This window comes from bacterium (assembly GCA_024742285.1).
GTDB lineage: Bacteria > Myxococcota_A > UBA9160 > UBA9160 > UBA4427 > UBA4427.
On the sequence record JANSYR010000001.1, the window covers coordinates 229,978 to 285,506 of the forward strand.

General features: G+C 69.5%; 57 protein-coding genes and 1 pseudogene (2 of these 58 only partly in view). 30 read left to right on the plus strand and 28 right to left on the minus strand.

Annotation, left to right across the window (positions count from 1 at the left end; genetic code table 11):
* The 3 genes in view from NXI30_01000 to NXI30_01010 are tightly spaced (at most 40 nt apart) and all read right to left on the minus strand, a layout consistent with a single transcriptional unit that may run on beyond the window.
* Window positions 1-557: the 5' portion of an LPP20 family lipoprotein gene (locus tag NXI30_01000; GenBank protein ID MCR9092769.1), read on the minus strand. The gene continues 496 nt to the left of window position 1, outside the view; only the first 557 of its 1,053 coding nucleotides appear in the window; it begins with the start codon at window positions 555-557; the stop codon falls past the left edge of the window.
* A complete protein-coding gene (locus NXI30_01005; protein ID MCR9092770.1) occupies window positions 557-1,993 on the minus strand; it encodes a hypothetical protein in 1,437 nt (478 codons plus the stop codon). Before NXI30_01005 ends, NXI30_01000 begins: the two co-directional genes overlap by 1 nt.
* Before the next feature lie 40 nt (window positions 1,994-2,033).
* Complete coding sequence (locus NXI30_01010) at window positions 2,034-2,675, minus strand: penicillin-binding protein activator LpoB (protein MCR9092771.1); 642 nt, start codon at window positions 2,673-2,675, stop codon at window positions 2,034-2,036.
* Between the two features lie 237 nt (window positions 2,676-2,912).
* Between NXI30_01010 and NXI30_01015 the strand changes: the two genes are divergently transcribed.
* Window positions 2,913-3,518, plus strand: a complete 606-nt coding sequence (locus tag NXI30_01015) for an LPP20 family lipoprotein (protein ID MCR9092772.1) — start codon at window positions 2,913-2,915, stop codon at window positions 3,516-3,518.
* A gap of 17 nt (window positions 3,519-3,535) precedes the next feature.
* Window positions 3,536-4,207 carry a hypothetical protein gene (locus NXI30_01020; GenBank protein MCR9092773.1) on the plus strand — a complete coding sequence of 224 codons (672 nt, stop codon included), beginning with the start codon at window positions 3,536-3,538 and terminating at the stop codon, window positions 4,205-4,207.
* Between the two features lie 17 nt (window positions 4,208-4,224).
* On the opposite strand, the gene NXI30_01025 is transcribed toward NXI30_01020, so the two are convergent.
* Window positions 4,225-4,614, minus strand: a complete 390-nt coding sequence (locus tag NXI30_01025; protein MCR9092774.1) for an exosortase system-associated protein, TIGR04073 family — start codon at window positions 4,612-4,614, stop codon at window positions 4,225-4,227.
* Window positions 4,615-4,848: 234 nt separating this feature from the next.
* Here NXI30_01025 and msrP point away from each other — a divergent pair, with 234 nt between their 5' ends.
* The 4 genes and pseudogenes from msrP (at window position 4,849) to NXI30_01045 (ending at window position 7,978) form a co-directional block, all read left to right on the plus strand.
* Window positions 4,849-5,826 (plus strand): protein-methionine-sulfoxide reductase catalytic subunit MsrP, encoded by a 978-nt coding sequence (gene msrP, locus NXI30_01030; GenBank protein ID MCR9092775.1) that lies wholly within the window; start codon window positions 4,849-4,851, stop codon window positions 5,824-5,826.
* 20 nt (window positions 5,827-5,846) lie between these two features.
* On the plus strand, window positions 5,847-6,431 hold the full coding sequence (locus NXI30_01035; GenBank protein ID MCR9092776.1) for a sulfoxide reductase heme-binding subunit YedZ: 585 nt from the start codon (window positions 5,847-5,849) through the stop codon (window positions 6,429-6,431).
* 15 nt (window positions 6,432-6,446) lie between these two features.
* A pseudogene (locus NXI30_01040) lies at window positions 6,447-6,641 on the plus strand (cytochrome P450).
* A gap of 125 nt (window positions 6,642-6,766) precedes the next feature.
* A complete protein-coding gene (locus NXI30_01045; GenBank protein MCR9092777.1) occupies window positions 6,767-7,978 on the plus strand; it encodes a TraB/GumN family protein in 1,212 nt (403 codons plus the stop codon).
* 24 nt (window positions 7,979-8,002) lie between these two features.
* Here NXI30_01045 and NXI30_01050 read toward each other — a convergent pair whose 3' ends face one another.
* Entirely contained in the window at window positions 8,003-8,569 is a 567-nt protein-coding gene (locus NXI30_01050; GenBank protein MCR9092778.1) for a hypothetical protein, read from the minus strand.
* Window positions 8,570-8,840: 271 nt separating this feature from the next.
* On the opposite strand from NXI30_01050, the gene NXI30_01055 reads away from it, so the two are divergent.
* The 4 genes from NXI30_01055 (at window position 8,841) to NXI30_01070 (ending at window position 11,509) form a co-directional block, all read left to right on the plus strand.
* Complete coding sequence (locus tag NXI30_01055) at window positions 8,841-9,035, plus strand: PTS sugar transporter subunit IIA (GenBank protein MCR9092779.1); 195 nt, start codon at window positions 8,841-8,843, stop codon at window positions 9,033-9,035.
* 118 nt (window positions 9,036-9,153) lie between these two features.
* Window positions 9,154-9,996 carry a thymidylate synthase gene (locus tag NXI30_01060; GenBank protein ID MCR9092780.1) on the plus strand — a complete coding sequence of 281 codons (843 nt, stop codon included), beginning with the start codon at window positions 9,154-9,156 and terminating at the stop codon, window positions 9,994-9,996.
* Window positions 9,997-10,491: a dihydrofolate reductase gene (locus tag NXI30_01065; protein MCR9092781.1), complete on the plus strand. Its 495-nt coding sequence runs from the start codon at window positions 9,997-9,999 to the stop codon at window positions 10,489-10,491. It abuts the gene before it with no gap.
* A gap of 40 nt (window positions 10,492-10,531) precedes the next feature.
* A complete protein-coding gene (locus NXI30_01070; protein ID MCR9092782.1) occupies window positions 10,532-11,509 on the plus strand; it encodes an Hsp33 family molecular chaperone HslO in 978 nt (325 codons plus the stop codon).
* Window positions 11,510-11,539: 30 nt separating this feature from the next.
* Here the strand turns inward: NXI30_01070 and NXI30_01075 are convergent, their stop codons facing one another.
* Window positions 11,540-12,271, minus strand: coding sequence for a tyrosine-protein phosphatase (locus NXI30_01075; GenBank protein ID MCR9092783.1), 732 nt, complete (start codon window positions 12,269-12,271; stop codon window positions 11,540-11,542).
* A 705-nt stretch (window positions 12,272-12,976) separates the two neighbouring features.
* On the opposite strand from NXI30_01075, the gene NXI30_01080 reads away from it, so the two are divergent.
* The 3 genes from NXI30_01080 (at window position 12,977) to NXI30_01090 (ending at window position 15,719) form a co-directional block, all read left to right on the plus strand.
* Window positions 12,977-13,411 (plus strand): hypothetical protein, encoded by a 435-nt coding sequence (locus NXI30_01080; GenBank protein ID MCR9092784.1) that lies wholly within the window; start codon window positions 12,977-12,979, stop codon window positions 13,409-13,411.
* Between the two features lie 293 nt (window positions 13,412-13,704).
* Window positions 13,705-15,165: an adenosylhomocysteinase gene (gene ahcY / locus NXI30_01085; GenBank protein MCR9092785.1), complete on the plus strand. Its 1,461-nt coding sequence runs from the start codon at window positions 13,705-13,707 to the stop codon at window positions 15,163-15,165.
* A 197-nt stretch (window positions 15,166-15,362) separates the two neighbouring features.
* Window positions 15,363-15,719: a hypothetical protein gene (locus NXI30_01090; protein MCR9092786.1), complete on the plus strand. Its 357-nt coding sequence runs from the start codon at window positions 15,363-15,365 to the stop codon at window positions 15,717-15,719.
* 13 nt (window positions 15,720-15,732) lie between these two features.
* On the opposite strand, the gene NXI30_01095 is transcribed toward NXI30_01090, so the two are convergent.
* The 7 genes from NXI30_01095 to NXI30_01125 form a co-directional block, all read right to left on the minus strand.
* Complete coding sequence (locus NXI30_01095) at window positions 15,733-17,088, minus strand: DUF58 domain-containing protein (GenBank protein MCR9092787.1); 1,356 nt, start codon at window positions 17,086-17,088, stop codon at window positions 15,733-15,735.
* A gap of 14 nt (window positions 17,089-17,102) precedes the next feature.
* Window positions 17,103-18,092 carry a MoxR family ATPase gene (locus NXI30_01100; protein MCR9092788.1) on the minus strand — a complete coding sequence of 330 codons (990 nt, stop codon included), beginning with the start codon at window positions 18,090-18,092 and terminating at the stop codon, window positions 17,103-17,105.
* Complete coding sequence (locus NXI30_01105; GenBank protein ID MCR9092789.1) at window positions 18,089-19,354, minus strand: DUF4350 domain-containing protein; 1,266 nt, start codon at window positions 19,352-19,354, stop codon at window positions 18,089-18,091. The genes NXI30_01100 and NXI30_01105 overlap by 4 nt, the downstream gene beginning before the upstream one ends.
* The gene (locus NXI30_01110) at window positions 19,351-20,940 is read right to left on the minus strand and encodes a DUF4129 domain-containing protein (GenBank protein ID MCR9092790.1); all 1,590 of its coding nucleotides are present in this window, start codon (window positions 20,938-20,940) and stop codon (window positions 19,351-19,353) included. Before NXI30_01110 ends, NXI30_01105 begins: the two co-directional genes overlap by 4 nt.
* The gene (locus tag NXI30_01115) at window positions 20,930-21,946 is read right to left on the minus strand and encodes a stage II sporulation protein M (GenBank protein ID MCR9092791.1); all 1,017 of its coding nucleotides are present in this window, start codon (window positions 21,944-21,946) and stop codon (window positions 20,930-20,932) included. Before NXI30_01115 ends, NXI30_01110 begins: the two co-directional genes overlap by 11 nt.
* Before the next feature lie 28 nt (window positions 21,947-21,974).
* Window positions 21,975-22,604: an RDD family protein gene (locus NXI30_01120; GenBank protein ID MCR9092792.1), complete on the minus strand. Its 630-nt coding sequence runs from the start codon at window positions 22,602-22,604 to the stop codon at window positions 21,975-21,977.
* A 118-nt stretch (window positions 22,605-22,722) separates the two neighbouring features.
* Window positions 22,723-23,475 carry a DUF975 family protein gene (locus NXI30_01125; GenBank protein ID MCR9092793.1) on the minus strand — a complete coding sequence of 251 codons (753 nt, stop codon included), beginning with the start codon at window positions 23,473-23,475 and terminating at the stop codon, window positions 22,723-22,725.
* Between the two features lie 169 nt (window positions 23,476-23,644).
* Between NXI30_01125 and NXI30_01130 the strand changes: the two genes are divergently transcribed.
* Window positions 23,645-24,271, plus strand: coding sequence for a 50S ribosomal protein L11 methyltransferase (locus NXI30_01130; GenBank protein ID MCR9092794.1), 627 nt, complete (start codon window positions 23,645-23,647; stop codon window positions 24,269-24,271).
* Between the two features lie 22 nt (window positions 24,272-24,293).
* Here the strand turns inward: NXI30_01130 and NXI30_01135 are convergent, their stop codons facing one another.
* Entirely contained in the window at window positions 24,294-24,902 is a 609-nt protein-coding gene (locus tag NXI30_01135; GenBank protein ID MCR9092795.1) for a glutathione S-transferase family protein, read from the minus strand.
* Between the two features lie 79 nt (window positions 24,903-24,981).
* Here NXI30_01135 and NXI30_01140 point away from each other — a divergent pair, with 79 nt between their 5' ends.
* Both NXI30_01140 and NXI30_01145 read left to right on the plus strand, forming a co-directional pair.
* On the plus strand, window positions 24,982-25,656 hold the full coding sequence (locus tag NXI30_01140; GenBank protein ID MCR9092796.1) for a thiopurine S-methyltransferase: 675 nt from the start codon (window positions 24,982-24,984) through the stop codon (window positions 25,654-25,656).
* The gene (locus tag NXI30_01145; GenBank protein ID MCR9092797.1) at window positions 25,646-26,941 is read left to right on the plus strand and encodes a metallophosphoesterase; all 1,296 of its coding nucleotides are present in this window, start codon (window positions 25,646-25,648) and stop codon (window positions 26,939-26,941) included. The genes NXI30_01140 and NXI30_01145 overlap by 11 nt, the downstream gene beginning before the upstream one ends.
* Window positions 26,942-27,128: 187 nt before the next feature.
* On the opposite strand, the gene NXI30_01150 is transcribed toward NXI30_01145, so the two are convergent.
* From NXI30_01150 to NXI30_01165, 4 genes are all read right to left on the minus strand, one after another.
* Window positions 27,129-28,040, minus strand: a complete 912-nt coding sequence (locus NXI30_01150; protein MCR9092798.1) for a hypothetical protein — start codon at window positions 28,038-28,040, stop codon at window positions 27,129-27,131.
* Between the two features lie 195 nt (window positions 28,041-28,235).
* The gene (locus NXI30_01155; GenBank protein MCR9092799.1) at window positions 28,236-28,973 is read right to left on the minus strand and encodes a glucose 1-dehydrogenase; all 738 of its coding nucleotides are present in this window, start codon (window positions 28,971-28,973) and stop codon (window positions 28,236-28,238) included.
* A 25-nt stretch (window positions 28,974-28,998) separates the two neighbouring features.
* Window positions 28,999-29,814, minus strand: a complete 816-nt coding sequence (locus NXI30_01160) for an SDR family NAD(P)-dependent oxidoreductase (protein ID MCR9092800.1) — start codon at window positions 29,812-29,814, stop codon at window positions 28,999-29,001.
* Window positions 29,811-30,770: a glutamate--tRNA ligase family protein gene (locus NXI30_01165; GenBank protein ID MCR9092801.1), complete on the minus strand. Its 960-nt coding sequence runs from the start codon at window positions 30,768-30,770 to the stop codon at window positions 29,811-29,813. Before NXI30_01165 ends, NXI30_01160 begins: the two co-directional genes overlap by 4 nt.
* 141 nt (window positions 30,771-30,911) lie before the next feature.
* Between NXI30_01165 and NXI30_01170 the strand changes: the two genes are divergently transcribed.
* Entirely contained in the window at window positions 30,912-31,577 is a 666-nt protein-coding gene (locus NXI30_01170) for a PilZ domain-containing protein (GenBank protein ID MCR9092802.1), read from the plus strand.
* On the opposite strand, the gene NXI30_01175 is transcribed toward NXI30_01170, so the two are convergent.
* Window positions 31,574-32,722, minus strand: coding sequence for an amidohydrolase family protein (locus NXI30_01175; protein MCR9092803.1), 1,149 nt, complete (start codon window positions 32,720-32,722; stop codon window positions 31,574-31,576). The two genes, NXI30_01170 and NXI30_01175, sit on opposite strands and share 4 nt — an antisense overlap.
* 320 nt (window positions 32,723-33,042) lie before the next feature.
* On the opposite strand from NXI30_01175, the gene NXI30_01180 reads away from it, so the two are divergent.
* Together NXI30_01180 and NXI30_01185 are read left to right on the plus strand one after the other, a co-directional pair.
* Window positions 33,043-33,231 (plus strand): hypothetical protein, encoded by a 189-nt coding sequence (locus NXI30_01180; GenBank protein ID MCR9092804.1) that lies wholly within the window; start codon window positions 33,043-33,045, stop codon window positions 33,229-33,231.
* Between the two features lie 370 nt (window positions 33,232-33,601).
* On the plus strand, window positions 33,602-34,675 hold the full coding sequence (locus NXI30_01185; protein ID MCR9092805.1) for a Stp1/IreP family PP2C-type Ser/Thr phosphatase: 1,074 nt from the start codon (window positions 33,602-33,604) through the stop codon (window positions 34,673-34,675).
* Here NXI30_01185 and NXI30_01190 read toward each other — a convergent pair.
* Window positions 34,672-35,424, minus strand: coding sequence for an SDR family oxidoreductase (locus tag NXI30_01190; GenBank protein MCR9092806.1), 753 nt, complete (start codon window positions 35,422-35,424; stop codon window positions 34,672-34,674). The two genes, NXI30_01185 and NXI30_01190, sit on opposite strands and share 4 nt — an antisense overlap.
* Entirely contained in the window at window positions 35,421-36,662 is a 1,242-nt protein-coding gene (locus tag NXI30_01195) for a mechanosensitive ion channel family protein (protein MCR9092807.1), read from the minus strand. Before NXI30_01195 ends, NXI30_01190 begins: the two co-directional genes overlap by 4 nt.
* 154 nt (window positions 36,663-36,816) lie before the next feature.
* Between NXI30_01195 and uvrA the strand changes: the two genes are divergently transcribed.
* On the plus strand, window positions 36,817-39,744 hold the full coding sequence (gene uvrA / locus NXI30_01200; GenBank protein MCR9092808.1) for an excinuclease ABC subunit UvrA: 2,928 nt from the start codon (window positions 36,817-36,819) through the stop codon (window positions 39,742-39,744).
* A 13-nt stretch (window positions 39,745-39,757) separates the two neighbouring features.
* Here the strand turns inward: uvrA and NXI30_01205 are convergent, their stop codons facing one another.
* Entirely contained in the window at window positions 39,758-40,291 is a 534-nt protein-coding gene (locus NXI30_01205; GenBank protein ID MCR9092809.1) for a GNAT family N-acetyltransferase, read from the minus strand.
* 43 nt (window positions 40,292-40,334) lie between these two features.
* A complete protein-coding gene (locus NXI30_01210; protein MCR9092810.1) occupies window positions 40,335-41,435 on the minus strand; it encodes a phospholipase in 1,101 nt (366 codons plus the stop codon).
* Window positions 41,436-41,570: 135 nt separating this feature from the next.
* Here NXI30_01210 and NXI30_01215 point away from each other — a divergent pair, with 135 nt between their 5' ends.
* A complete protein-coding gene (locus tag NXI30_01215; GenBank protein MCR9092811.1) occupies window positions 41,571-42,263 on the plus strand; it encodes an FKBP-type peptidyl-prolyl cis-trans isomerase in 693 nt (230 codons plus the stop codon).
* Window positions 42,264-42,284: 21 nt separating this feature from the next.
* Here NXI30_01215 and NXI30_01220 read toward each other — a convergent pair whose 3' ends face one another.
* Window positions 42,285-42,509, minus strand: a complete 225-nt coding sequence (locus NXI30_01220; GenBank protein MCR9092812.1) for a hypothetical protein — start codon at window positions 42,507-42,509, stop codon at window positions 42,285-42,287.
* A 42-nt stretch (window positions 42,510-42,551) separates the two neighbouring features.
* Window positions 42,552-43,289, minus strand: a complete 738-nt coding sequence (mazG, locus tag NXI30_01225; protein ID MCR9092813.1) for a nucleoside triphosphate pyrophosphohydrolase — start codon at window positions 43,287-43,289, stop codon at window positions 42,552-42,554.
* Window positions 43,290-43,484: 195 nt separating this feature from the next.
* Here mazG and NXI30_01230 point away from each other — a divergent pair, with 195 nt between their 5' ends.
* The 7 genes from NXI30_01230 to NXI30_01260 all read left to right on the plus strand — a co-directional run bounded on the left by NXI30_01230 (window position 43,485) and on the right by NXI30_01260 (window position 50,971).
* Window positions 43,485-43,682 (plus strand): hypothetical protein, encoded by a 198-nt coding sequence (locus NXI30_01230; protein MCR9092814.1) that lies wholly within the window; start codon window positions 43,485-43,487, stop codon window positions 43,680-43,682.
* A 225-nt stretch (window positions 43,683-43,907) separates the two neighbouring features.
* Window positions 43,908-44,111, plus strand: coding sequence for a metal-sensing transcriptional repressor (locus NXI30_01235; protein ID MCR9092815.1), 204 nt, complete (start codon window positions 43,908-43,910; stop codon window positions 44,109-44,111).
* 4 nt (window positions 44,112-44,115) lie between these two features.
* Window positions 44,116-46,389 (plus strand): heavy metal translocating P-type ATPase, encoded by a 2,274-nt coding sequence (locus tag NXI30_01240; GenBank protein MCR9092816.1) that lies wholly within the window; start codon window positions 44,116-44,118, stop codon window positions 46,387-46,389.
* Window positions 46,390-46,455: 66 nt separating this feature from the next.
* Window positions 46,456-46,872, plus strand: a complete 417-nt coding sequence (locus tag NXI30_01245) for an MmcQ/YjbR family DNA-binding protein (protein MCR9092817.1) — start codon at window positions 46,456-46,458, stop codon at window positions 46,870-46,872.
* 271 nt (window positions 46,873-47,143) lie between these two features.
* On the plus strand, window positions 47,144-47,647 hold the full coding sequence (locus NXI30_01250; GenBank protein ID MCR9092818.1) for a hypothetical protein: 504 nt from the start codon (window positions 47,144-47,146) through the stop codon (window positions 47,645-47,647).
* Window positions 47,634-50,363 carry a molybdopterin-dependent oxidoreductase gene (locus NXI30_01255; protein MCR9092819.1) on the plus strand — a complete coding sequence of 910 codons (2,730 nt, stop codon included), beginning with the start codon at window positions 47,634-47,636 and terminating at the stop codon, window positions 50,361-50,363. Before NXI30_01250 ends, NXI30_01255 begins: the two co-directional genes overlap by 14 nt.
* Window positions 50,360-50,971: a hypothetical protein gene (locus NXI30_01260; GenBank protein MCR9092820.1), complete on the plus strand. Its 612-nt coding sequence runs from the start codon at window positions 50,360-50,362 to the stop codon at window positions 50,969-50,971. Before NXI30_01255 ends, NXI30_01260 begins: the two co-directional genes overlap by 4 nt.
* A gap of 36 nt (window positions 50,972-51,007) precedes the next feature.
* On the opposite strand, the gene NXI30_01265 is transcribed toward NXI30_01260, so the two are convergent.
* Entirely contained in the window at window positions 51,008-51,667 is a 660-nt protein-coding gene (locus NXI30_01265; GenBank protein MCR9092821.1) for a PilZ domain-containing protein, read from the minus strand.
* A 191-nt stretch (window positions 51,668-51,858) separates the two neighbouring features.
* On the opposite strand from NXI30_01265, the gene NXI30_01270 reads away from it, so the two are divergent.
* On the plus strand, window positions 51,859-53,454 hold the full coding sequence (locus NXI30_01270; GenBank protein MCR9092822.1) for a sulfatase-like hydrolase/transferase: 1,596 nt from the start codon (window positions 51,859-51,861) through the stop codon (window positions 53,452-53,454).
* Here the strand turns inward: NXI30_01270 and NXI30_01275 are convergent.
* A complete protein-coding gene (locus tag NXI30_01275) occupies window positions 53,451-54,104 on the minus strand; it encodes a PEP-CTERM sorting domain-containing protein (protein ID MCR9092823.1) in 654 nt (217 codons plus the stop codon). The two genes, NXI30_01270 and NXI30_01275, sit on opposite strands and share 4 nt — an antisense overlap.
* A gap of 187 nt (window positions 54,105-54,291) precedes the next feature.
* Window positions 54,292-55,041, minus strand: a complete 750-nt coding sequence (locus NXI30_01280) for an SDR family oxidoreductase (protein ID MCR9092824.1) — start codon at window positions 55,039-55,041, stop codon at window positions 54,292-54,294.
* A gap of 487 nt (window positions 55,042-55,528) precedes the next feature.
* Here NXI30_01280 and NXI30_01285 point away from each other — a divergent pair, with 487 nt between their 5' ends.
* A protein-coding gene (locus NXI30_01285; GenBank protein MCR9092825.1) for a PEP-CTERM sorting domain-containing protein crosses the window boundary here: on the plus strand, window position 55,529 shows a 1-nt sliver of it. The gene runs 656 nt beyond the window's last position; a 1-nt sliver of its 657-nt coding sequence is all that appears in the window; its start codon straddles the right edge of the window (only 1 of its three bases is visible, at window position 55,529); its stop codon lies beyond the right edge, outside the window.

Sequence of the window (55,529 nt, forward strand, 5' to 3'; positions counted from 1 at the left end):
TGGAGCCCGTCGAGCTCCGCGCCCACGCGGACCGCGTCCACGGACGCGCGGATCGCCACGAGGGGATTCGGATCCCGTCGGGCGACCCCGACGTGGCTGTCGAGCTCGGTCAGGAGATCGCGCCCCTCGCTGCGGATCCGCAGGCATTCCTTGTTCCGCTCGAGCACGGCGAAGGCCCAGATCTCGCCGGTTCTCGGGTCGCGCCAGTGGAGCGGGACCTCGGCTCCCTGGAGCTCGAGGTCGGTCGTGATCCGGGTCGTATCGAGCAGGTCGGAGCTCGCGTTCGCGACGCCGTCGACCACGTTCTCGCGATCGATCAGCTCGATCTCGGACGCGAGCTTCGCCGAGAAGACCCGGCTGAGCTCGCCCTTCGCGGCGATCTGCGCGGCTGAGAGGTTCTCGCCCAGGCCGATCGCCGCCACGTACTGGCGCTCGGGGTATTCGGGGGGACGCTCGCCGTTCACCCATCCCGGCGTGCCGCCCGTCCCCGCACAGCCCACGGCCGCGGTCACGAACAGAAGGGTCAGCCATCCTACGAGTCGATTCGTCGTCATCATCACTTCACCGTCCGGAGGATCACGAAACGCCGGCCGCCGGCGGGCACTTCGATGCCGCTCACGCTCTGGGATTCGACGAGTCCCGCCTGGGCCGTCAAGAAGTCGACTTCGAGGTCGTGTCGACCGGCCGGCACGATCATCGACGTCATCCAGATCTCGTCCGGCAGCGTCGACCACACCCGCTTGTCCGCCTGCTCCGTCGCGAAGCGCCCGATCGTGCCGAGGAGCTGGGTCCCCGCCACGAGCAGAGCCTGATTCTGATCCCCGTTCGACGCCTGGCGCGCCGCTTCTTCGGCCCCCTTCTGGATGGCGTACTTGATCGCCGCCCGGGCCACCGCCTTCGCGTAGATCCGTGCGCGGCGATCCGCGAGGTCCTTCTCCGCGATGGCGCCGATGTCTTCCACCAGCTCGGGCCCGGTGATCTGTGTCGCGGCGGCCAGTCGGGGTTCCATCGCGGCGATCGAATAGGGCCGCGAGACGTACTTGGGGAATGCGACCGGGACGACGTCGACCCCGGAAAGCATCGAGATGTAGGTCGTCGCCCGCGCGATCTGCTGCTGGGCCTGGTCGTCCCCGATCAGCTGGAGCGCGAGGACGATCGCCCAGGCCTCGTTGAAGGGCAGGACGATCATCTCCTGGTCCTTGATCGGAGCGAGACCGTTGTAGTGGAGGATCACGAGCTCGCCGTGGCCGTCCGGAATCTCGCGCGCGACGCCGCTGCTTCCGCGATCCCGCAGATCGTCCCGGGCCCAGCGTCCGAGCCGCCCGGCGACGCGCTCGGCGTTCGCGAAGAGCGAGGGCGGGCGCGAGACCGCGAAGTGCTCGGCGTAGGTGTCGTACGCGTCGAGCGCCTTCTTGTAGTCGACGAGGGCGGCATCGTACTCGCCGCCGAGCTCGTAGAAGAGTGCCCCCAGGTATCGGGCGAAGGCGTCTTCCTGGTAGGTGTTGTCGTTGGTCGAGTCGACCTGGAGCTTCCGCAGGTAGTCCCCGACCTGACGGATCTCGACCAGCGCCGAGTCGACCTCGCCGAGCTGCTCGTAGTTGAGCGCAGAGAAGAGATGGATCAGCGTGCGCTCGAAGTTCTCGCCGGCATAGTCGAGGGCGTAGTCGTTCGTCATGAGCGACAGGCCGGTGCCGGTGATGCTCGCCGCGTAGAGCTCGCTCCCCACCTGCTTGGCGTTCTCGAACGCCGCGTTGCTCTCGGCGTACCGACCCGAGAGGTGGAGCAGCATCCCCCGCTCGAGGTAGTAGAGCAGGCGGTTCTTGCCGCGATAGGCCCGCTCCCGCTCGGTCTCGACCGTCTGGACCGCCGTCGCGTAGTCCCCGAGCCTCATCTGCGCCTCCAGCTGCTGCTGGACGCGACCGGTCGAGGCACAGCCGAAGGCGGTGACGACCAGGAGGCAAGCGAGGAGCGTGACGAGCGGGCGGCGGATCATGGGCTCGGTCCTGCGGACGGGGGGAGCGGCAGGCGCGGGCCTAGAGGCGGTACTTGGGGTTCTTCACCAGCTTCTTGAGCTTGTGCTGGCCGATCCAGACCTTCTCGTTCGTCTCGAGCGCGATCAGCTCGAGCTCGACCTGATAGAAGCGGACCTGCTTGTTGTCGGCGGCGTCGATGATCGTGTTGATGCCGCCGATCAGCATGAAGTCGGCCCCGATCTCCTTGCCCATGCTCTTGGCGGTCTCGATCGTGGCGTTGCGGAGCTGGTCGAGGCGTTCGGTGCGAAGCCCCTCGCGCTCGCCGCTGTCCGCGACGACCCGGACGCGGCCGGAGTTCACGAAGGCCCTTTCGAGGTCCTTGGTGAAGGTCCGCGTGTTGATGTGCTCGCTCGACTTGTTGCGGACGGCGCCGACGATCACGGTCGGCCTCTGGCCCGTGCGGTCCCGCCAGTCCTCGATCCAGTAGCGCGAGAGCGAGTCGGTGATCATCTCCTCGGAGACCTTCTGGCTGTCGACGTCGTTCCAGAGGCCCGAGAGATCGATCTCTTCTTCGACGGCCGTCCGAGTGACGGTGGTGCCGCCGCAGCCGACGGCGAAGGCGATCACGAGGAGCAACCCGAGGCGAAGCGCGCCGTGGGAAGCGCGAGCGGAAAACGAAGAACGGAACGGAACGCGAAGCATGGGATCTCCCCCTATCCTCATATCGTCTCGGAAATTGCGATCGGACCCGATGATCCTGCTTCGGGCCCCCGGGGTCAACGGCCCGTCGGGCGACTCGTGGATCGAAAGGGCGGACGAAGCCGTCGCGTCGATGCAGTGGAGCGGGACGCTGGTTAGGTTCCAGGCTCGCTGCGGGCGGACGGGGACGACGGGCGGCGACCACGCCGTGATCCGCTCCGCTCGAAGAGAGGACCATCGATGAAGATCCGAGGGAAGAGCGATCGCGTTGCCCGGCTCACGATCGGATTCGCTCTCGCGCTCGCGATCGGCTGTGCCAACTCCGCACCACCCGCGAAGTCGCGCTACGCGACACGGCCCCCGAAACCCGCATCGCTCGCCGACGCACCCGCATGGCTGACCTCCGGGTGCCGCGCGAACTGGTCCGACCCGGCGCGCGCACGACGGATCGTCTGCGGCGTCGGCTCCGCCCCGGCGCATCGCAATCGCGTCGCGGCCCGCGAGACGGCAATCGCCCGAGGACGCGCCGAGATCGCCCGGAGCCTCGAAGTGACCATCGAGAGCCTCGTCCGCCTCGAAGACCGAAGCGGCGGGAGCGGCGACCTCGACACGATCGTCCACCAGCTCTCGAGCACCTCGATGCGCGGGATCCAGCTCGAAGAGGTCTGGCGGGCCACCAGTGGCGAGACCTACGCCCTCGTCTCGCTGGACGTGGCCCGGATCGAGGAGACGGTGCGCGACACGCCGCGCCTCTCCCCGGCGGCCCGCGAGTCCCTCGCCACCCGCGCCGCGGCCGCCTTCGCCGCGCTCGAAGCCGAAACCACCGAAGCGAGTCGACCGCGCTAGCCGGCCGGGAATCCACCATGCGCTCCGATGCCATCGATCAGGTGATCAGCACCTTCCTCGAGATGCCCGCCCGGGTGAGCTGGAGCGGCGCGATCGCGGACAGCGCCCGGGGTCATTTCGAGGACGCGCGGCTCGAGCTCGCCGGCATGGCCGTCCTCGCGCTGCCCGTCGAACGCCTGGTCCTCGAGGCGCGGCGTTTCCAGTTCGTCCCCGGGCTCCCGGCGCGCTTCGTGGTCGAAGGGCCCCGAATGGTCCTGACCCTCCACCAGCGACAGATCGACAGCTGGCTCGACCGGTCGAAGGCACCCTTCGCGCTGCGGCTGACCGACCAGTCCGTCGAGTTTCGGGTCGACGTCGCCGGATTCCCGATCAGTCGCGCCGAGACGGAAGTCAGGGTCTCGCGAGGATGGATCGTCCTCCAGCCGAAGCACCAGGAGTTCCTGGGCATCCGCAACCGGCTGGCGGCGCTCTTCCGGACCTACGTACCGCTCCCGCGCCTCGCCCCCCAGACGCGGCTGACGGGCGTCGAGCACGGCGAGGGCGTAGTCCGGCTCGAGCTCACCCTCGACGACTTCGAGGACGTGATCACGCCGGGACTCGTCGACCGGGTCAAGGAACGCTTCCTCCCCTTCGCGAAGCCCCTGGCGGAGTGGACGCGCGGACCGAAGCGACCGAACGATCGGGGCTGAAGCCGGACGGAGGCCGCCTAACGTCGCGTGGCGCGGCGCTCGGTGAAGTACTCCCAGGGAAACTCGGGCTTCATGATGGGCTTGTAGCCGGGCGGCGTCTCGAAGGGGCAGGTCAGGAGCTCGAAGAGACCGACGACCTCGTGCGCCGCGACGTATCCGACGCCCTTCACGAATCCCCAGGTGGCCCCGACGAAGGGGCCGGAGTCCTCGGTCGTATCCTTCATCTGACCCGGAAGCGCGAGCACACCCAGCGTCAGGTTCGAGACGCCTCGGCCGAGCTTGCGCGCCGCGGTGTCCCGGGCGGACGCGGCCGAGGGCACGACGAGCGCGATCGCCAGCGCGATCAGGAGAGTGGTGACGAGGGCTCGGCGCGAACGCGCGCGGGTCGTGGACGAAAACTGGCTCACGGGTCTTCCTCGGTCCCGGCGCGGTCCGTGGCCTCTGCTCGGCCACCCGCCCCGGCGCGCAGCCGCGCTGCGCAGGGTCATCGGTCACCGAACCCATCGTCGAAGCAGGGGATAAGCTGTAACCCCGACGGCCCGTCGAACGAATCATCCCTCGAAGCGTCGGAACGAGAGACGCCCGCGCCCCATGGGGCCGGGCACCACCGGCAAGTCGCCGGCAGAAGAGGAGAAGCGAACGTGCGCAACAAGGACCTGCCCTCCCTCCCCGGTTCGGAGATCACCGACGAAGCGGTCTTCATGAACCGGCGCGAGGTCCTGCGCCTCGGCGCGACCGCCGCGATCGGCGCAGCCCTCGCGGGCTGCAGCGCCGACGAGGCGGAGGCCGAAGCCGCGACGCCGGAGGCGTCGGGCCTTCGCGCGCTCCAGTTCGAGACCCCGAGAGACCCCGGGTTCCGCGCGGAGGACACGGTCTCGAGCTACGACGACGCCACCAGCTACAACAACTTCTACGAGTTCGGCACGGGCAAGCGCGACCCGAAGGCGAACGCGCATACGCTCCGCCCCGAGCCCTGGTCGGTCGTGATCGACGGCGAGGTCGGGAAGCCCGGCCGGGTCGGATTCGAGGACCTGATCGCTCCGGCCGTGCTCGAGGAGCGCATCTACCGCTTCCGCTGCGTCGAGGCGTGGTCGATGGTCGTGCCCTGGATCGGGCTCTCCCTCGGCGAACTGATCGCGCGATTCGAGCCGACCAGCAAGGCGAAGTACGTCGCCTTCGAGACCCTCGTCGACGAGGAGCAGATGCCCGGCCAGCGCCGCCGCGTGATCGACTGGCCGTATCGCGAAGGCCTCCGCATCGACGAGGCGATGAACCCGCTCTCGATCCTCGCGGTCGGCATGTACGGGCGCATCCTCCCGAACCAGAACGGCGCGCCGATCCGTCTCGTCGTCCCGTGGAAGTACGGATTCAAGAGCATCAAGTCGATCGTGCGCATCACGCTCACCGAGAAGCAGCCGAAGACGAGCTGGAACATGCTCCAGCCCTCCGAATACGGCTTCTACGCGAACGTGAACCCCGAAGTTTCGCACCCGCGCTGGAGTCAGGCCCGGGAGCGACGCCTCGGCAACTTCCGCAAGCAGCCGACGCTGCCCTTCAACGGCTACGGCGAGCAGGTCGCCTCGCTCTACGCGGGCATGGACCTGCGGCGCTCGTTCTGACGGCGGAGCGTGTCCGCACCATGACCCGCTTCCGACTGCAGGCGATCACGATCGTCGTGGTGCTCCTCCCGGCCCTCGGGCTCGGGCTCCGCTTCGCGACGGAGGGCCCCGGCGCGAATCCCGTCGACGACCTGACCCACGTGACCGGGGAGTGGGGCCTGCGCTTCCTGCTGCTTTCGCTCGCGGTGACCCCGGCGCGCCGCTTCCTGGGCTGGCACTGGGCGCAGCCCCTCCGCCGCACCCTCGGCCTGGCCGCGTTCTCCTACGCCCTCGCCCATCTCGCGACGTGGTCGATCTTCGATCTGGGCCTCGACGTGCCGGCGATCATCGACGACGTGATCGAGCGCCCCTACGTGACCGCGGGCATGGCGGCGTTCGTGATCCTGCTGGCCCTCGCCTTCACGAGCACCCGGGGCTGGATCAAGCGCCTCGGCGCCCGCTGGGTCACGCTCCACCGTGCGGTGTATGGCGCCGGCGCCCTGGCCGTCCTGCACCACTTCTGGCTGGTGAAGGCCGACTACCGGCCCGCCATCGTCCACGGCGTCCTCCTGGCGGGCCTCCTCGCCGCGCGGCTCGCCTGGCGGGCCCGGTCCCGGACGGCCTGATCGACGGGGCAGCGGAACCCGAGGGCCATCCTCTCCTTCGGCTGGGGCAATCATCTCCGCGTGGGCAGCCGCGTGGCGGAGATGCAGCTGCGAATCCTCTGGGAGGAGATCATGCAGCGCTACCGCATGGTCGAGGTCGCGGGCGAGCCCGTGCGCGTCCGCTCCAATTTCGTGAAGGGCTTCACCGGGCTCCCGGTCCGGCTGCACGCGAAGTCGCCCGTTCCGGGGGGCTACACCCGGCTGACCGGACGGTCGATGAGAGCGCTTGCCCCGCGCGTGCGCGGAACGCATTCTCTGGGCCCTTCGCCCCCAGCCTCCCCCGGAGCCCCATCCGAATGAGCGACGAACCGAAGCCCGACGCCGAAGTCGGGAACGAATCCGACGTCCACATCGTCGAGGTCGGTGGGCGCACGCTCTATCTCGTAGGGACGGCCCACGTCTCCCAGCAATCCGTGGACCTCGTCCGCCTGGTGATCGAGCGCGAGAAGCCCGACGCCGTCTGCATCGAGCTCGACGAAGGCCGCTACGAGGCGCTCTCCCAGGAGAAGAAGTTCCAGGAGCAGGATCTCCGCGAGGTACTGAAGAACAAGCAGCTCGCGACGCTGATGCTGAACCTGATCCTCGCGTCCTACCAGCGTCGCCTCGGCCTCCAGCTCGGCGTGACCCCGGGCAGCGAGTTGATGGAGGCGGCCCGCGCGGCCAAGGACCACGACATCCCGATCTCGCTCTGCGATCGCGACGTCCGCATCACCCTGCGCCGCGCCTGGCAGAGCCTCGGCTGGGGCCAGCGCCTGCGCCTGCTGACCGAGCTCGTCGCGTCGCTCTTCGAGGACACGGAGGTCTCCGAGGAAGAACTCGCGCGCATTCGCGAGCAGGACGTCGTGACCGAGGTCATGAGCGAGCTGGGGCGGATGATGCCCGACCTGAAGCGCGTCCTGATCGACGAGCGCGACGCGTACCTCGCCCACGAGATCCTCGAGACCGAGGGCGAACGGATCGTCGCCGTCGTCGGCGCGGGACACGTCGACGGAATGAAGGGCCGGCTGCTCCGCGACGAGCGGGCTGACCTGGACGAGATCTGCGAGATCCCCGAGAGCAGCGGCCTCTGGAAGGTCGTCGGCTGGGCGATCCCGCTCGTGATCGTCGCCTCGATCGCCGCCATCGGCTGGACCCAGGGCGCCGCCGCTGCCGGCGAGAACGCGATGATCTGGTTCCTGGCGAACGCCGTCCCGGCGGGCGTCGGCGCGGTGATCGCCCTCGGCCATCCCGCGACGATCGTCGCCGCCGCGCTCGCCGCGCCGTTCACGAGCCTCACGCCGCTGATCGGCGCCGGCTACGTCGCCGCCTTCACCCAGCTCTGGGCCGCACCGCCGCGGGTCGCGGACTTCGGCTCCGTGGGCGACGACCTCGCGGCCCCGAAGCGCTGGTGGCAGAGCCGACTGATGCGGATCTTCCTCGTGTTCGTGCTCACCACCATCGGCAGCCTGATCGGGACCTACACCGGCGGCTTCGAAGTCCTGAGCAACCTCGTGGGCGGCACGTCCTGAGCATCTTCTCGTCGCGATCGGTCTTCAGCGCTCGATCGCCACGAACAGGAAGACCGCGATCAGGACGTAGGCGATCCCGATCATCCGGGTGTGGAGCCTGCGGTCGCGGATCCGCGCCGCCGCGACGCAGAGCCCGATCGCGAGCCCGCGGATCGCGTTCTCGGCGTGAATCAGCGGGTGTTCGTTGATCGACACGTCCGCGATCCCGAAGAACACGAAGGTCAGCGCGGCCATCCCGTAGATCCCCGCGCGGTGGTCGAGGTAGTGCTCGCCCAGGTCCAGGCGCTCGTTCGGCGATCCCGCCCCGATACGCGGAACCAGGATCAAGCCGGCGGTCACGATCGTGGCGACGGGGGTCAGGACGATCAGCACGGTGAGGTAGGTCCAGTCCTCGACCAGGCGATAGTTCCAGAAGCCCCACCAGAACTGGGTCAGGAGCAGGACGAGCAGGCCCGTCGCACCAGCATGGAGCCAGTCGAACTTCACGGCCTCGCGCCGCTGGAGGAGCTCCGCGATCGCCGCCATCACGTGACTGAGGCCGATCGCGAGGACCAGCGACACGAGCACGGCGATGTATTCGAAGTGGGTCATGCACTTTCCCCGCCGACAGGGAGCCGACGTCCGCCCTAGCCTATCGCGGCCCCGGCCCGACGGGTTCCATCCGCGGCATTCTGTTTCGCGGCATGTCGACGGCCCTCGAACCCCTGTGTGATGCGGGACCGCTCCCGCTCCTCGCCATCGTCCTGCTGGCGGGAAGCGCGGCCGGCGCCGCGTCGGTCGCGACGGCCCCCGCGACGATCGTCGCGATCGTCCGCGAGACCCGCTCGAATGGCGCCTTCGTGAAGACTCTGACCGGGAGGGTCTGCCCTTCGACACCCCCGACGGGCGACCGGTCCACTGCATGGTCCTCCTCTGCACGAGCCCGGACGAGCGAAACCGGCATCTCCAGGCCCTGGCCTCCCTCGGCCGCACGGTCGGCTCGAACCCCGCCTTCCAGGAGAGGCGCTTCGATTCGCAGAGCCCCGCGCACGCGTACGAGCTCCTGCACGGCGAATAGAGCGGGCATTTCAACGACTTCATGGACGAGGCCACCGAGGGCGGACCCGCCCGAGGCCCAGCCGCGCTACGTTGGGTCTCCCCCCAGTCAACACCCCGTCGATTCGAGTCCGACCGACATGCAGAGCTACCTCGATCTCCTCCGCGACATCATGGAGAACGGCGTCGACAAGGAAGACCGGACGGGCACCGGCACACGCTCCGTCTTCGGACGGCAGCTGCGCTTCGACCTCGACCCGGCGCGTTCTCCCGCCGAGGGCGGCGGCTTCCCGCTGATCACGACCAAGAAGGTCCACACGAAGAGCATCCTCCACGAGCTGCTCTGGTTCGTGGCCGGCGACACGAACAACAACACGCTGCGCGACGCGGGCGTGACCATCTGGGACGAATGGGCCGACGAAGACGGCTCCCTCGGACCGGTCTACGGCGCCCAGTGGCGCCGGTGGCGTGCGGCGGCGCCCGAAGGGGCCGACTCGGACGAAGCGGTCGAGATCGATCAGCTCGCGGACCTCGTCGAGCAGATCCGAACCCACCCCGACTCCCGGCGCCTGATCCTCTCGGCCTGGAACGTCGGCGAGCTCGGCGCGATGAAGCTTCCGCCCTGCCACCTGCTCGTCCAGTGGAACGTCCAGCGCGAGAAGCTCCACTGCATGATGACGATGCGGAGCTGCGACGTCTTCCTCGGCCTGCCCTTCAACATCGCGAGCTACGCGCTGCTCACGATGATGATGGCCCAGGTGACGGACCTCGTTCCGGGCGAGCTGGTCCTCTCGCTCGGCGATACCCACATCTACCAGAACCACTTCGACCAGGTGCGCGAGCAGCTGACGCGGGACCCGCGGCCACTGCCGACGATGACCCTGAACCCCGCCGTGAAGGACCTCTTCGCCTTCACCTACGAGGACTTCAAGCTCGAGGGCTACGATCCGCACCCGAAGATCAGCGCCCCCATTGCGGTCTAGATGCGGATCTCGTTGATCGTCGCGGTCGCGCGGAACGGCGTGATCGGGAACGACGGGGAGATCCCGTGGCGGTTGCCGGAGGACCAGAAGTTCTTCCGGCGCGCGACGATGGGGCAGGCGCTCGTGTACGGGCGCAAGACCTTCGACTCGATCGGGAAGGCCCTGCCCGGACGCGCGAACTTCGTGCTCACCCGGAATGAACACGCGCCGGTCGAGGGCGTCGATTTCGTGGCGGACCTCGACGAGGCGATCGAGCGGGCCCGCGCGGCCGGATACGACGAGTGCTTCGTCGCCGGTGGCGAAGCGATCTATCGCGCCGCCCTCGCGACCGCGGACCGGGTCCTGCGAACCGTCGTCGACGCCGAGCCCGAAGGCGACACCTTCTTTCCGCCGCTCGACCCGGCGGACTGGATCTGCACCGGGCGCGTGCCTCACGATGTCGACGATCGCCACGCACACGCGTTCGTGATCGAGACCTGGGAGCGCCGGGGCTAGCGGACGCGATCGACACCTCCGAGCCGCTATGGTCCGCGGCATGGACTCCCCGCAGCACGGCGACGACCGCGTCGACTCGACGCGCCTCGTCGCCTCCCCGCATACCGGCGCCGATCGCCTGGTCCGCACGATTTCCGACGGCGGCACGATCGCGATCAAGGTCCTCGTGGCGAGCGAGCTCGTCGGCGAAGCCCTGCGTCGGCGGCGCTACGCGCCGACGGCCGGGGACGCGCTCGGTCGCGCCATGATGGGCGCCCTGCTGATCGCGGTCGGGAGCGCGCCGGACGATGCCGACGAGCCGAACGTCGAGTCGGTCCAGCTCCAGTTTCGCGGTGACGGTCCCCTCGGTTCACTGACGGCGATCGCCGACTCCCGCGCTCGCGTGCGCGGAACGGTGCAGCACCCGGAGCACTCCCGGGTCCTCTCGGATGGAACGCCGGACATCGCGCGCTCCATCGGCCAGGGGCCGCTCAACGTCGTGCGACACCGCCCCCGCTGGCGCTCGCCCTACACGGGAACCGTGCCGCTCGTGTCCGGCGAAGTCGCGGGCGACCTGACGCTCTACCTGACCGAGAGCGAACAGACACCGTCGGCGATGGGGCTCGGCGTCGCCTTCGGCCCGGGCATGACCGACGTCGCCGCCTGCGGCTTCCTGATCCAGGCGCTGCCCGGCGCCTCGGACGAGGAACTCACGATCGTGGAGGAGAACGTGCAGGGCCTCCCCGGCCTGGCGACGCTCCTCCGCTCGCCCCTCGAGCCCGACGAGCTCGTCGATCGTCTGATGATCGGACTCGGGACCCGCGCGCGGCACACGATGACGCCGTGCTTCCATTGTCCGTGCTCGGCCGAGCGCGCGCTGCGGACGCTGGCGCTCCTCGATCGCAGGGAACTCGAAGAGCTCGTGGCGACGGCCTCCTCGCAGGAGGTCGTGTGCGATTTCTGCGGCAAGCAGTACGACCTCGGCCCGGACCAGGTGGCGACGCTGCTCCGGGTCGAAGCGGAAGCCACGCCCCGCTAGCGACGGGCCCGATCGGTCGCGCGCCGCGCGCTACTCCAGACAGCGGTCCCGCAGACGTTCGAGATCCGCGTCGGAGAGGCCCCCGATCCGCAGGTACTCGCCCATCGAGCCCCAGCGGTCCCCGACAAGCGCGAGCACGGTCTCCATCGACTCGGGCTTCGCGTGGAGCGTGTCCGCCGGCATGTCCTTCAGGGTCTCTGCGTAGCCCTTCATGCTCATCACACGATCGATGATCGCGTCGATCCGTTCGCCCGAGAGCGCGTAGTCCGCGACGATCAGCTCGTCGTCGACGCCGAGGGTCCCGAGCAGGATCGCCGAGATCACGCCCGTCCGATCCTTGCCGGCGGCGCAGTGGTAGACCGCGCCCTGCTCCGCCCGCGCCAGCAGGCGAACCGCGTTCACGATCTTCTCGTGCCCGAACTCCATCATCCCGACGTACCGCTCGCCGAGGGACATCTCGTCCGCGCGCCTTCGCTCGGCGGTCGAAGGGTCTCCGTCGAAGAGCGGGTTGTGGTGGAACGCGATCGGCTCGTGTTCGAGCGGCCCGCGGCCCTCGTTCGAGAGCTCATGGGTCGATCGCAGGTCCACGATGTCGGAGAGGGACAGTTCGTCACGCAGCCGACCGACGTCGGACTCGGAGAGGGCATGGAGCGCATCGCTGCGGAAGAGTCGCCGCCAGCGCAGCGTTCGACCGTCGCGGGTCGGGTAGCCCCCGAGATCACGGAAGTTCACGCAGCCGTCGAGGTCGATGGATCGGTTCACGGCGCGGGAGTCTAGCCACGGTCGATTCGGAAACCAGCATCGCGACCTGCGGCCCCGCTCGACCTCGCGTGCGCACGCGCCCGGACGAATCGTCGATGCCGAAGCGAAGGCGCCTCGCCGAGCCGGTTCGCGCTTGCGCATCTCGCTGTATGATGGAGAGACGGTGCGGAGGCTGTCGGGGGGATCATGGCGGACACGGTATCGAGTCCGCGGGGTGCGGAGATTTCGGATCGGTCGGCGGAGCTCGTCCTTCCGGATGACGACGCCGTCTCCGCCCCGCTACGAAGGGAGTTCGGCGTGAGCGAGTCGGAGGGGACGACTGCGCAGATCCTGCGTGATCGCACGGACGAGAGCCGCAGCGACGATGACGGCGGAAGCGCGGCCCTCGGCGGTGGACTGACGTCGACCAGCGGCACGACACCTTCGACGCCTCCCGCGACGACCTCCACACCGCGAGCCACGGCCGCCACCGGCCTCGCGAACTCGCTCACGACCCCGCCCGGTGGTCCACCGCCTTCGGACGCGGAGACCCCGACATCTCGGACGCAGCCCGAGTCCCGCGGCGTCGCGCTGCCCGGAGATCGAGGCCCCCGAACCCAGAAGGCACAGAGCCAGAGGCCGTCGTTCTGGCGACGCATCGCGCTCGGCCGCCGCCATCAAGATTCGCCGGCGGCTTCGACACCGCCGCCGGCGCCGGAGACCCACGTGGCCCCGCCCGACGCCCAGACCCGACCGCCGGTACCCACCGCGCCCGATCGCCCGAGCCTCGCCGAGCGAGCGAAGAGCGTCGTCGCGCCCGCGCCTCCGACACCCGCCGTAGACACCCGAGCGATCGAAGCGGTGATCGTGGAGCCCATGTTGCAGGCGCTGGTCTCCGTCGAAGCCAAGCTCGAGCGGAGCCATGCAGAGCTCATCAATCGAAGCGATACGGTCGACCAGCGGCTGACCCAGCTCTGGGACATCGAGGAGCAGCTCGGAACGCTCTCCGAGCTGCAGGACTCGCTGCTCCAGGTCTCCGAGCAGCAGCGACGGCTCGAGAACGCCGTCGTCTCGCAGACGAAGACGCTGCGCTGGCTCGTCGGTGCGGTCTTCTTCTCGCTGGCCGCCGCCGCCTTCGTCGTCGCCGCGGTCCTCCCCTAGACCGACTCCGTCCCCGGCCGGGCTCCGGCCCCGACCGCGGTCCCGGCCGCGGACCGGCGGCCAGCGCGCGGTCGCCATTCTGCCGATTTGCGAACGCGCTCGCAGATCGCACGAAGGGCTGCATGTGCCCGCCATGGCAATCTTTTTCCCGGAATCTCGCCCCGACGGTTGACGCTCCTCAATCTATATACCAGTTTATCCGCATATTCAGATATTCATCCGGCACAGCGACTGCCCGCTGTCCGCGACAGGTCCCCTCCCCGCCAGGGACGAGGACCAGGAGATCCGAGCCGATGGCCCTTCCGAGTTCCAAAGACGCGCCCGCCTTCAAGGTGGCGGACCTGACCCTCTGCGACTTCGGTCGCAAGGAGATCGAGCTCGCCGAGCACGAGATGCCGGGCCTGATGGCCCTGCGCGAACGCTTCGGCAAGACCAAGCCCCTGAACGGGGTCCGCGTCATGGGCTCGCTCCACATGACGATCCAGACCGCGGTCCTGATCGAGACGCTGACCGCCCTCGGCGCCGACGTGCGCTGGGTCTCCTGCAACATCTTCTCGACCCAGGACCACGCCGCCGCCGCGGTCGTCGTCGGTCCCGACGGCACGCCCGAAGATCCCAAGGGCGTCCCGGTCTTCGCCTGGAAGGGCGAGACCCTCGAGGAGTACTGGTGGTGCACCGACGTCGCCCTCCAGTGGCCGGACGGCTCGGGCCCGGAGCTGATCGTGGACGACGGCGGGGATGCGACGCTGCTGATCCACAAGGGCCTCGAGTTCGAGACCGCCGAGAAGTTCCCGGACTTCAACCCCGAGACCGACTCCGAGGAATGGGGCGTCATCCTCGAGACCCTCAAGTCGATCAACGCGTCGGACAAGACGCGCTGGAAGCGAACCGCCGAGACCATGCGCGGCGTCTCCGAGGAGACGACGACCGGCGTGAACCGCCTCTACCAGATGGAGAAGAACGGACAGCTCCTCTTCCCCGCGATCAACGTCAACGACTCGGTCACGAAGTCGAAGTTCGACAACGTCTACGGCTGCCGACACTCCCTGCCGGACGGCCTGATGCGCGCTTCGGACGTGATGCTCGGCGGCAAGGTCGCCGTCATCTGCGGCTTCGGTGAGGTCGGCAAGGGCTCCGCCGAGTCGCTGCGGGGCCAGGGCTGCCGCGTGATCGTGACCGAGATCGACCCGATCTGCGCGCTCCAGGCCGCGATGCAGGGCTACGAGGTCGCCACCCTCGAGGACGTCGTCGAGACCGCCGACATCTTCGTCACCACGACGGGCAACTTCGACATCATCACCGCCGATCACATGGCGCGAATGAAGGACAAGGCGATCGTCGGCAACATCGGCCACTTCGACAACGAGATCGACATGGCCGGCCTCAAGAAGATCCCGGGCATCGAGCGCATCGAGATCAAGCCCCAGTACGACGAGTGGAGGTTCCCGGACGGCCACAGCGTCCTGGTCCTCGCCGAGGGCCGGCTGCTCAACCTGGGCTGCGCCACGGGCCATCCGTCCTTCGTGATGTCCGCCTCGTTCACCAATCAGGTGCTCGCCCAGATCGAGCTCCAGGAGAACGGCGGCCGGTACGAGAACAAGGTCTACGTGCTGCCCAAGAAGCTCGACGAAGAGGTCGCGCGACTCCACCTCGACAAGCTCGGCGTGAAGCTCACGAAGCTGACCCCGGCGCAGGCGGAGTACCTGGACGTCGACATCGATGGGCCGTACAAGCCGGAGCACTATCGATACTGAGAGAAGCGCCGTGACGCCTTCGGGGCGTCGAGGCGAACGGCGACCTCGGTGATCGGGGTCGTGCGACACGACTTTCGGTGCTGCCAACGAAAACGCCGGAGGACCTCGGTTCTCCGGCGTTTCTGCGCTTGGCGCCGGGGGCTCGAGTCGCCTCTCCGAACTGCCGATAGGCCCCGGGTGTCCCTCTCGGAGCCACCATGCTCGAAGCCTTCATCAGTCTCGGGATCGTGATCCTCTTCAGCGTCCTTGCCTGGGCGGCGAACGCTGGGGCCGAGGCGATGGTCTGGGGTGGTGTCGCGATCTCCGCGATCGGCTTCGGGTACGGGATCCCGACGGCGATCGTCTACCACTGGGTGCTCTACCGCTCGCTCGTTCGCGCGGATCGACTGCCCGACCGGTGGTGGCTCTCTCCGACCGCACATCACGGACTCATCCCGCGTGAAGAGCGAGCCGGCGTCTACGCCTGGGGCGCGATCGGCGGCTCCGGCTTCATGGTGATCGTGCTGGGGATCCTGGTGACGGCGGTCGGCCTCTGGCGATTGCTCGTTCCGTGAGCCGCGACGAGCGCTAGAGCCCGCCGCCGCGCTTCGCGTCGAAGTATCGACTGACGAGCGCCGGGCCGAGCGTCGCCGGCGAGACGTCGAGGGTCCGGATTCCTTCCGCGCGCAGCCGATCGTGCATCGCCTTGCGATCGAGGAGCGCGTCCCAGGCGCCGAGCGCCGTGAACGCCTCGCCGAGATCCTCGGGATCGCGCGCCAGACGTTCGTCGAGCTCGATCGGGTGCAGGTCCGCGACGAGGACGAAGTGGCGACGCCGCAGCAGCCGGAGCGCAGGCAGCACGTCCGGCTCGTCCTCGGGACGCAGGTGCGTCAGGAGGATCACCATCGAACGCCTTCGCTGATGCCGGCCGAGCTCCTCCGCGGCGCCGCGGAAGTCGACGCCCAGGGTGGTCGGCTCGAGGTCGTAGACGCGGTGCAGCAGCTGGCTCACGGTCGCCGCGCCCTTCGCCGGCGGCGTCCAGCGGCGCTCCTCGCCGAAGCTCAGGAGACCGACGGCGTCGCCTCCCTTCAGCGCGACGTGCGCGAGCAGGATCATCGCGTTCAAGCCGTGGTCGAAGTGGGAGAGGTCGCCGTCCTTGGTCCGCATGCGTCGGCTGCAGTCGAGCAGGAACACGATCCGCTGGTCGTGTTCGGCTTCGTACTCCCGGCTGATCAGCTCGCGCTTGCGGCTCGTCGCCTTCCAGTCGATCTGGCGGATCGAATCGCCGGCGCGGTACTCGCGGAGCTGGTGGAACTCGAGGCCCTCGCCGCGCAGGCGTTGTCGCTTGATCCCGACGTCCCGGGTGCGCGCCGCCTGGACGAGCTCGTCGAAGCGCGTCGTCGCCGCGAAGTTCGGATAGACCCGGATCGAGGCCGGCTCCCCGAGGCGGGCCGTGTAGCGCCAGAATCCGAGCGGCGTGTGCGCGCGAAACGTCGCCGCCTCGAACACCACGTCGCCCCGCACGAGGGGGCGGACGCGATAGACCGCGCGCTGGAGCTCGCCGCGCTCCGGGTCGAGGGCCAACGGCAGACCGGAGACCTCGGCGGAGGTCGGCACGCCGTCGATCAGCTCGACCCGGGAGCCGGTGAAGCCCCGGGTCCGGAGCTCGACGCCGACGTCGCTCCACGCCTCCAGGGACAGGCTGCGCGGGAGCGCCCGTCGGAAGCGTGGCGCTTCGACACGGTCGAGCAGGAAGAGGTCGACGAACAGCGCGAGCCCCGCCAGGAGCACGACCGCGAGCACGAAGGTCCGCGCCAGGACGGCCCCCAACACGAGCGGGGCGCCCTGTACGAGCCCGACCCCCTCGACGGCGAGAGCCAGACTCCACAGCGCGCCGCCGACCACGAGGGCCGCGGGGCTCGGTCTGCGCTGGGTCGTCTTCATGCTCGCGCGCCTCGTCAGATCCGCGGCGCGGGCACGTCGTCGAGGAGCGCGGCGATGATCTCGTCCGCCGGCGCGCCCTCGATCTCGAGATCCGCGGTCAGCTGGATGCGGTGACGCAGAACCGCCGGGGCGACGCGCTTCACGTCGTCCGGCGTGACGAAGGCATTGCCCTCGAGGAGCGCGTGGGCCTTCGCCGCCCGCATGAGCGAGATCGTGGCGCGCGGTCCCGCGCCCTGGGCGACGCCGATCCGCTGGCGGGTCTCGCGAGCGATCCGAACCGCGTAGGCATAGACCTCACGATCGACCTCGAGCCTCGCGGCCACCTGCTGCAGCCGGAGTACCTCGTCGGGCTGGACGACCGGCTCGAGCCCCTCCAGGTGGAACTCGTTGCCGGTCCGCCCTTCCGTCACGAGCCGAAGCATCTCTTCTTCCGCCTCGGCCCCGGGGTAGTCGACGAGCAGCTTCATCAGGAAGCGATCGAGCTCGGACTCCGGAAGCGGATACGTGCCCTCCTGCTCGAGGGGGTTCTGGGTGGCGAGCACCATGAAAGGGCTCGGCGTCTCATGCGCCTCGCCCTCGATCGTGATCTGCCCCTCCTGCATCACCTCGAGCAGCGCGGCCTGGGTCTTCGCCGGCGAGCGGTTGATCTCGTCCGCCAGGAGCAGGTTCGTGAAGGCCGGACCGCGACGGATCGTGAAGCGCTGGGTCGCGGCATCGAAGAACGCGTGACCCGTCACGTCGCTCGGCATGAGGTCGGGGGTGAACTGAACCCGCGCGAACTCGCCGCCGAAGCACGCCGCGAGGCTGCGGACCATCAGCGTCTTCCCGAGCCCGGGCACGCCCTCGATCAGCACGTGCCCCCCGGCCACGAAGGCGACCAGGATGTCGGCGACGAGCGCATCCTGCCCGATCACCGCGCGCGCGATCTGCTCGCGCATCGCGTCGATCCGCCCCTTCGCCCAGGCGACCTCCTCACTCGTGGCCGCCGTCATCGTCTCGCTCATTTGGTCCTCCTCATCCGGAGCATCGATCTCGTCCGCTCGACCACCGCGCGTCGATTGCGCGGCACGTCCTCCCGGAGCGCCTCGGCGACCGCGTCGGGCGGGAGCCCAGCGCGTGCGCCCCATTTTTCGCGATCCCGTGGCGCCCGGGCCCCGAGGTCTTCGCGCAGTCGCCTCATCAACCGGGCGAAGCCGCCCTTGCGATAGTGGAAGGTCACGCTCGCCTCGACGTGCTCCAGATGCTCACGGCGGGGCACCGCGGACCCGCGAACCGGGAGCTCGAAGCGAAGCGAATAGGTCAGACAGGCGACCAGCACGAGGCCGATCCCGCCCCAGCTCACGAGGGGAAAGGTCGCGAAGGCCAGGTCGCTGATCGACGGCACCTCCGGATCGTGGAGCATCCAGACCTTCGGCCGCCCCTCGAACACGTGCCACAGAAGCCAGGCGTGATCCTGGCACGCGATCCGTTCGTTGCGGAAGGGATGGATCGACGTCATCGCGACGACCCGCCCCTCGCCCACCGGCAGCGAGAGCACCTGCTTCTTCGGCGAGAGATACGCGTCCTCGAGTCGCTCCTCGTAGACCGCGAGCGTGTTCTCGCTCCGGAGTTCGACGAGGGCCTCTCGTCCCTCGACGCCCACGTCGACGCGATCGAGCCAGTCCTCGCCCTCGCGGCACTCGGCGGTCCCCAGGAAGAGATCGAGCATCTCGCCGAGGTTCTCCGGCGTGTCGGCGACGACCTCGTCCTCTTCGTCCGCGGACGCCTCGGAGCGCTCCGCCTCCTCGTTCTCGGAAGGGAGCGCTTGATCGAGGTCGACGTCGACGCCCTCTTCCAGCTCCTCCTCGTCCTCGATCTCCGGCGGAAGCAGGAACACACCGAGCTGGTCGAGCAACCGATCGCGACTGGCCTCGACCCCGTAGTCGTAGGTCGAGTGCGCGATCACCATGAGGAGCCCTCCGCGCTCGACCCAGGCGACCAACGCGTCGCGACGCCGCTCGGAGAGGGCCTCCCGCGCCGCCGACATCAGAATCGCGTCGTCCGCCGGCGGCAGCGCGTCGAGGAGCTTCATCCCGGTCGTCGACTCCGTATCGACGTGATGGAGCGCGAGGAATTGCTCCGCCGCGAGAAAATCGTTCCGTCGCGCCTCGGCGGAGTAGCCGAGATCGACTTCCTCCTCGATCCACTCGGCGCCGAACCAGAGATAGAGGCAGGCGCCCAGGACGAGGACGCCGACGAAGCTCCAGAAGATCGTCGTCCCCTTCACGCGACGGCCTCCTCCGCCGTCCGCCGATCCGGGGCGCCGAAGAAGCGGGGCCACGCCTCGCAGAGGGCGCCGAGGTCATCCGCCGTGGGATCGAGGTGCCCGTAGGCGCAGCGCAGCCACGTCCGGGTGAGCCGCGCGAAGTACGAAGTCGCCTCCGCCGCGAGCAGCGGACGCGCGACGTCGAGGCACTCCCGTTCGGTCACGCCCCGGGACAGCTCGGCCCCGTGGACCAGCGCGAGGCGCGAGAGTGCTCCCCGATAGAGCAGCGCGAGCGCGTCACGGGGGCGTCCCGCCCGCGCCGCCCCGAGCGCCTCTCCGGCGACGTCGTCGGGCAGGCTCTCCTCGGTGATCTCGAGGCCGAAGAGCTCTCCGGGGACGTGCTTTCGTCGAGCGCCCGGCGCAGGCAGGTCGAGGCGGAGCCCGCCCTCCCGGAGGACCCGAAGCACCAGCCAACCCACGACGCCGAGTGCGAGGGCGATCAGGATCACCTGACCGAACTCGGCCACGAAGGTCGCGATCGCGGCGAGCAGATCCTGCAGCCACTGCGGCGGCGGGTCGCCAGTCTCGTCGTCGGTCTCCCACTCCCACTCGTGGAGGAAGCGCGGCATCGAGACCGTATCCGGCTCGTGGAAGTCCTCGCCCTCGAGGATCGTCTCGATCGACGCCTTCGCTTCCTCTGCGGAGACGTTCGGATACGCGGCGACCGGGTCGGGCAACAGCGAGAGCGAGACGCAGGCGATCATCGCGAGGGCCGCGCCTGCGGGCCCCGCGCGACGAGATGCGCGCTCCGCGATCCGCCGGAAGATCAGCTCGACGTCCCAGGCCTCCAGCTCCGTTCGGCGATGGAGATAGAGGGAGAAGCCGGCGGCGACGTAGAAGGGGGCGACGAGCAGGATCGACAGGGCCCAGAGTCCGAAGAGGACGACGGAGGTGAGCCAGTGGGCCTCCGCGCCGCCGAAGAGCGACTCGCCGATCGAATCGGTGACCGACTCGGGCAGGAAGAAGAAGAGGAGCGACGCGAGGCCGATCTGGAGAAGCCCCTCGACCTGGATCAGCACGAGGGTCAGCGCCGCCGCGGCGCCGCCATGCCGACCACGCCGCAGGATCCCGAGGCGCGCGCTCCGCACGGCGCCGGTGCCACCCTCGAGGACCGAGACGGGCAGATCGAAGGAGCGGGTCGGCGCGAGGCGCTGGAGGGTGAGCGACGCGAGCAGGCCACGAAACACCGAAGACTCGAGGCCCCGGAGCGACTCCCGGGCGGTCGGGGCCTGCCCGAAGAACGCGCGACTGAGATGGAAGAGGATCGGCCGCTCCCACACGGGCTTCGCCCACCAGATCGCGAGGGAGGTCAGGAACGGGTGCTCGTTCACGAAGGGCGCGAGGACGAGCACCACCGGAACGAGGAACGCCGCGGCGATCGCCAGCAGCGTCCCGTAGTAGGGCCGGACGAACTGGAAGCCGAAGTCGGTCGCCTCGTAGGGCGAGCGCGGACGGAGGTGTTCGGACCAGGTCCCTCGAGCGATCGGCGCGGCCGCGCGCCGTGCCTCCGCCGTGTCCTCGCTCCCGACCTGCGGACTAGCGGCCATCGCCGCCTCCCGTTCGACCGACGGCCTTCGTTCCACGGCCGACGAACGCGAAGTAGGCGAAGACGAGGGCCCAGAACACACCGCCGACGGCGAACTTGATCTCGGGCAGCACGGCGCCCTTCGAAGACCAGAACGCCTCGAGGAGCGCCGCCACCACCAGCATCGCGAAGACGCCGTAGACGATCGTGACGGTCTCGCTCGCCGCCTGCCGGAGCGACGCCCAGCGGGTCCGGGCGCCGGGGGCGATCAGCGACCACCCGAGCCGGAGACCGGCCGCGCCGCTCAAGACGATCGCCGTCAGCTCGAAGGCCCCGTGACCGATCACGAAGGACGTGAACGTGATCGTGAAGCCGATCGAGACGAGGTGCGCGGCGACGCCGCCGAGCAGGAACCCGTTCTGCACGAGCACGACCACGCTTCCGAGACCGAAGATCAGACCGGACGCGTAGGCGCGGAAGGCGATGCTGATGTTGTTCATGATGTAGAAGCCGAACATCGCCATGTCGGTCCCCGCGTCGCGGTTCTCCCCGAGCACACGCGCCGCCGGGTCGTACATCTCCTCGAATTCCTGGACCTGGCCGCCGGGAATCACGCTGTACACGAGCTCCGGCGACCAGGCGATCATCGCGGCGACCACGAGGCCCGGAACGAGGAAGAGCGCCGTCGCGATCGCGACCGCGAGCCCGTCGCGTCGGACCGCGCGCGGAAAGTCCCAGGCGAAGAAGCGGACGCTGCGAAGCGCGATGTTCGAGTCGCGGGTGTAGAGGATCCGGTGGCCGTCGAGGGCGAGGCGATTCAAGCCGTCGAGCAGGCGCAGGCTGTAGTGACGCTCGCTCGCGACGGCGAGGTCGCGACAGAGCTCGCGGTAGCGCTCCGGGAAGTCGGCGAACGCCGTGCGATCCACGGTCGCGCGACGACGACCCGTGCTCGCATCGAGCCGATCGACGAGCGCGGAGAACTCGTCCCACCGCGCCGATCGTTGCTCCTCGAAGACCCGCTGCTTCACGGAGCGGGCCTGGGGGTGACGCGGTCCATCACTCGCCCCCCGCGATGCCGTTGGCAATTCGGATGACCCGCTGTCGCCCCTCCTCGCCGCGCGCGCCGGAGAGGGGCTCGAGCAGTTCGGCGAGCTCGAGGATCCGTTCGGCGCTGAGGTCGGGCTGGCGCTCGGCGAAGCCCACGATGCCCCTTCGCTCTTCGACGACGAGCGGAATCGGAAGAGGCGCTGCACCCAGGCGACGATCCGCCTCGGCCCACTCCTCTCGCGCGGCCGCACGCTCCTCGCCGGCGGGTCCGTCGACGCGATCCGCGTGCACGACGAGCGTCCCCGCCGCGAGATCGCCGAGTCGCTGGAACCTCCGCGACGTCACCACGCTCACGAGCCCGGCGAGGTAGCCGACGGGCAGGAAGTCGACGACCCGGAGCAGGTTCCGGACCAGCGAGTCGTTCCAGCCGATCGGCGTCGCGTCGTCGCACACGACCCGCAGACCCATCACGCCCTTGCCCGGCGTCTGCCCGTGCCGCAGGACCTCGAAGAGGACCGGGTAGAACCACTCGATCAGGAAGTAGACGACGAGATAGACCCCGACGCCCGCTTCGCCGAAGTAGCTGACGATGATCGCGAAGGCGATGCTCACGACCCAGGCGATCGCCTCGTCGATCATGATCGCGAGGCCGCGCGCGAGGGGCCCTGCCGGCCGAAGCTCGACGTCGATGCCTTCCGGCGTCTCCAGTCGCAGCGTCGCATCGGCGGCCGCGACGGTAGGATGCGTCAGGACGGACTCAGCCAGCGGCTCCCCCCGCTCCGGAATAGCCGAAGATGCGGTTGTAGAGCACGCCGTAGACCATGAAGAAGAAGGGCATGGCCCAGATCAAACCGATGCCGAGGGTGACGGCCATGCCGAGGCCCACGGCGAGCGATGACAGGAGTCCGAGCCCGAAGACCTTGAACCAGTGATTCGTGACCGTCTTTCGCGACGTCTCGAGCGCCTCCCAGACCCCGAGCCCGCGTTCGATCACGAGCGGCGCCGCGAGGGAGTAGGAGACGATCAGGTAGATGCCCGGGAGGATGAGCAACAGGAAGCCGACCATCGAGATCACCGTCATCAGGAAGTAGACGCCGATCAGCGCGCCGGCGACCGAGAACCCGGCCAACACGTCCGTGGCGGTCGCCGAGTGATCTCCTGCGGCCCACTTGATCGCGAAGAAGTAGAGCCCGGTGGTCACGACGTACGCGATCGCCTGGCCCACGAGCTGGATGGCCATCGCGATGCTGATCCCCAGGATCGAGCCCTCGCCGAGAGCGGCGCCGATCCCGCCCGCCACCATCTGCAGCACGAAGATCGCCGCGTACATGACCAGGATCCCGACCCACATCGCGCCCTTCGCGCCCGAGATCTTCTGCCAGGCCTCCGACATCACTTCCACGATGTCGAAGTCCCAGTTTCCTTCGATTGCGTCGTCGAGGGATCGCGCCCCGGCCTCGACCGGTCGGTCGAGCGCGCTCTCCGGCGCGGCGTACACGGATTCATCCATGGACATTCGGTTCCTCCCATGCCGAAGGCGCGTGCGCGTCCATCGGCATACGCGTGACCGGCTTCGATGGTAGTCGATGGGGCGCGGTTGCGGTGACGATTTCCCGAAAGCCGGGCGTGCATTCCGAAGACGGCCCCTCGATTCCGATCCGGTGGCCTACGCTCCGAAGATGACGCGTGAGCTCGAGTCGCATCTCGGTGCCTTCGGCACCCACCTCGCCGAGCGGCACCCTCCCCTGTGTCCGGAGCTCTCGCTCTGGCTCCTCGGAGACGAAGTGGACCTGGAAGGCGGCTGCGACGAGCTCGCCGAAGGGGCTGCCCCGCCGTTCTGGGCGTTCTGCTGGGGAAGCGGGCAGGCCCTGGCCCGGCACGTGCTCGATCACCCGGAGCTCGTACGGGGGCTCGAGGTCGTCGACCTCGGGACCGGCAGCGGCATCGTCGCGATCGCCGCCGCTCGCGCCGGCGCCGCCCGCGTTCTGGCGACCGACCTCGATCCGCAGTCCCGCCGCGCCGCGGCGCTGAATGCCGAGCGGAACGGCGTCACGATCGAGACGACCTCCGAGGCGCCCGAGACCTGGGATCTGATGCTCGCGGCCGACGTCCTCTACGAGACGGGGCTCCGCGACTGGATCCTGGGCGAGGCGCTCACCCGCGGTCCGATCCTCCTCGCGGATCCGCAGCGGACGGGCACGCCGAGGGTCGATGCGCCGATTCTGCGGACGATCCCCTCGTGCACCTTCCCCGACGTGGACTCCCCCCAGAAGAACGTCGTGCTCCACCTGCTTCCGCGGTCCTGAAGCGCTTCGCCGAGGGCGCCGCTCAGTGCTTTGCTACGGCGGTGATCTCGACGGCGTCGGGCTGGGCCGCCACGCGCTCGATCCAGTCGCGGATGGCGGGACGCGGGGCGAGGTCGTAGCCCCCTTCGTCCGCGACGTGGGTGTAGGCGTAGAGCGCGATGTCCGCGATCGAATAGCGGCCGCCCACGAAGAAGGGCTCGCGCGCGAGGTGCTGCTCCATCACGTCGAGCGCCGCCTCCCCCTTGGCTCGGCGTTCGGGGAGCTCGGCTTCGTGCTCGCCGAGCTGGCCCGAGAAGGTCCAGAAGCGGACCGTCGCGATGAAGGGCTCGTGGCTGTACTGCTCGAAGCCCATCCACTGGAGGACCTGCGCCTGCTCGAATCGATCCGACGGCCAGTACTCCGTGCCCTGCGCCAGGTAGTAGAGGATCGCGTTGCTCTCCGAGAGGATTCGCCCGTCGTCGAGGACGAGGGTCGGGATCCGACCGTTCGGATTGATCGCGAGGAAGTCCTTCGTCCGCGTCTCGCCCTTCAGGATGTCGAGCTCGACCCGCTCGTATTCGAGGCCCAGCTGGGAGAGCAGCAGGCGAACCTTGTAGCCGTTGCCGGATTCGTGGAAGTCGTAGAGCCGCATCGCCCCTCCGTCTCGACCGGAATCGAGAGACGGGCCAACATAGCGGCCGAGCGGCGCCCCGCGAAGTCAGGAGAGAGCGGTGAAAGCGGAGTTCTGGAAGGAGCGCTGGGAGCAGGACCAGCTCGGCTGGCACCAGACCGAGGCCAACGCCCAGCTGATTCGGGAATGGCCGGCGCTGGGCATCGCGGAGGACGCGAAGGTCTTCGTGCCGCTCTGCGGCAAGAGCCTCGACATGCACTGGCTGCACGAACGGGGTCACGCGGTCGTCGGCTGCGAGCTCTCGTCGATCGCCTGTCGAGATTTCTTCGCCGAAGCCGGGCGATCCGTCGAACCGGCCCGAGTCGGCGCTTTCGAGCGCTACGAAGCCGAGGGCTACCGCCTGCTCTGTGGGGATTTCTTCGACCTGTCGGCGGCGGATCTCGAAGGCGTCGCCGGGGTCTTCGACCGGGGCTCGCTGATCGCGCTCCCACCCGAGATGCGCACCCGCTACGCCGCGCACATGGCGAAGGTCCTGCCGGGGAACGTGAAGATCCTGCTGCTGACGGTCGAGTACGATCAGTCGGTCGTGAACGGCCCGCCCCACTCGGTGCGGGCCGAAGAGCTCTTCGGCCACGACTTCGCGCTGACGCTTCGCTACCGGAGCGAACCGTCCGAGCCGCAGCATCCGCGTTTCCAGGCGGCCGGGCTCGAGACCTGGCAGGAGGCGGTCTGGCTCATCGAGCGACGCCCCGGCGGACCGACCGATGATCGGTGAAGGCGGTCTCGCGTGGCTCTTTCCCGCCCTCGCCGTGGCCGTGTGGATCGGCGTCCCGATCTACGCCGCGATCGCGCGAGGTCGCTTCTACGCGATCTTCTCCGCGGTCCTGCTGACCTTCGCGCTGCCGGCGGCGCTGCTGCTCCATGCCCGGCTTCGTCTGCTCGTCCCGGAGACCCTGACGACGCCGATCGACGTCGCCTTCGCCTACTCGATGGCGGCCGCGGGGGTCCAGTTCGCCCATCTCGTGCGGGCGCGCATGCGCAGCTCCCTGTTCCGCTGGGCGGTGTCGGTCCCGGGCCAGACCTTCATCGCCGCCGGCATGCTGGCGGGCCCCTGGCTGCTGCTGCTCCTGCCCCTCCGCCTCGTCTTCGACGCCTTCGGCTGGACGGCGGCCCTCGATGGCCTCGTGCTTCTCGAGGCGCTGCCGATCTTCGTGTCGATCGCCTCCATCCTGACTTCCGTCAGCGCGCGCCCGGAGACGGTCCGCTTCGAGCTCTCCGATCAGGGCCCCGAGCAGATGCGCCGCGTGCCCGTCGAACGCATCCACGGCGAGGTCCCGATGCCCCCGGTCCAGCGACCCCTCCGGATCGTGCAGCTGACCGACACCCACCTCGGCCCTTGGCAGAGCGTGTCGCGCCTGCGCCGCCGGATCGAAGACCTGGTCGGGCGCGAGCCGGACCTCGTCGCACTGACCGGCGACTTCCTGACGATGGAGAGCATGGGCTCTCCGGGCTGCCTCGAAGAAGCCCTCTCGCCGCTCCGCCCGATCGCCGACCGCTGCGTGGCGATCTTCGGCAATCACGACCACGAAGCGCCCGATCACGTGATCGCCGCGATGTCGAGTCTCGGCATCCGTCTGCTCGTCGACGACGAAGCCACCTTCGGGACCCCGGTCGGCCCCGTCCAGGTCGTCGGTGCGGACTTCGTCGGCCGCGGCCATCGCGAACACCTGAGCGACCTGCTCGAGCGCCATCCGCGCCGGGCAGGCCATCTCCGACTGCTGCTGCTCCACGATCCGGTGGGATTCCACGCCCTGCCCGAGGACGACGTCGACCTCGTGCTCTCGGGTCATACCCACGGCGGACAGGTCGGACTCGTTTCCCTCGGCCTCGACTGGACGGTCCTGTCCCGCTCACGCTGGCCGGACCAGGGCCTCTTCGCGCGGGGCGGCAGCCGCCTCTACGTCCACCGCGGCACCGGCTTCTACGGCTTCCCGCTCCGCGTCGGCGTCCCCCCCGAGCACTCCGTCCTCGAGATCGGCTGGCGCCCCGCCGCTTCCTAGACGAGACCGCCCGTCGACGCTCTGCGTCGCGCCAGAAAGCGCCCGCGGCCCAGCGGCGCTCTGCGTCGCGCTAGAAAGCGCCCGCTGCCCAGCGGTGCTCTGCGCCGCGCTAGAAAGCGCCTGCGGCCCAGCGGCGCTCTGCGTCGCGCCGAAAAGCGCCTGCGGCCCAGCGGCGCTCTGCGCCGCGCTAGAAAAAGTTCCGTCGCAGCTCGGCGAGCGACTCCGCGCCCGTGAAGCTGACCGTCGCGTTCAGCGTGATGCCGAAGACGAAGCGGCCGTATTTCTGGAACTCGATGAAGGATTCGTTCCGGTCACCGACGATGAACCCACCGCCGAGGATCACGTTCCGCTCGGTCGGGAGCAGGACCTCGACGTCGATCGTCGCGAACCGGTCCTCGACATGGTCCGTCGGGCCGAGGTTCGTCCGCGACCAGAGCCCGCCCAACCGGACCGCGGCGTTGTCGTTCAGGTAGGCGCGAACGCCACCGTCCGCGGAGTAGGTCCGGTTGGCGGAGTTGGCGCCACTGGAGTCGATGTCGGCGTCGCTGAACGAGACGGTCACGTCGAGGTCGACGGGCAGCCCCTCGCCCGGCGTTCCGAAGAAGGCCTTGCCGAAGGCGACCAGACCGGCCTCGTGATTCGATCGATCGATCGAGCCCGTCTCGCTCTCGTCCCACGCGTAGAACGTACCGAGGCCCGCCTCGCCCACGGCCGGGTCGCGCCAGAAGACGTCGCCTCCCATCGTGACTCCGTACGTCTCGGTCTCATCGGCGACGTCGACATGGGTCTTCGAGAAGCGCGGACCGGCGAAGGCGCGCACGCCGAATTCGTCACCGAGGGCCGCGAGCGGGGCCACGTAGATGCCGGTGAAGCCGCCGTCGTCGATGTCGACCTGCTGGATGTCCACGAGCTCCGTCGGACCGGGTCGGAACTGGTAGGCCTCTTCCGAGAAGTAGTGGAGCCAGGTGTAGTCGCCGATGACCCGGAAGTTGGCCTCGCGCACCGCCGGCGCTTCGCCCGCGCTCGCCGTCGAAGCTGCGAGCGAGAAGAGCAGAGCGGAGAGGAGCGCGGCGGGGGTGGTTCGGGCGACGTGACTCATCACTGGGGGCCTCCCGCGAACGCAGGTCGAAACCCCCGCGCGGCCCCATGGCCGCGCCGGTGGACAGCCGGGTTCGCGCAAGCGCACGATACGAGACTTCGGAGCGGATCGCACAGGACCCGGAGGACCGCTGCCGCCAGGACCGCCGCCCGAACATGACCGTCCGTCGCCTCCTGGCGGAAGGAGACGGGAGACCTACCAGACGGTCCGTCCGCCATCGATCACGTGCTCGTGGCCCGTGACGTAGCTCGAGTCGTCCGAGAGCAGGAAGATCAGCAATCCCGAGATCTCCTCGCGACGCGCGGGGCGCGGAAGCGGCTGGGTCGCGAACATCTCCTCCCGCTCCTCCTCGGGCACGAGGAACATCCCGGTTCCGTCGACCGCGCCCGGATGAATGGTGTTGACGCGCACGCCCATCGCCCCGAGCTCCCCGGCAGCGACCTTCGACAGACCGCGCACCGCCCACTTCGAGGCACCGTAGGCCGCGTGCTCGGGGATCCCGCGCGTTCCCGCGATCGAAGAGAGGTTCACGATCGAGCCTCCGCCCCGCGCGGCCATCTTCGGGGCGACCTTGCGAACGCCCTGCCAGGTCCCGATCACGTTCACCTCGAGCATCTTGAGAAAGTCCGTCGCATCCTCCTCGAGGACGGGCTTCGTCCACCAGATCGCCGCATTGTTCACGAGTCCGTCGATTCCGCCGAAACGGGTCGTCGCCTCGTCGACGACCCGATCCCAGTCGGACTCGCTCGTCACGTCCTGGGCGACGAAGCAGGCGTTCTCGCCGAGCTCGGCCGCCAGCTTCTCGCCGGCCTCCGCCTGCAGGTCCGTCAGGACGACCCGCGCGCCCTCCTCGACGCAGCGGCGCGCATGGACCGCGCCCATGCCCTGGGCGGCACCCGTGATGATGATCGTCTTTCCGTCGAGCTGTCCCATTTCTTCGTTCTCCTCTCGGTCCATGCTAGTCGGCCGGCTGCGCGAAGCTCTTCATGCGGCGCGTCAGCAGGCGATGGGTCCACACGGGCATCAGCCGTTTCAGCCACTCGGACACGTAGGCTTCGATTCCGACGATCGCGCGGAACTCGTCGCGCTCGATCGCTCGTACGATCTTCTTCGCGACGGCCTCGGGACCACGCGAGCGCCCCAACGCAGCGGCTGCAGCGCCGCGCAGCTCGGGATCGTCGCCGCGCATGGTCTTCGCGATGTTCGTGTTGATTCCGCCCGGATGGATGCTCGTGACACCGATCTGCGTATCACGAAGCTCCGCCCAGAGCGCTTCCGTCAAGCCGCGAACGGCGAACTTCGTCGCGCAGTACGAGCTCTGGGAGGGCACGCCCAGGAACCCGAACATGCTCGAGATGTTCACGATATGGGCTTCGTCCTGCTTCCTGAGTTCCGGCAGGAAGAACTTGCAGCCGTGGATCACGCCCCAGAGGTTGATCCCCACGATCCACTGGAGATCTTCGAGCGAGTGATCCTCGAAGGTCGCGGCGACGGAGACGCCGGCGTTGTTCACGAGAACGTGGACCGCGCCGTGTTCGGCCACGACCGCCTCCGGAAGCGCCTCCATCTGGGCGGGATCGGCGACGTCGACGACGTGGGTCGAGATCGGAACGTCTCGCTCGAGGAACGACTTCTCCGCCTCCGCCAGCGCCTCGGCGTTCACGTCGACCAGCGCGAGACCGCATCCCCGATCCGCGAGCCGCGATGCCGTCGCCAGCCCGATCCCGCTCGCTCCGCCCGTGATCACCGCCACCCGGCCCGAGAGTCGCTTCAAGCCTCTGCTCCTGCGTCGGACCCACGAACGAGTCCGCGCTCCGGTTGCCATTCGAGCCAGACGTCCTCCCTGGCGACGCGGCTCCACTCGAAGCCTGACACCAGGTCTCCCGGCGCACAACGTCCCCCGGGCGGCGCCAGGCCGACGAATCCCGCGATCGCTCCGCAAAGCGCCTCCGCGTCGTAGCGCGCGCGCAGGGCCTGCACGTCGACCGCCCCGTGGAGCTTCGAGAGCTTTTCGCCCCGCTGCTCGAGGAAGAGCAGGTGATGGCGATAGGTCGGTGTCGACACGCCGAGCAGGCGCTGGAGCGCGACCTGCAGGAGCGTCGACGGCATCAGGTCCCGACCCCGAACCACGCGGTCCACGCCGATCGCCGCATCGTCGAGGATCGAGGCCAGGTGATAGGCGGTCGCGCCGTCGCGACGACGCAGGATCGGGTCACCGAAGAGGCGGGCAGCATCTCCGGAGAGATCGGCCCCGCTCTCGTCGTACAGCTCGACATGGGACGCGGGCAGCGCCAGACGGAGCGGACGCGACTCCTCGCGCCAGGACGCGCGCGTCACGCGCTGCGCACGGCACGTCCCCGGATAGGCGTGGCCGCCGTCGGGCGCCAGGCGACCCGCAGCGCGTACCGTCGCGCGACTGCAGTCACACGCGTAGACGAGGCCGTCCGCGACGAACTGCTCGATCGCCGCGTCGTGACGGTCCGCCGCCTCCGACTGGAGATCGACCGTGTCCCAATCGAGCCCGAACCACTCGAGGTCGCTTCGCAGCCCGTCGACGAAGCCTTCCTTCGTACGTTCCCGGTCGAGGTCTTCGAGTCGGAGAGCGACCTGGCCGCCACGCGCGCGCGCGTCGAGCCAACAGAGCAGCGCCGCCAGCAACGTGCCCGGATGCGCCCGCCCCGTCGTCGAGGGCGCGAATCGTCCGCGCCCGCCTCTCTCCTCGTGGGTCACGCCCGACACTCTCCGGTCCGATCTGCAGCCTCATCACAACCGTGCGTCGTCATTACAATCGACGCATCGATGTGTCACGCATTCGCCGACTCACGACGAAATCGCCTTCACGGGATACACGGTCGCACCGAACCACTCTCCATGCACACGGCCCGTCACGACGGAAGCACCCATCAGCGAGCCATCGCGCTCCGCCTGTCGGAGCGCAGCGTCACACCGCGCGTGCTCGAAGCCCTCCGTGCGCTCGGCTACGTGTTGATCGACGCGGACTCGGGGGACGACTGCAGTCGCGCGCGCGTCTGGCTGGTCGACGCGGAACGACTCGACACGCTGCCGCAGGACGGGGACGACGACCTGCGCGTCCTCGCCATCGAGTCCTCCGACCACGAGGAACCGATCGATCGGCGCGTGTTCGCACGGACGACACGACCCGGTCGCCTGGGCACGGTCTACGAGATGATCCAGCGTGCCCTCGAGCAGACGCCCCGACGCACGCCGCGTATTTCGACCCGTCTCTCTGCGCGCTGCATCCGCGCGGAGCGTCGGTCGATCGGCGCCGTGCTCTCGCTCTCGGAGGGCGGCTGTCTGCTCCGGACCGGCGAAGCGCTCCGCAAGGGCGCGAAGCTCGACCTGCAGCTCGCGCTCCCGGACTACGGCCTCGTCAGCACCCGAGCCGAATGTCGCTACGTACGGAGCGGGGACGCCGGCCTCGCCTTCGATGCCCCACACGACGACGTGCGCCATACGATCGCGCACTTCGTGACCTGCCAGCTCGCCCGGGACGGTCTCCACGCCACGGTCGGCTAGGAAGCCCCCGCTTCGTCGAAGCCACCGCGCCCCTCGGTCAACGCCAGGCGCTCCTCGCGACTCCACCACACCCCTCGCGACACGACCCATTCGGGGTCGTCGAGCGCACCGAGGTCTTCGAGCGGATCCGCGTCGAGGACGAGGAAATCCGCCGAGAGGCCGGGTGCGATCCGGCCGGTCTCGTCCTCGAGTCCGAGCGCCCGGGCCGACTCGCTCGTCGCAGCGCGCAGCACGTCGACCGGCGCGAGGTCCGCGAAGCGCGCGAACGCCTTCAGTCCCGCAACCAGATCGTGATGGGCGACGCCGGGGATGCCCGCGTCGGTCGAGGCGATGAACCGGATCCCGTGGGCTCGCTGCGCACGAAGGCAGGCAGACAGGCGACGGAAGAAGTCCGTCGCCGTCCCTGCCTCGTCCTCGATCCGCCGGCCCCACCCGGCGTTCACGGTCGGCGAGACCCAGAGCTCCCGGTCGGCCATCTCGCGCATCAGATCCGGATCCAGCGCCGTGCCGAAGCCGTCGGGGCCCGCGAACGACGCGTGCTCGACCGTTCGGACGCCCGCCCGGACCGCGTGGGCGATGCCTTCGGTCCCGTGGCAATGCGCCGCCACCGCTCGCCCCCCGGCGGCCGCGGCACGGACCACCCGGGCCAGACCGGCCTCATCGAACTGGGTGTCGCGGGCTCGGCTTGCCGGCGTGAAAACGCCGCCCGTCGCCATGACCTTGATCCAGTCGCTCCCCGCCTCGATCTGGGCCGCGACCTTCGTGTCGATCCCCGCATCGTCGTCCACCTCGCCGCCCCAGAAATGGCAATGGCCCCCGGGCGTCGTGATCGGCTGGCCACAGCACAGGATCCGCGGACCGGGCCGGGTCCCGTCTTCGACCCGGTCGCGGAGCGCGTGTTCGAGATGGAGCCCGCCCCCGCAGTCCCGGGTCGTGGTGATCCCGGCGGCCAGCATCTGCGCCGCCCGCCGCGCCATTGCCGCGCGACGCTCGGCCACCGGCACGGCGAGCTGCTCCTTCGGACTCCTCAGCTTCGGGTCGAGCTCGAGATGCACGTGGGCATCGATCAGCCCGGGCACGATCACGCGCCCGGCCAGATCGATCGTCGCCTCGCGCGGCACGGGGGCGGCTTCCCGCGAATCCACGAAACGTCCCTCACGCACGTCTAAGGGCGACGTGAGGGCCTCGAGAGCGCTGGATCCGCCCCGCCAGACACGCGCGAGAGTGATCGAAAAATTCATATTTTCCAAATGGTTACACCCGATAGACGCGAGCGGCGCGGCGCCCCCTTTGCGAACCCGTCGATCTCGGGCATTCTCCCTCAGCGGCCCGCTTCATCCCAGCGGGATCTGCAACCACCACGCGCCACGTCACGGACCGTGGACGAGCGCGTCACAGGAGCAGCGGGAGACGAAGCGAGCCTCCCACGAAGCCCCTGCGGACGCACCCTGAAGGACGCATAGAAATGTCGGACAAGGAAGTTCTGGTCGTCGCCTCCAAGATCAAGGCCTACATCAAGAGCAGCGGGGACATGAAGACCTCGGCGGGCGTCCTCGACGTCCTCTCCGACCGGCTCCGCGCGATGTGCGACCAGGCCATCGAGAGCGCCCGCAGCGACGGTCGCAAGACCGTCCTCGACCGCGACTTTTCTTGAGGTAGGGGGGCGTCGACGCGCCTTTGACGCAGCGAGCCGTTGGGCGACGCGGCGCGGTCCGGGGTGCCCGGGCGGGTTCGCCGCGGTCAGCCCTTCGGCGACGCCGAGCGGTTCGAGGCGCCCCGGCGTGCTCCGCACAGCTTTTCCGGGTGACGGCCCGCGAATCGACGCACGCGTGTTTCTGTGCGGCGAACCTCCGTTCGGCGGCGGTTGGATCCGCCGTTCGCGTAACCGAATCGGGGCGGTGGGTACACTGCTGGAATCGAACCCGGGTGGATTCGCGCGACCGGGGGCCGTTTCCAGGGCGGGCTCGGGAGGCGCGGGCCCGGTGTGAGCCCGCTTTCGGCGCGCGACCGAGGAAGAGCACGCGATGAGCAGCGCGTCCGAAGAGACGAAGGCCACCTCGGTCGAGATCGCGTCGCGAACGGACGTCGGACGCGTCCGGCAGGCGAACGAGGACAGCTGCGAAGTCTGGGGATTCGCGGACGGGGGGCATCTCCTGGTCGTCGCGGATGGGATGGGCGGCCACCGCGGCGGAGCCACCGCCAGCCGGACCGCGATCGAGGCCATCGCCGAGACCTTCGGCGACGGGGCACGCGGGAAGGCCCACGAGACCCTCGCGAGCGCCGTCGTCTCCGCGAACCAGCGCATCTGGGGGCTGGCCCAGGAAGACCCCGAGCTCGAGGGGATGGGCACGACCGTCGTCGCCTTCCACCTCGACGCGAAGCGCCGGGGCACGGTCGCCCACGTGGGCGACAGCCGGGCCTACCGCTACCGGAAGGGTCGTCTCGAGGCGCTCACGACCGATCATTCGGTCGTCGCCGAGATGCAGCGGCGGGGCCTCCTCTCCGCCGACGAGGCTGCGGTCCACCCGCGCCGGAACGAGATCCTCCGCTCCGTCGGTGTGCAGGAAGACGTCGACGTCGAAGTCGCGGACGTCGAGGTCCGAGGAGGCGACCGCTACCTCCTCTGCTCCGACGGCCTCTCCGGCGTGGTCAAGGACGAGGAGATCGCGGCGATCCTCCAGACGAAGACCCCGCACGAGGCGGTCGAGGCGCTGATCGACCTCGCGAACGAGCGCGGCGGCCCGGACAACATCACCGTCCAGGTCCTCGCGGTCCCCGCGGAGGCATCCGAAGGCGATCCCGAAGCCACGGCGCCGGTCGAGCTCACGTCCGTGGGCATCGAGGCGATCGAGACCCGCCGCCGACAACGACGGCGCGCCCAGCAGATCGGCACCATCGTGCTGATCGCGGGCGCCGTCGTCGCCGCCTGGCTGGTCTGGCAGGCCTCCCGGTCGCCTTCCGACGCCGCCGCTCCCGCGCGACCCGCCGCCGAATCGCCTTCGCCGCCGCCCGCCCCGGATGCCCCGCTCGAAGACCGCTTCGAGATCGAAGCGCCGGCGCCGCGAAAGGGAATCCCGCGCGAGGGGACGGCCCCCTAGCGCGCCTCGTCCGCGAGCCGGAGCGCGACCTGGTCGGTCCGGCGCGCCGGATCGAACGCGAGGGCGAGCAGCTCGTCCGCGACGTATTCCGGCGAGTTGAAGGCTCCCGCCCGCTTCCGCTCGTGGAATCGGGGCGCGTCCGGGAAGCGCGCCTCCGGCGTCTCCCGGATCCGGGTCTGCATGGCCGTGTCGACGACGCCCGGCGCGACGGCGTGAGCGCGGAGTCCGATCGCCCGCTCCTCGAGGGCGACGACCTCCGTCAGCCGTTCGACCGCTGCCTTGCCCGCGCAGTAGGCCGCCCACCCTTCGTAGGCCTTCGTCGCGGCCCCCGACGAGACGTTGATCAGGACGCCAGGCTTCGCCACCCGCCGGAGATGACGGACATAACATCGCGTCCCCAGGAAGACACCGGTCAGGTTCACGTCGATGTGCTCGCGGAACGCGTCGAGCTCGACGTCGCGGAGCTTCGCGATCGGATCGAGGACGCCCGCATTGTTGATCCAGAGGTCGATGTGGCCGAAGCGGGTCTCCGCGTCGACGACGAGCGCTTCGAGGGCCGCCTCGTCGCGAACGTCGAGGGCCCTCGCGAGCACGTCCTCGCCGTCCGGAAGCGCAGGCGCGCTTCGACTGCAGAGCACGAGACGCAGTCCACGTTCCGCGAAGCGCCGCGCGACCCCGGCACCGATCCCGCGGCTCGCGCCGCTCACGAACGCGACCCGACCGACCTCCGGCGCTCCCGACGGCGTCACGCGGCGGACGCGCTCCCGTCGCGCAGCCGCTCGAGATCCGAGCCCGCGGGCTCCTGGAAGACGCGCAGCCCGAACTCCGGGACCATCGCGAGGATCCGGTCGAAGAGATCCGCCTGGATCCCCTCGTAGGCGATCCAGTTCGTGTCGTTCGAGAAGCAGTAGATCTCGATCGGCACGCCCTGGGGCCCGGCGGACAGCTGGCGCACGAGCAGGGTGTGACCCGTCTGGTGGATCTTCGGGTGTGCCCGCAGCAGCGCCCAGACCCAGGCGCGGAAGGTGCCGAGATTGGTGAGGCGCCGCAGATCCGCGGGCAGCCCGGAGCCGAGCTCCGCGTTCGCGCTCTCGAGCTCGTCGGACTTCCCGCGCATGTAGTCCGCGAGCAGCCCCCACTCGGCGAAGCGCGCCGTCTCCTCGTCGGTCAGGAAGCGCACGCTCTGCAGGTCGAGGGAGACGGATCGTTTGATGCGACGGCCGCCGGATGCCGACATCCCGCGCCAGTTCTTGAACGAGTCGGCGATCAGCCGGTGGGTCGGGATCGTCGTGATCGTCTTGTCCCAGTTCTGGACCTTGACCGTGTGGAGCGCGACCTCGATCACGTCGCCGTCGGCGCCCAGATCCGGCATCTCGATCCAGTCGCCCACGCGGATCATGTCGTTGCTGGCGATCTGGATGCTCGCGACGAGCGAGAGGATGGTGTCCCGGAAGACGAGCAGGAGGACCGCGGTCATGGCGCCGATGCCCGAGACGAAGATCCAGGGCGAGCGGTTCATGAGGGCCGCCAGGATCAGGAGCCCGGCGAGCAGGTAGACGACGATCGAGACGACCTGGAGGTAGCCCTTGATGGGTCGCTGGCGATATTCCGGATGCCTGTCGTAGATCGCCTGCGCCGCCTCGAGCACGCTCGAGATCGCGAGGGCGCCCACGAGGATCATGACCGCGACGCTGATTCGGCGAATTCCGTCGACGAGCACGTCGGGCAGGTTCGGGAAGAAGTTCAGCCCGTAGTAGACGACGAAGGCAGGCGCCACGTGCGAGATCCGGCCGAAGACGCCGGCCTTCACCAGCTCGTCGTCCCAGTGGGTCTTCGAGCTCTGGACGAGATTGCGCAGACCCGCGACGAGGGAGATCCGGACCACGAAATAGACGAGGGTCGCGGCGCCGAAGAGGATCGCGAGGTCGATCAGCTCCACCACGGGCTCTCCCGCCCGTGCGCCGATGCTCTCCAGGAACTCGTCCATCGCTCCCCCCTATCGGGGCGCGCCCGCGGGCGCGCCGTGTGCGAGCGCCGGAGGATATCGAACCCCCCGCGCGGCCTCGCCTCGGAGCCCCCGCGACCCGGGGTCTCCCGCGATCCGCGATGGGGTCGCCGGGATTCCCTACGCTCCCCTCCTCATGCCCCCCGCGAAGAAGACCTCCGGAACCCGCCGAACCTCGTCCCGCCCCCGACGCCCCGAAGAGCTCGACCACATCGAGATCCGGGGCGCACGCGAGCACAACCTGAAGTCCGTCGACGTCGACCTGCCGAAGAAGCAGCTCGTCGTGATGACCGGCGTCTCGGGCTCGGGCAAGTCGAGCCTCGCCTTCGACACGCTCTACGCCGAGGGCCAGCGACGCTACGTCGAGAGCCTCTCCGCCTACGCCCGACAGTTCCTCGGGCAGATGGAGAAGCCGCGCTACGACACGATCCGCGGTCTCTCGCCCACGATCTCGATCGAACAGAAGACGACGGGCAACAACCCCCGCTCGACGGTCGGGACGATCACCGAGATCTCCGACTATCTCCGGGTCCTCTGGGCCCGGACCGGCAAGCAGCACTGCCACGAATGTGGCGACCGCGTCGAGAGCCAGACCGCGGAGCAGATCGCCAAGACCCTCGCCGCCCGCGGCGACGGCACGCGCCTCGTCCTGCTCGCCCCGCTCCTCGTGAACCGCAAGGGCGAACACCGGGAGCTGCTCGAAGAAGCGCGACGCGCCGGCTGGCTCCGTCTTCGCGTCGACGGCGAGATCGTCGAGACGGAGGGTCTCGAGGCCCTCGACAAGCGCAAGAAGCACCACGTCGAGGCCGTGATCGACCGGCTCGTCGTGAAGTCCGGGATCCGGAGCCGGCTGACCGAGTCCGTCGAGACGGCGCTCCGGATCGGCGACGGCCAGCTGATCGCGAGCGTTCCGCGCGAGGACGACGAAACCTTCTCCGAGACCGCCGCCTGCGGAAAGTGCGGAATCTCGTTCCCCGAGCTCACCCCGCAGGCCTTCTCCTTCAACAGTCCCCAGGGCATGTGCGGCGACTGCAACGGTCTCGGCACGCGCTTCGAGATCGATCCCGACCTCGTCGTGCCCGACCCGTCCCTCGCGATCGACGAGGGCGCGGTCAAGCCCTGGGGCGAGGACGTCTCCCAGAAGGACGGCTGGGGCAGCGGCTTCCGGCGCCAGATCCTGAAGCACCTGAAGATCAGCACGACGAAGCCCTGGTCGAAGTTGACCGACAGGCAGCGCGACCAGATCCTCTACGGAACCGGCGAGCGTCGCTACCTCGTCAAGTGGACGGGCAAGGGCAACAGCGGTGGCGGTCAGTTCCACACGACCTGGGAGGGACTGATTCCGCGGCTCATGCGCCGCTTCCGCGACACCAAGTCCGAAGGCATGAAGCGCTGGTACGGCAAGTACATGGCGAACACCGCCTGCACGACCTGCCACGGCACCCGCCTGCGGATCGAGAGCGCCGCCGTCCGCGTCGCCGGACGGACCCTCGTCGAGATCTCCGGCATGACCGTCGACGAGGCGCGCGCCTTCTTCTCGAAGATCAAGCTGACCGGGGCGGACCTGAAGATCGCCGCCGAGGTCCTGAAGGAGATCCGCTCGCGGCTCGACTTCCTGGGCGCGGTTGGTCTCGGCTATCTCTCCCTCGATCGCGCGGGTCCGTCCCTCTCGGGCGGCGAGTCCCAGCGCATCCGGCTCGCCAGCCAGGTCGGCTCCGATCTCACGGGCGTGATCTACATCCTCGACGAGCCGTCGATCGGGCTCCATCCGCGGGACAACGCGCGCCTCCTCGAGACCCTCGAACGCATGCGCGACATCGGGAATACCGTCGTCGTGGTCGAGCACGACGAGGAGACGATCCGCGCCGCCGACTACGTCGTCGACTTCGGTCCGGGGGCCGGCGTTCGTGGCGGCGAGCTCGTCCATGCCGGCACGCCGAAGAGCCTCGAACGCGCGAAGGACTCGCTGACCGGGGCCTACCTCTCCGGTCGGCGGGAGATCGCGATCCCCGCGTCGCGCCGCGTCGCGAAGGGGGCGCTCAAGATCCATGGCGCCCGAGAGAACAACCTGCGCGACCTCGACGTCGAGATCCCGCTCGGGATCCTCACCGCCGTAACCGGCGTCTCCGGCGCGGGCAAGTCGACCCTCGTGAACGACATCCTCTATCCGGCCGCCGCCCGCGAGCTCCACGACAGCACGCGTCGGGTCGGACGGCACGCCGATCTGTCCGGCCTCGAACAGCTCGACAAGGTGATCGACATCGACCAGCGCCCGATCGGTCGGACGCCGCGCAGCAACCCCGTGACCTACATCAAGGTCTTCGACGAGATCCGCCGCTTCTTCGCGGCGCTGCCGGAGAGCAAGGTCCACGGCTACAAGCCCGGTCGCTTCTCGTTCAACGTGAAGGGCGGTCGCTGCGAGGCCTGCGAAGGCGACGGCGTGCGGAAGATCGAGATGCACTTCCTCGCCGACGTCTTCGTCCGATGCGAGCAGTGCCACGGCAAGCGCTTCAACGAGGCGACCCTGCGTGTGCAGTACAAGGGGCACTCGATCGCGGACGTGCTCGACCTGACGGTCGCCGAGGCCCTCGAGGTGTTCTCGGCGCACCCGAAGATCCGGGGCCCGCTCGAGCTCCTCGAGCGCGTCGGCCTCGACTACGTCCATCTCGGCCAGCCCTCGCCCACCCTCTCCGGCGGCGAGGCCCAGCGGATCAAGCTCGCGAAGGAGCTGTCGAAGCGCGCGACGGGCCAGACCCTCTACATCCTCGACGAACCGACGACGGGCCTGCACTTCGAGGACGTGCGGAAGCTCCTCGCCGTCCTCGACGAGCTCGTGGAGGCGGGCAACAGCGTCGTCGTGATCGAGCACAACCTCGACGTGATCAAGACGGCGGACTGGCTGATCGACGTCGGGCCGGAGGGCGGCCCGGACGGGGGCGAGATCGTCGCCTGCGGCACGCCCGAGGAGGTCGCGAAGGTCAAGGCGTCGCACACGGGCCGGAGCCTGAAGCCGATCTTCACCGCTGCGCGAGGGTCGAAGGCGCGAAAGCGAAGATCCGCATGATCAGGCAGGTCGCCTAGCGCGTGACCTCGAGCTCTCCGTCTCCGAACACGAAGTGACACTTCCGCGGTGCGCCGACCTTCTCGCCGGGGAAGAGGCCGAGCAATCGCCCCCCCTGGCTCTCGATCACGCGACGGGACGCGGGGTTGTCTTCGTCGCAGGTGAGGAGCGCCGTCTCCGTGCCGGCGGCGCGAAGGATCCGCAGCCCCTCCCGGAGCATCGCCTTCGCGTAGCCCCGACCTCGAGCATCCGGCAGGACGCCGTAGCCGAGATGCCCGCCGAACTGGCGGAGATACGCATTCAGCTCTCGCCGCAGCGACAGCCGCCCGACGATCTTCCCCTCGTCCTCGGCGACGAAGAACCAACCCGGAACGCCGCCCTCGGTCCACGGTTCGTTGCCCTGGTTGAGGGCATCCGTCCGTGAGACGTAGGCCTCGAAGTCGTCGCCGATCGTGTATCCGAGAAGGAAGGGCCAATCCTCGCGAAGCATCTGCTCCTGAGCGCGGGTCGCCTCCCCTTCGTCGTCGACACGCAGAGGCCGAAGGATCATGACGAATCTCCTGGCACGTCGGCCGAGGATATCAGCGGCCGCGCTAGGCGGGCGTCCTTCGCCGTGGATCGAACCACTCGATGATCCGCGCATTCTCTTCGCGCGGATAGGTGTGCGAGAGATCCTCGATCTCGCGATAGACGAGCGCGGCACCGGCGTCCTCGAACGCGGCCGCGGCCTCCCGAGCCGCCTCGACGGGAAACATCCAGTCGAGCGCGCCGTGCACGAGATAGATCGGCTTGCCCTGCGCACGACCGAGATCACCGAGGGCCTGCGGCACGGCGTGCAGAGCGCCGCACGCCGGCGCGAGATGGGTGAACGGTCCGTCCGCGCCGAGGCCGACGAGCCCGGTCATCGTCCCGCCGTCGCTCAGTCCGGTGAGCAGCACGTGGTCCGCGTCCACCTTCCACTCGCTCGACACCCACGCGACCCTGTCCCGGAGCGGACCCGCGTCGACGTCCGGCGCGGCGAAGGACCACGTCGAGCCCCGCGACGTCGGCGAAAGGAGCAGGAAGCGCCGACTGCGCGCCTCCCGGAGCCAGGTCCAGAGGAAGTCGGCGCCATTCCCCGATCCGCCGTGGAGGGCGACGACGAGCGGCCACGCCTCGCTCCCGTCGTAGCTCTCGGGCACGTAGAGATCGAAGCCGCCCCGCGCGTCGGTTTCGCCGGACCGGAAGAGCCCGACCTTCGCGTCGCTCCCGTCCGGCTTCTCGAGCGCGTCGAGCTCGCCGTGCCGGAAGGACTCCGCGAACCAGGCCGAGATCGGCGGCAGCGCGAGGCGGAGCGGATAGAGCCGCGCCTGCGCCCGGGCGTGATCGTGCATCGCCTTCAGCACGCCCATCGTCCCCTCGTCGCCGGGATCGACGAAGCGACCGAGCGCGCTCGCAGTCCACTCCGCGGCGCCCAGCAGATCGGCCTGGAACTCCACCAGCGAGGGATCCGGGAGCGCGGCCTCGGCGAACGCGCCCCGCGCGGCTTCCAGATTCGCGAGGGGCTCGGTCAGGGCGGCCTGGAGCGAGGCGAACGCAGGGGGATGCAGGCGGCGGAACGCCTTCTCGAGAGCGTCGACGCCGACCAGCAGCGCGGGGCCGAGACGCCCGACCGATTCTCCGAATGCCTGCTGGACCGAGGCCTCGTCGCCCATCGCGCTCCCTTTCGTGGGCGTACGGTATGCTCCCGCGACTTCGGATGCCGCCATGCGGCGGGGGATCCGAGTCACGCCTCTCCATTTCCAGCGCCCGGCCGACAGGAGACCGTCCTCGGCGGGCCAGGGGGAACCATGTTCTTCGCTCCGCGCTTCTCCGCGACCCGTGTGCTCGCGTCCTCTCTCCTGTTCGCCCTGGTGACGGGGCAGGCCTTCGCCGCCGATGCGCCGAAGAGCGACGACGAGAAGGCCTTCTACGCGATCGGCACGAGCATGGCTCGCCAGCTCGAGACGCTGAAGCCGATCAGTGCCCGCGAGATGGACCTCCTGATCGACGGCATGAAGGACGTCGTGAACGGAGAGCCCCTCGCCGTCGAGCAGCAGGAGGGCGCCAACTACGTCCGCACCCTCGTGACCGCACGCCAGAAGGTCGCCCTCGAGAACGAGAAGGCCGCCGCGGCGGACTTCACGAAGCGCGAGGGGGCGAAATCCGGTGCGAAGACCACCGAGTCGGGCCTCGTCTACACCGAGGTGAAGGCCGGCAGCGGGGCCCAGCCGAAGGCGACGGACAAGGTCCGCGTCCACTACCACGGCACGCTCCGCGACGGCAGCGTCTTCGACAGCTCCGTCGACAAAGGTCAGCCCGCGGAGTTCCCGCTCAACCGCGTGATCCCGTGCTGGACGGAAGGCGTGGCCATGATGAAGGTCGGCGGGAAATCGAGTCTCGTCTGCCCGGCGTCGATCGCCTACGGCGACAAGGGCCGCCCGGGAATTCCCGGCGGTGCCGCTTTGAAGTTCGAAGTCGAGCTGATCGAGATCGTGAAGTAACGACCGGGCGAGCCGCGCCCCCTACTCGACGGGGCGGCAATCCTCGGCGGGGATCGGTCCGAGCGCGTCGATTCCGGCCTTCTGGAGCCCGCTCGGGGCGACGCGCTCCGCGGCGAGGATCGCCGTGGCAGAGCCCGCCAGGCAGACCGCGATCGCGACCAAGGGCGCGAAGAGGCGAACGTCGTAGCCGATCCGACGGGCGCGGCGCTTGTGGCGACGGCTCCATCGCGGCTCCAGCTCACCCATGGCGAAGTCCCCCCCGACACGCGGGATGCGCGTCTCCGGGGTCTATCGGGTGGCCGTCTTGCCGCCTTGATGCGGTTCTGCTGCCGACAGGGCGGACCGGACGCGCTCGATCTCCCGGTCGTCCGCCTCGCGCAACGCCTGCTCGGGGTCGATCCGCGCCTCGCGCGCGACGACGGCCAGCGCCCGCAATGCCTCCCCGAGTGCCTGCTGCGCTCCCGCACCCACGCCGCCTTCGAGCGCCGCGAGTCCCCGCTCGACGACCGCCCGTGCGTCGCTCGGATCCAGCGTTGCCGGAAGGCCCGTCCCGGCGATTCGTCCCGCGACCTTGGCGCTTCGCGCCAGCGCGGGCAGATGGCGCGGGATGCCCTCGAAGGGATCCGGGGGCGCATCGCCCTCGCCGGCGGCGGCCCGCTCCGCCGCCTTGATCTCCTCCCAGCTCGCGAGCTGCGCCGCGCTGTCCGGGGGCGCGTCGGCGCTCGCGAAGACGTGCGGGTGGCGACGGACGAGCTTGTCGGAGATCGCCTCGACGACGCCCTCGAAAGCGAAGAGCCCCTTCTCCTCGGCGATCCGCGCCTGGAAGACCACCTGGAAGAGCAGGTCCCCGAGCTCGTCCCGGATCGCTTCGGCTTCTCCGCTCGCGATCGCCTCGTCGACCTCGTAGGCCTCCTCGATCGTGAAGGGCGAGATGGAGGCGAAGTCCTGCTCGAGGTCCCAGGGACAGCCGCCCTCCGGATCCCGCAGACGAGCCATGATGTCGAGGAGGCGCTGGATCCCGGCCATGGGCGCAGTATACCGGCGGGTCGCGCGCACTATGCGAACGCGATCGCGCTTCAAGATCTGCCAAGGGATGCCGATGGCAGGGACTGCCGGATTGCGTTCCGAGCGGAGTTCTCCAGCCAGGGAGGACTCGCGGGACGCCTTCCACGCCCTGGACGCCGCTGCGACGACCCGCATCGGCTGCGAGGACTCGACCGCATGAGCGAGATCCCCCGCGTCAATCCGACCCCGCCGACGCCGCCGATCCGACCGATCCGGCCGGCGCGCGAAGCCAATCGCGATCGCGAGCGAGCGCGCAAGGAACCCACCCGCGAAGAGGGCGAGGACGAGGACCCGCCGGGCGGGAACCCGCCCGACGACGACGGACGCGGCGGAAGCATCGACATCAAGGTCTGACGCGGCTTCCCCTCGGGAACCCTGCCGCGCTGAATGGTCTGGACTAGACTCCCGCTTACCCCCCCCACCAGGGGTGGGATAGCGAGGCGTCCCATGGCCACCGAGCAACCCGAGCCGATCGAACCCCGCCGCCACGAGGGCCACGCGGAGGCCCACGCCGCCGCCAACCGCGAGATCGTCCGCCGACTGAAGAGCGTCGAAGGGCACGTCCGGGGGATCACGCGCATGGTTGAGGACGATGCCTACTGCATCGACGTCCTCAAGCAGCTGAAGGCCGTCCGCGCCGCCCTCGACCGCGCCGGCGAGCTCGCACTCGAGACCCATCTCTCGACCTGCGTGACCGATGGCCTGCGGAGCGACGACGAAGTCGAACGCGCGCGGGTGATCCGAGAGATTCTCGACGTGTTCCGGGCGAACGCGAAGCGCTGATCCGATGGCGAGCCCGACGCCCAGCGAAGCCCGTGACGTGACCGAGGTCCTGACCGTCGGTGTGGGCGGCATGTCCTGCGACAACTGTGCGCGCTCGGTGGCGCGCCACGTCTCCGCCGTCGACGGTGTGGTCGAAGCGCGGGTGAGCTACGCGCTCGAGGATGCGCGGATCCGCTTCGATCCCACGCGGGTCGCTCCGGCGCGGCTTCTCGAGGCGATCGGCGACGCCGGCTACCAGGTCCGACCGGAGCATGCGAAAGCGCGAGAAGCCGACGAGCAGGGGGGGCTCGAAGCGAAGCGCCGACGCATGCTCGTCGGCCTCGGGGCGAGCGCGGCCATCATGTTCCTCGGGATGGGCGTGCCGCGGCTGGGCCTGCCGGACTTCCCATTGCGTCGCGAAGCGATCGCGGGCCTCGCCGGCCTCGTGCTCTTCTGGGTCGGCCGCGACTTCCACGTCGGCGCCTGGCGCGCCCTGAAGGCGCGCACGACCAACATGGACACCCTCGTCTCCCTGGGCGCCTGCGTCGCCTTCTTCTACAGCCTGGCCGTCCTCGTGACCGGCGCGGATCCCGCACGCTTTCCCGTCTACTTCGAGTCCGCGGCGATGATCGTGACCCTGGTCCTCGTCGGGAAGGTGCTCGAAGCGCGCGGGAAGCGGGAGGCGAGCGGCGCGGTCCGCGCACTCCTCGACCAGCAGCCCGAGCGCGCGCGGGTCGAACGGGACGGCGCGATCGTCGAGTGTCCGGCCGTCGACGTCCGGTCCGGGGAACGGGTCCACGTCCGGCCCGGTGAGCGACTTCCCGTCGACGGGGTGATCGCGGAAGGCGCGAGCCACGCGGACGAGTCGATGCTCTCCGGCGAGAGCCTGCCGGTCCGGAAGGGCCCGGGAGACCGTGTCCATGCGGGGACCGTCAATCGTGAGGGCGCGCTCGTGATCGAGACCCGCGCCGTCGGCGACGCCACGATCCTGGCCGACATCGCGCGACTGGTCCGCGAAGCCCAGGCCAGCCGCGCGCCGATCCAGACCGCCGTCGATCGGATCGCGGCGATCTTCGTCCCGACGATGATCGCCATCGCGACCGTCGTCGGTGTGGTCTGGTGGGCGTTCGGCGCGGCCACCTGGCTCCCGACGACCGACCCACGGGCGGCGGGCATCCTCTTCGCCGCATCGACGCTCCTGATCAGCTGTCCCTGCGCGATGGGCCTCGCGACGCCGCTCGCGCTCGTCGCGGGCACCGGGGTCGGCGCACGCCGGGGGCTCCTCATCAAGAGCGCGGCGGCGCTCGAAGCGATGGGCGGGATCGATCGCGTGATCGTCGACAAGACCGGCACGCTCACGCTGGGACGCCCCAAGGTGGTCGATGCGACCGCCGTCGGCGCCCTGGCCATCGACGAGGTGCTCGCGCTCACCGCCGCGGCGGAGGGCGACAGCGAACACCCTCTCGCGCGCGCGATCCTCGAAGAGGCCCACGCGCGCGGCCTCGACCTGCCACGGGCGAGCGACGTGCAGGCCGAGGCCGGCCAGGGCCTTCGCGCGCGGGTCGACGGGCGCGCCCTCCTGCTCGGCTCCCGCCGCTTCGTCGAGACTGCGGGCGTCGATCTGGCTCCGCTCGACGCGGCCCGCACCCGCGCCGACGAAGCCGGCGCCTCGAGCATCTTCGTCGCGATCGACGGAACGGCGGCGGCGCTCTTCGCCGTCGCGGACGCCCCGGACCCGAGCGCGCGACCGGCGCTCGCGCGGCTCGGCGCCCTCGGCCTCGCGGTCACGATGTCGACCGGCGACGCGCGCGCACAGGCCCTCTCGATCGCGGCGCAGCTCGGCCTCGACGAAACGCAGGTCGTCTCCGAAGTCCTGCCCGCGGACAAGGCCGCGCAGGTCGAGGCCCGTCGCGCCGAGGGGGAGCGGGTCGCGATGGTCGGCGACGGATTGAACGACGCGCCGGCGCTCGCGAGCGCCGACGTCGGAATCGCGATCGGCTCGGGCACGGACGTGGCGATCGAGGCCGCGGACGTGGTCCTCGTTCGCGAGGACCTCGGGGCGCTGGCGGAGGCGATCGTCCTCAGCCGCCGGACGGTCCGGACGATCCGACAGAACCTCTTCTGGGCCTTCGGCTACAACGTGGCGGCGATCCCGCTCGCCGCGGGACTCTTCGTGCCCTGGGGCGGCGAGACGATGCGGCTCTCGCCGGGGATCGCCGCGGGGGCGATGGCCCTGTCGAGCCTCTGCGTCGTCACGAACAGCGTGCGCCTGCGGCGCTTCGACCCCGCCGGCGCCTAACATCCGGAACGAGCCGCACAGCCGACCCGACGGGACGAAGGCGGCGAACTCGACTAGCTTCTCCGGATGGCGGCGAAGTCACGGAAGAAGGCGGCGAAGCGCCGGACGAAGTCCGAGCGGCTCCTCGATCGCGCGCGGGCCGTCATCGCCGCGTGGCCCGAGACCGACGAGCGGCTCTCCCACGGCAGCCCGACCTGGTGGGGCGGGCGCAAGACCTTCGCCACCTGGGCGGAGGACCACCACGGCGACGGCCGGATCGCCCTCTGGATCAAATCCGACTTCGACACCCAGGAGGCGCTCGTCGAGGCCAACCCCGACGTGTTCTTCGTCCCGCCCTACGTGGGGCCGAGCGGCTGGATCGGCGTCGAGGTCGATGGCGAGGTCGACTGGGGCGTCGTCGAGGGACTCCTCGAAGACGGCTATCGCGCGGTCGCGCCGAAGCGCGCGATCAAGCTGCTCGACGAAGACGAGGCGGCGAAGTGATTGCAGACCTTCGGGTCGCTCCCTACCGTCCGGCAGGCTTCACCCGATCTTCGAAGTCGATCGGGCGTCTGCACCGACGGAGGTCGTGATGCCGCGACAGCGAACCTGAATCCGGAGATGCATCGAGGAACTCGATGCCTGGAGACACGGAGCGCTGGACCGCCGGCGCTCACGGACCCGCTGACGACCGACCGAGACTGGCCCCCGGTTCGAGGCAAGCGGGTCCACCGACCCGCGAGACGCTTTCATCGTGTCGCGCCTGGAGAACCGGTTGTCCGATCGACCCGACCCGACCCTCGCCCTTCCCTTCGAAGACGTCGGCGCCCGCGCGCCGATCCAGCCCGAACGGCCGACCTTCGGCGTCGACCTGCGCCGATGCATCGGCTGCCACGCCTGTAGCGTCGCCTGCAAGACCGCGCACGACGTCCCGCTCGGCGTGTTTCCGCTCCGCGTCCGCTGGCTCCCGCGACCGGAGGCCGACGGGCACGCCTTCGTTCCGGTGTTCTCCGAGAGCGAGTGTCAGGGCGACCCGGAGAGCACCGGCGCCGGCCTCGCACCGGCCTGCGTCCGCGCCTGCCCGACCGACGCGATCCGCTTCGGCGACCACGCGGACGTCAGCGCGAGCGGAACGACCGAGGCCCTCGCCGGGCCCGACGCCGACGATCTGAAGAAGGACGTGCTCTACCGCGATCTGCCGACGTGGGTTCCGGAGAAGCTGAACCGCGGCGCCGCGCTCGACCCCCGCGACGAGGACCCGATCTATGAGCAGCAGTAGTCACGACGGATCGCAGAAGCGCGTCACCCTCAACCGACGCGACTTCCTCGCCCTCGGCACCGCGCTCGGCGCGGGTCTCGCCGCGAGCGGGATCGTCGGCTGCACGACGACCCCCGACGACGCCACGCGAGCGCGCGCCCTCGAAGGGATGGAGAAGCTGGCCCTCGACTACGGGCGGGCTCGCGCAGTCCCGACGGTCTGCTTCGGATGCACGACCCATTGCGGAATCGTCGGTTGGGTCCAGGACGGCCGCGTGCGACTGATCGAAGGCAACCCCCTCGATCCGAACACCCAGGGCACGATCTGCTCCAAGGCCAACGGGATGATCTCCGCGACGGAACAGCCGGAGCGTCTCCTGTATCCGATGCGTCGCGTCGGCCCGCGCGGCAGCGGACGCTGGAAGCGGATCTCCTGGGACGAGGCCCTCGACGAGATCGCCGACCGGATGCGACCGCTCCGGGAGAACGGCACGCCGGAGCGCTTCGTCTTCCACTACGGACGCGACAAGACGAAGGGGTTCAGCAAGCGCTTCACCGATGCCTTCGGCACGCCCCATCGCCTGAACCGACGCTCGATCTGCAGCTCGAATCGGCGCGCGCCGCTCATGAGCTTCTACGGGCGGGACTTCGAGTGGGAGACGCAGGACCTCGAGCGCACGAAGTTCGCGATCAACTTCGGCTCGAACTTCATGGAGGCCCACCAGGGCGGACTCTTCATGCGCAAGCGTATGATGGACGCCCGCGTCGATCACGGCGCGAAACTCGTGACCTTCGAGGTCCGACCGACGGCGACCGCCTCGTGCTCGGACGAATACTACGCGGTCGCGCCCGCTTCCGATGGCGCGATCGCCCTCGCGATGGCAAACGTGATCGTCTCCGAAGGGCTCGAGGACCGCGCGTTCTGGGATCGCTGGTCGACCTGGGACTTCGACGAGATGAAGGCCCACGTAGCAGGGTACACGCCGGCCTTCGCGGAGCGCGAGAGCGGCGTCCCCGCCGAGACGATCCGTCGCCTCGCGATCGAGTTCGCCCAGGCCGCCCCCGCCTGCTGCACGATCTCGAATCGCGGCTCGGCGAAGCACTACAACGGCGTCCAGGCCGACCGTGCGATCCGCATGCTCGACGTCCTCGTCGGCAACGTCGGCCGACCGGGTGGCTTCTGCCTGTCGAGCCTGCGCGGCTGGAAGAAGGGCCGCTTCGGACAGGACGGCCTGCCGAGCCTCGACGCGCCGTCCCCCCGGCCGCCGAAGCCCGCACCCTGGAAGCCCGGAACCCGCGAGTTCGACGCCCTCCCGGCCGAGGTCCAGGAGCGCGTCCGGAACTTCCCGCCCGCGTGGCAGAAGAAGTACTTCGGCGAGCTCGCCACGCCGTCGGAGTTCCCGCTCTCGTGGCACTGGTACTCGATGCGCGTGGGTCAGCTCGTCGCGCCCTACATCAAGGAGGGCCGCCAGAAGGTCGACGTCTACATGTCGTACACCCTGGGCGCCGCCTTCGGGATGCCGGAAGCGAACCTCACCCGCGAGGTCCTGGCGGACGAGTCGCTCATCCCCTTCCACGTCGCGATCGACATCGCCTACGGAGAGCAGGCGGCCCTCGCCGACATCGTGCTCCCGGAAGCGACCGCCCTCGAACGATGGGACGCGCACGGGACGAACAGCTACGGCCTGCGTCCGTACGTCGGTCTTCGTCAGCCCCTGTCCGAGCCCCTCGGCGAAGCCCGGCCGGCGCAGATCATCTGGCGCGATCTCGCGCGCCGGATCGGCGGCGGCATGGAGCGCTTCTTCGACTTCGAGGATCTCGAGGACTACTACCGCGCGTGGCACGAGAACCTGCCGGTCGACTGGGAGACGTTCAAGCGCAAGGGCATCTGGTTCGATCCGGAGCGACCGCTCGACCACGAGCTCCACGAGCGGCCCGTTCCGGCCGACGAGCTCGCCCGATCGGAGTCGGATCCGGAGACCGGCGTGATCTACGCGGTCGGAGCCGACGGCACGCGAGGCGCGGCGATCGGGATCCTGCAGGACGGCGTCGCGGTCCGCGGCTTCCCGACCCCGACCCGACGGATCGCGGTCCGCGATCCGATCTTCCCCCTCGCGGCGCGCCACACCGGCCTGCCCGCGGACGATCCGAACGCGAGCGACATCCCGCTCTACTTTCGGGTCCCGGAGCACGAGGATCTCGACGACGACCAGTACGTACTCACGACCTTCAAGTGGAACGTGCACACCCAGGGGCGTTCCGCGGACTGGAAGTATGCGGCGGAGATCGTCCATACCAACCACGCCATGATGTCGCCGGAGACTGCCGAGCGGCTCGGCGTCGCGACCGGGGACGAGATCGAGATCACGACCGCGCGTCCGAAGGGGCGCGTCTACCGCGCCGGTGAGGCGGAACCCGTCGGCACCGTTCGCAACCGCGTCCGCATCGTTCCGGGCATGCACCCCCGCGTGATCGCGCAGGCCCATCACGCCGGCCATTGGGAGCACGGAACCGTCGCCCGGGGCGGCGACGGCGGGCCCTCCTCAGGCGTCGCCGGCATGGCCGCGGATCTCCCCGGCCGACAGGCGCTCGCCGACGAAGTCTGGTGGTCGCGCCGGAACGGCGGCCCGGGCAACGGCGTCCCGATCAATCACGTCTACGCGATCAACGCACAGCCCCTGGTGGGCGGACAGAACTGGTTCGACAACGTGTGCCGGGTGAAGCGGGTCGAAGGGTGACGGCAGGGCTGTCCCTCGCCGAGCGCGCGCCCCTCTACGACTTCGCGGCCGGCCTGCTCGTCCGCGAAGTCGACGAGGCGACCTGGGCCGCGATCGGTTCCGAGCCCCTCCGGACGCTGCTCGACAAGGCGAGACCGGGATTGGCCGCCTGGAGCGAGGCCCCCTTCGACGAGGCGATGCGCGAGGCGCTCGCGGAGGAGTTCGCGCGCCTCTTCCTGGTGCCCGGCCTCGTGCCGCCCTTCGGGTCGCGCTGGCTCGTGCGGACGATCGGCGACGACGCGACGCGAGAGAAGACCCGCGGCGAGATCGCGAGTCTCGTCGCGCTGGCCTGCGAAGGCCTGGGACTGGAAGCGACCTACGACGGCCCCGGCGGACGCCTCCCCCCGGATCACGCGGCTCGCCTCTTCGCGATCGCAGCCGAAGCCGCGAGACGGCCGGGCGCGGGAGACGATCCGGTCCTCGCGCGATTCGACGAGACCCTGCTCGGCCCGGGCTGGGCGGACATGGGCGACGCGCTGACCCGGCACGCGCGGGCGCCGCTCTACGCCGCGCTCGGCGTCCTGCTCCGGGATCTGCATGCGAGCGAAGCGCCGGACGAAGCCCGGTAGGACGCCTCGAGGTCGGCGCCGCTTCGCGACGCGACGTCAGACGACCTTCGCGATGTGCAGCACGCCCCAGCCGGCGGCGTCGTCGGTGATCGAGGCGAGCTCCTGCATGGCCCGCTCCTCGGCCTGGGTCGCCGAGCGGGCCTGGAGGGTCAGGATCCGCGTGCGCGGTCCGCCGATCTGCTTCAGCCGCACCCGGAAGTACGGGAGGCTCTCCTCGGGCTCGGTCTTCGGCGGGGGCTGCAGCTCCCGCGATCGCGGCAGATCCGCCTCGAAGGACTCCTGCTCGACGTCCCGCGGCTGCGGGGTCGGAACCGGGACCGTGTCGGTGTGATCCCGGGCGACGCGCCTCGGAGGGGCGGCTTCGTTCGGCAGCATCCGCTCGAGCAGCCCGACGAAGGAATCGGACGGAGACGAGATCACGCAACCGAACCGGCGCAGGCGGGTCTCGCTGTGCGAGGTCTTCGCCTGAGAATCGTTCCAGACGATGGCGCTCACCCGGATCGGCGAAGCGCCCTTCGGATCGATCAAGACCCGGATCGCATCGCCCTGATCGAAGTGCGCGCCGGTCAACACCGCGAGTCCACCCTCCGAAAGCGTCACCACGCGACCGGGAAGACGCTTCGTCTTCTTCCCGTCGATCAAGATCTCACACGGAAGCTTGCAACGGACGCGACGACGCCGCTTGATTCGTGCCATGAGCCTGCTCCTACCCCTCTACTTTCCCTCGGCCCCTCTGGAGTGTTCTTCGGAGAGCTGAGCGCGAGGGAGTGTGCGCGACGACACACGAAGGCGGCGGGCAGCGGGTCGGCAACGCGAGGGCAATTCCATCGTCGACGCGTCGCACAGGAACCGCGACACTCGGGCGACCCCATCTTCCCGAGGTGCCCGTGATCAGGATCCGACCGCGTCTCCCGCAATGCGTCCTCGCGACGCTCTTCTTCGTGTGCGCGACCCTCGCCTCCAGTGCCGTCCAGGCCGCGCAGCCCAACGTCGTCATCCTCCTCGCCGACGATCTCGGGTGGGCGGACGTCGGATATCACGAGGGTGAGATCGAGACGCCGTCGATCGATCGTCTTGCCCGCGAGGGCGTCCGCCTCGAACACTTCTACAGCGCGCCCATCTGCTCGCCGACCCGCGCGGCGCTCATGACCGGCCGCGACCCGCTCAAGCTCGGCATCGCCTACGACCAGATCCATCCCTGGTACAACGTGGGCCTCGCGCCGAAGTCCCTCACGATCGCCGAGGTCTTCCGCCGCGACGGCTACCAGACCGGCCTCGTCGGCAAGTGGCACCTCGGACACACCTACGCCCATCAGACGCCGAACGCCCAGGGCTTCGACCATTTCTGGGGGCACCTCCATACCAACACCGACTTCTTCGAACACGTCCGCGAGAGCGGGCACGACCTGCAGGCGAACGGCAAGTCGGTGAAGGAGCCGGGGCAGTACCTGACCCACCTCGAAGCACGCGAAGCCGTCCGCTTCATCGAGCAACGCGACCCCGGCAAGCCCTTCCTCCTCTACGTCCCCTTCACGGCGCCCCACAGCCCCATGCAGGCGCCGCCCGCCACGATCGAGAAGTACGCGTCGCTGCCCCGCACGCAGTACCGCCGGACCTATGCTGCGATGGTCGACGAGATGGACCAGGCGATCGGCCGGATCCTCGACGCCCTCGACGAACAGGAGATCGCCGACGACACGATCGTCCTCTTCTTCAGCGACAACGGCGGTTCGAGCATCTTCGGCGGCGTGAACGCGCCCCTGCGCGGGGAGAAGGGCCAGACCTTCGAAGGTGGGATCCGCGTGCCCGCCGTGCTGCGATGGCCTTCACGGCTCGAGGCCGGCTCCGTCATGGATCAGCGCATGGCCGTGACCGACGTGATGCCCACCCTCGCCCGCGCGGCGAGCGTGCGGATCCCCACGACCGCGGATCTCGACGGCGAGAACATGTGGCCGGCGCTCGTCCGCGACCAGAAGGTGCCGCGCCGGCGCGCCCTCGGCTTCGTGTCCGAGATCCCGATTCCCGGCCTGATCCATACGGCGATCTTCGACGGGCGCTGGAAGCTCGTCCAGGTGATCCAGGAGCGACAGACCGAAACCCGCGTCCGGAACTTCCTCTTCGACATCGAGGCCGACCCCAACGAAGAGAACGACCTCTCGAAGCGACACAGCGCCGTCTTGCAGCGCATGCAGCGACTGATGAGCGAGTGGCGCCGCCAGCATCCCCTCGGCGGGACGCGCGGAACCCTCGTCGCCCACCCGGGCTGGGTCGCCCCGCGCGACTGGGCCGAGGCGGTCCTCCCGTCCTCGCTCCTGCAGGAGGACTGGACGAACGAGCTGCCCTTCTCGAAAGAGCTCTTCGACGCGACGGAGCACCGCGGGATGCTCACCGACGAGAAGACGAAACGTCGACTCATCCGGGAGAGCGAGGCGCTCCGGAAGAAGCAGGCCGACGCGATGAAGGCGTCCGAAGAGGACCGCTAGCGACGCTTCGGACGCCCCGCGTAGGCGAGGCCGATCAGGCCGAGGCCCGCGAGCAGCGCGGTTCCGGGCTCCGGCGTCGGCACGTAGCGGACGTCGTCGATGAGCGCCCAGTCGTCCCCCGTCGAACGAACGGTGAAGCGCTGGATGAGGCTCGTCTCGGTGGCACCGAAGAAGCCGCGGCGATCGAAGCCGGAGAGCCCGGGGCTCTGGCTCAGGATCGTGTAGGTATTCAGCAGGACGTCGTTCTCGTCGTAGGTCGAGACCGTCCAATCCGCGTCGAGGGCGTTGATCTCGAAGCCGAAGGCGGAGACGCCGGCGCCGGTGAAGACGACGTCGAAGTCGTCGTTCGCCCCCGTCGTGCCCGAGTTCGTGCCGAGGCAGTTGTTGCTGGTGCCGAAGTCGTCGCACCAGTCGCCCTCGATCTGCATCGTCGAGGTCACCGGCGTGACCGTGAAGCCGGCACCACCGATCAGGAAGGTGCGATCGCTGAAGTCCCCGGTCGCTTCCCCGTCGAAGGTCTGGAGGAGCGCGCCCGAGAGAGCGGCATCCGTCGGCGAAGAGATCAGCGCCGCGAAGCCCGCGACGGGCGCGAAGAACACGGCCGCGATGACGAGCCCGAGGATCGGAGCGAGGGGTCGGAGAACCGACATGGAGGGACCTCCATCAATACCCGGTCTCTCCTCCCGGGTGAAGTCCCCACTCTCTTCGGCGTGTACTCCGAAATGTTGACGCACATCACAATTTCGACGCACGAACGCGGCGCCGCTGCGCAGCGGCTGCGCGGGCGCTGCCGTTCGGCACGCAACGAGCGCGCACCGACGTTTCCGTCGTGCGGCGCTAGGCCAGGGTCCCGCCGTCGACGCGGATCTCTTCGCCGTTGATGTGGGCGCCGTCCTCGCTCGCGAGCATCGCGATCACCGCCGCCACCACCTCCGGCGGCCGGGGCTCGTCGAGCGGCTGCGCGCGCATGATCAGCTTCATGTCCGCGTCGTCGGGGACGACGCCCGGCCCCGCCATCGCCGTCAGGATCGAGCCCGGGTTCACCGCGTTGCAGCGCACCCCGCGCTTCCCGAACTCGACCGCGATCGTCCGGGTCAAGGCGCTGACGCCGCCCTTGCTCGTGCCATAGGCGGCGCCGTAGGGCATCCCGGCGAGGGCGGAGGTCGAGCTCACGTTGACGATGGCGCCTCCGGTCTCGAGCAGATGAGGGAGCGCGGCCTGGGTCAGCATGAAGGGACCCACGAGGTTCACTTCGAGGACCCGGCGGAACTGGTCCGGGGTGATGTTCGGGAAATGGTCGAGGAGCAGGATGCCTGCGACGTTGCAGAGGGCGTCGAGCTTTCCGAAGCGCTCGATGCAGGCGGCCATGTTCTGCTTCACGTCCGCTTCGTCGCTCACGTCGCAACGTGCGCCGACCACCTGCGCACCTTCCTTCTCTACGAGGCCGACGGTCTCTTGCAGACCGTCCGTCGCGAGATCGACCAGGTAGAGCGAGGCCCCCTCGGAAGCCAGTCGGAGCGCCGTGGCCCGGCCGATCCCCGCGGCCGCTCCGGTCACGAACGCCACCTTGTCTTCCATTCGCTTCATGCTCGAGGCTCCTCGATCGATCGCCGGCGCCTCCGGGTCGAGGAGGCCGCACTCGGTTCGTCCAGGGCGGCACCGCGCCGTCCATCGGACACGTCGCCCTGACCACACCCGGTCCGACGACCCGACGAGCATCCTCCAACGCCCCCAGACCGGCAACAGGTTCCCTCGCGCCCCTCCCGGGCCGGGAAGAACCCGCAGCTGGGTCGCCCACCCGGCCGAGACCGGTTCAGAATCGGTCTCGACGCACCCGCGGGGCACCCACGGGGCAATCCGGATGCGCCGCCCTCTCCCCCGCATGGGAGATTTCTGCATCGGTCGCGCAGATATCTCGCGATTTTCGAGGGGGTCGAACCACTCCACCTCACCGGGCAGAAGCGTGTGCCCGGACAGCTGTGTTGGCGATGTGGAGATTCCGATGATCCGATTTTCGACCGGGCGTACGCGTCCGAGTACTCGACGCCTGCGGACGGCCGTCTGGTCCGCTCTGA

Bases quoted from the DNA above. Each gene is read 5' to 3' on its own strand.
- NXI30_01065 (MCR9092781.1), top strand. From the start codon at position 9,997: ATGCGGATCTCGTTGATCGTCGCGGTCGCGCGGAACGGCGTGATCGGG.
- NXI30_01090 (MCR9092786.1), top strand. From the start codon at position 15,363: ATGCTCGAAGCCTTCATCAGTCTCGGGATCGTGATCCTCTTCAGCGTC.
- NXI30_01095 (MCR9092787.1), bottom strand. From the start codon at position 17,088: ATGAAGACGACCCAGCGCAGACCGAGCCCCGCGGCCCTCGTGGTCGGC.
- NXI30_01210 (MCR9092810.1), bottom strand. From the start codon at position 41,435: ATGGGCGACGAGGCCTCGGTCCAGCAGGCATTCGGAGAATCGGTCGGG.
- NXI30_01215 (MCR9092811.1), top strand. From the start codon at position 41,571: ATGTTCTTCGCTCCGCGCTTCTCCGCGACCCGTGTGCTCGCGTCCTCT.
- NXI30_01035 (MCR9092776.1), top strand. From the start codon at position 5,847: ATGACCCGCTTCCGACTGCAGGCGATCACGATCGTCGTGGTGCTCCTC.
- NXI30_01135 (MCR9092795.1), bottom strand. From the start codon at position 24,902: ATGCGGCTCTACGACTTCCACGAATCCGGCAACGGCTACAAGGTTCGC.
- NXI30_01010 (MCR9092771.1), bottom strand. From the start codon at position 2,675: ATGCTTCGCGTTCCGTTCCGTTCTTCGTTTTCCGCTCGCGCTTCCCAC.
- NXI30_01230 (MCR9092814.1), top strand. From the start codon at position 43,485: ATGAGCGAGATCCCCCGCGTCAATCCGACCCCGCCGACGCCGCCGATC.
- NXI30_01245 (MCR9092817.1), top strand. From the start codon at position 46,456: ATGGCGGCGAAGTCACGGAAGAAGGCGGCGAAGCGCCGGACGAAGTCC.
- NXI30_01195 (MCR9092807.1), bottom strand. From the start codon at position 36,662: ATGGACGAGTTCCTGGAGAGCATCGGCGCACGGGCGGGAGAGCCCGTG.
- mazG (MCR9092813.1), bottom strand. From the start codon at position 43,289: ATGGCCGGGATCCAGCGCCTCCTCGACATCATGGCTCGTCTGCGGGAT.
- NXI30_01220 (MCR9092812.1), bottom strand. From the start codon at position 42,509: ATGGGTGAGCTGGAGCCGCGATGGAGCCGTCGCCACAAGCGCCGCGCC.
- NXI30_01120 (MCR9092792.1), bottom strand. From the start codon at position 22,604: ATGATCGACGAGGCGATCGCCTGGGTCGTGAGCATCGCCTTCGCGATC.
- NXI30_01280 (MCR9092824.1), bottom strand. From the start codon at position 55,041: ATGAAGCGAATGGAAGACAAGGTGGCGTTCGTGACCGGAGCGGCCGCG.
- NXI30_01170 (MCR9092802.1), top strand. From the start codon at position 30,912: ATGCACACGGCCCGTCACGACGGAAGCACCCATCAGCGAGCCATCGCG.
- NXI30_01020 (MCR9092773.1), top strand. From the start codon at position 3,536: ATGCGCTCCGATGCCATCGATCAGGTGATCAGCACCTTCCTCGAGATG.
- NXI30_01045 (MCR9092777.1), top strand. From the start codon at position 6,767: ATGAGCGACGAACCGAAGCCCGACGCCGAAGTCGGGAACGAATCCGAC.
- NXI30_01180 (MCR9092804.1), top strand. From the start codon at position 33,043: ATGTCGGACAAGGAAGTTCTGGTCGTCGCCTCCAAGATCAAGGCCTAC.
- NXI30_01275 (MCR9092823.1), bottom strand. From the start codon at position 54,104: ATGTCGGTTCTCCGACCCCTCGCTCCGATCCTCGGGCTCGTCATCGCG.
- NXI30_01110 (MCR9092790.1), bottom strand. From the start codon at position 20,940: ATGGCCGCTAGTCCGCAGGTCGGGAGCGAGGACACGGCGGAGGCACGG.
- NXI30_01125 (MCR9092793.1), bottom strand. From the start codon at position 23,475: ATGGATGAATCCGTGTACGCCGCGCCGGAGAGCGCGCTCGACCGACCG.
- NXI30_01145 (MCR9092797.1), top strand. From the start codon at position 25,646: ATGATCGGTGAAGGCGGTCTCGCGTGGCTCTTTCCCGCCCTCGCCGTG.
- NXI30_01005 (MCR9092770.1), bottom strand. From the start codon at position 1,993: ATGATCCGCCGCCCGCTCGTCACGCTCCTCGCTTGCCTCCTGGTCGTC.
- NXI30_01265 (MCR9092821.1), bottom strand. From the start codon at position 51,667: ATGGCACGAATCAAGCGGCGTCGTCGCGTCCGTTGCAAGCTTCCGTGT.
- NXI30_01240 (MCR9092816.1), top strand. From the start codon at position 44,116: ATGGCGAGCCCGACGCCCAGCGAAGCCCGTGACGTGACCGAGGTCCTG.
- uvrA (MCR9092808.1), top strand. From the start codon at position 36,817: ATGCCCCCCGCGAAGAAGACCTCCGGAACCCGCCGAACCTCGTCCCGC.
- ahcY (MCR9092785.1), top strand. From the start codon at position 13,705: ATGGCCCTTCCGAGTTCCAAAGACGCGCCCGCCTTCAAGGTGGCGGAC.
- NXI30_01060 (MCR9092780.1), top strand. From the start codon at position 9,154: ATGCAGAGCTACCTCGATCTCCTCCGCGACATCATGGAGAACGGCGTC.
- NXI30_01050 (MCR9092778.1), bottom strand. From the start codon at position 8,569: ATGACCCACTTCGAATACATCGCCGTGCTCGTGTCGCTGGTCCTCGCG.
- NXI30_01185 (MCR9092805.1), top strand. From the start codon at position 33,602: ATGAGCAGCGCGTCCGAAGAGACGAAGGCCACCTCGGTCGAGATCGCG.
- NXI30_01155 (MCR9092799.1), bottom strand. From the start codon at position 28,973: ATGGGACAGCTCGACGGAAAGACGATCATCATCACGGGTGCCGCCCAG.
- NXI30_01205 (MCR9092809.1), bottom strand. From the start codon at position 40,291: ATGATCCTTCGGCCTCTGCGTGTCGACGACGAAGGGGAGGCGACCCGC.
- NXI30_01130 (MCR9092794.1), top strand. From the start codon at position 23,645: ATGACGCGTGAGCTCGAGTCGCATCTCGGTGCCTTCGGCACCCACCTC.
- NXI30_01255 (MCR9092819.1), top strand. From the start codon at position 47,634: ATGAGCAGCAGTAGTCACGACGGATCGCAGAAGCGCGTCACCCTCAAC.
- NXI30_01100 (MCR9092788.1), bottom strand. From the start codon at position 18,092: ATGAGCGAGACGATGACGGCGGCCACGAGTGAGGAGGTCGCCTGGGCG.
- NXI30_01235 (MCR9092815.1), top strand. From the start codon at position 43,908: ATGGTTGAGGACGATGCCTACTGCATCGACGTCCTCAAGCAGCTGAAG.
- NXI30_01070 (MCR9092782.1), top strand. From the start codon at position 10,532: ATGGACTCCCCGCAGCACGGCGACGACCGCGTCGACTCGACGCGCCTC.
- NXI30_01150 (MCR9092798.1), bottom strand. From the start codon at position 28,040: ATGAGTCACGTCGCCCGAACCACCCCCGCCGCGCTCCTCTCCGCTCTG.
- NXI30_01015 (MCR9092772.1), top strand. From the start codon at position 2,913: ATGAAGATCCGAGGGAAGAGCGATCGCGTTGCCCGGCTCACGATCGGA.